The 57,671-nt window shown below is 40.0% G+C and carries 45 protein-coding genes, 4 tRNA genes and 2 pseudogenes (2 of these 51 cut by a window edge); 13 read left to right on the top strand and 38 right to left on the bottom strand.

Features of this window, described 5'->3' with window-relative positions:
* The 9 genes from dnaX to seqA all read right to left on the bottom strand — a co-directional run.
* Positions 1-274, bottom strand: the 5' end (the start) of a protein-coding gene (gene dnaX, locus DPV97_RS03060) for a DNA polymerase III subunit gamma/tau (RefSeq protein ID WP_070713683.1). It extends 1,874 nt beyond the left edge of the window; 274 of the gene's 2,148 nt are visible here — the first part of the coding sequence; its start codon is at positions 272-274; its stop codon lies off the left edge, out of view.
* A gap of 16 nt (positions 275-290) precedes the next feature.
* Positions 291-833, bottom strand: a complete 543-nt coding sequence (gene apt, locus DPV97_RS03055) for an adenine phosphoribosyltransferase (protein ID WP_005698770.1) — start codon at positions 831-833, stop codon at positions 291-293.
* A gap of 113 nt (positions 834-946) precedes the next feature.
* Entirely contained in the window at positions 947-1,906 is a 960-nt protein-coding gene (lpxM, locus tag DPV97_RS03050) for a lauroyl-Kdo(2)-lipid IV(A) myristoyltransferase (protein WP_070713681.1), read from the bottom strand.
* 9 nt (positions 1,907-1,915) lie between these two features.
* Positions 1,916-2,683: a TSUP family transporter gene (locus DPV97_RS03045; RefSeq protein WP_070713679.1), complete on the bottom strand. Its 768-nt coding sequence runs from the start codon at positions 2,681-2,683 to the stop codon at positions 1,916-1,918.
* Between the two features lie 10 nt (positions 2,684-2,693).
* A complete protein-coding gene (gene mepA, locus DPV97_RS03040; RefSeq protein ID WP_070713676.1) occupies positions 2,694-3,566 on the bottom strand; it encodes a penicillin-insensitive murein endopeptidase in 873 nt (290 codons plus the stop codon).
* Positions 3,567-3,629: 63 nt separating this feature from the next.
* Positions 3,630-4,703, bottom strand: coding sequence for a chorismate synthase (gene aroC / locus DPV97_RS03035; RefSeq protein ID WP_070713672.1), 1,074 nt, complete (start codon positions 4,701-4,703; stop codon positions 3,630-3,632).
* A gap of 15 nt (positions 4,704-4,718) precedes the next feature.
* Complete coding sequence (gene mscK, locus DPV97_RS03030) at positions 4,719-8,063, bottom strand: mechanosensitive channel MscK (RefSeq protein ID WP_070713670.1); 3,345 nt, start codon at positions 8,061-8,063, stop codon at positions 4,719-4,721.
* Between the two features lie 16 nt (positions 8,064-8,079).
* On the bottom strand, positions 8,080-9,429 hold the full coding sequence (menE, locus tag DPV97_RS03025) for an o-succinylbenzoate--CoA ligase (RefSeq protein WP_070713668.1): 1,350 nt from the start codon (positions 9,427-9,429) through the stop codon (positions 8,080-8,082).
* 4 nt (positions 9,430-9,433) lie between these two features.
* Positions 9,434-10,075, bottom strand: a complete 642-nt coding sequence (seqA, locus tag DPV97_RS03020; protein WP_070713666.1) for a replication initiation negative regulator SeqA — start codon at positions 10,073-10,075, stop codon at positions 9,434-9,436.
* Positions 10,076-10,145: 70 nt separating this feature from the next.
* On the opposite strand from seqA, the gene DPV97_RS03015 reads away from it, so the two are divergent.
* From DPV97_RS03015 to fur, 3 genes are all read left to right on the top strand, one after another.
* A complete protein-coding gene (locus DPV97_RS03015; protein WP_070713663.1) occupies positions 10,146-10,931 on the top strand; it encodes an alpha/beta fold hydrolase in 786 nt (261 codons plus the stop codon).
* Positions 10,932-11,055: 124 nt separating this feature from the next.
* Positions 11,056-11,580, top strand: a complete 525-nt coding sequence (gene fldA / locus DPV97_RS03010) for a flavodoxin FldA (RefSeq protein ID WP_070713661.1) — start codon at positions 11,056-11,058, stop codon at positions 11,578-11,580.
* Between the two features lie 33 nt (positions 11,581-11,613).
* Positions 11,614-12,048: a ferric iron uptake transcriptional regulator gene (gene fur / locus DPV97_RS03005; RefSeq protein ID WP_049366031.1), complete on the top strand. Its 435-nt coding sequence runs from the start codon at positions 11,614-11,616 to the stop codon at positions 12,046-12,048.
* Between the two features lie 92 nt (positions 12,049-12,140).
* On the opposite strand, the gene cysI is transcribed toward fur, so the two are convergent.
* From cysI to DPV97_RS02970, 7 genes are all read right to left on the bottom strand, one after another.
* Complete coding sequence (cysI, locus tag DPV97_RS03000; RefSeq protein ID WP_070713658.1) at positions 12,141-13,907, bottom strand: assimilatory sulfite reductase (NADPH) hemoprotein subunit; 1,767 nt, start codon at positions 13,905-13,907, stop codon at positions 12,141-12,143.
* Positions 13,908-13,924: 17 nt separating this feature from the next.
* Positions 13,925-15,718, bottom strand: coding sequence for an assimilatory sulfite reductase (NADPH) flavoprotein subunit (locus DPV97_RS02995; protein WP_070713656.1), 1,794 nt, complete (start codon positions 15,716-15,718; stop codon positions 13,925-13,927).
* A gap of 57 nt (positions 15,719-15,775) precedes the next feature.
* On the bottom strand, positions 15,776-17,059 hold the full coding sequence (cysN, locus tag DPV97_RS02990; RefSeq protein ID WP_111382867.1) for a sulfate adenylyltransferase subunit CysN: 1,284 nt from the start codon (positions 17,057-17,059) through the stop codon (positions 15,776-15,778).
* Positions 17,060-17,286: 227 nt separating this feature from the next.
* The gene (cysD, locus tag DPV97_RS02985) at positions 17,287-18,210 is read right to left on the bottom strand and encodes a sulfate adenylyltransferase subunit CysD (RefSeq protein WP_070713649.1); all 924 of its coding nucleotides are present in this window, start codon (positions 18,208-18,210) and stop codon (positions 17,287-17,289) included.
* A 20-nt stretch (positions 18,211-18,230) separates the two neighbouring features.
* A complete protein-coding gene (locus DPV97_RS02980; protein WP_070713646.1) occupies positions 18,231-18,965 on the bottom strand; it encodes a phosphoadenylyl-sulfate reductase in 735 nt (244 codons plus the stop codon).
* A 10-nt stretch (positions 18,966-18,975) separates the two neighbouring features.
* A complete protein-coding gene (cysG, locus tag DPV97_RS02975) occupies positions 18,976-20,406 on the bottom strand; it encodes a siroheme synthase CysG (protein WP_070713643.1) in 1,431 nt (476 codons plus the stop codon).
* An 11-nt stretch (positions 20,407-20,417) separates the two neighbouring features.
* Positions 20,418-21,425 carry a sulfate ABC transporter substrate-binding protein gene (locus tag DPV97_RS02970; RefSeq protein ID WP_070713640.1) on the bottom strand — a complete coding sequence of 336 codons (1,008 nt, stop codon included), beginning with the start codon at positions 21,423-21,425 and terminating at the stop codon, positions 20,418-20,420.
* A gap of 257 nt (positions 21,426-21,682) precedes the next feature.
* On the opposite strand from DPV97_RS02970, the gene cysT reads away from it, so the two are divergent.
* From cysT to DPV97_RS02950, 4 genes are all read left to right on the top strand, one after another.
* On the top strand, positions 21,683-22,504 hold the full coding sequence (gene cysT, locus DPV97_RS02965) for a sulfate ABC transporter permease subunit CysT (protein ID WP_070713636.1): 822 nt from the start codon (positions 21,683-21,685) through the stop codon (positions 22,502-22,504).
* Between the two features lie 9 nt (positions 22,505-22,513).
* Positions 22,514-23,329, top strand: coding sequence for a sulfate ABC transporter permease subunit CysW (cysW, locus tag DPV97_RS02960; protein WP_049381616.1), 816 nt, complete (start codon positions 22,514-22,516; stop codon positions 23,327-23,329).
* A gap of 17 nt (positions 23,330-23,346) precedes the next feature.
* Entirely contained in the window at positions 23,347-24,423 is a 1,077-nt protein-coding gene (locus DPV97_RS02955; protein ID WP_049381615.1) for a sulfate/molybdate ABC transporter ATP-binding protein, read from the top strand.
* A 252-nt stretch (positions 24,424-24,675) separates the two neighbouring features.
* Positions 24,676-29,829 (top strand): ESPR-type extended signal peptide-containing protein, encoded by a 5,154-nt coding sequence (locus DPV97_RS02950; RefSeq protein ID WP_111382865.1) that lies wholly within the window; start codon positions 24,676-24,678, stop codon positions 29,827-29,829.
* A gap of 132 nt (positions 29,830-29,961) precedes the next feature.
* Here the strand turns inward: DPV97_RS02950 and DPV97_RS02945 are convergent.
* Positions 29,962-30,578, bottom strand: a pseudogene (locus DPV97_RS02945) (adenylosuccinate synthetase); the annotation flags it as partial.
* Here DPV97_RS02945 and DPV97_RS02940 point away from each other — a divergent pair.
* Positions 30,571-30,855: pseudogene (locus DPV97_RS02940) on the top strand (IS3 family transposase); the annotation flags it as partial. The pseudogenes DPV97_RS02945 and DPV97_RS02940 sit on opposite strands and share 8 nt — an antisense overlap.
* Before the next feature lie 62 nt (positions 30,856-30,917).
* Here the strand turns inward: DPV97_RS02940 and argG are convergent.
* The 3 genes from argG to DPV97_RS02925 all read right to left on the bottom strand — a co-directional run bounded on the left by argG (position 30,918) and on the right by DPV97_RS02925 (position 34,067).
* Complete coding sequence (argG, locus tag DPV97_RS02935; protein WP_070713632.1) at positions 30,918-32,252, bottom strand: argininosuccinate synthase; 1,335 nt, start codon at positions 32,250-32,252, stop codon at positions 30,918-30,920.
* A gap of 51 nt (positions 32,253-32,303) precedes the next feature.
* Positions 32,304-33,134, bottom strand: a complete 831-nt coding sequence (locus DPV97_RS02930) for an SDR family oxidoreductase (protein WP_049364314.1) — start codon at positions 33,132-33,134, stop codon at positions 32,304-32,306.
* 72 nt (positions 33,135-33,206) lie between these two features.
* On the bottom strand, positions 33,207-34,067 hold the full coding sequence (locus DPV97_RS02925) for a phosphoribosylaminoimidazolesuccinocarboxamide synthase (RefSeq protein ID WP_049364315.1): 861 nt from the start codon (positions 34,065-34,067) through the stop codon (positions 33,207-33,209).
* Positions 34,068-34,289: 222 nt separating this feature from the next.
* Between DPV97_RS02925 and prfC the strand changes: the two genes are divergently transcribed.
* A complete protein-coding gene (gene prfC, locus DPV97_RS02920) occupies positions 34,290-35,873 on the top strand; it encodes a peptide chain release factor 3 (protein WP_070713630.1) in 1,584 nt (527 codons plus the stop codon).
* A gap of 137 nt (positions 35,874-36,010) precedes the next feature.
* On the opposite strand, the gene DPV97_RS02915 is transcribed toward prfC, so the two are convergent.
* The 7 genes from DPV97_RS02915 to gloB all read right to left on the bottom strand — a co-directional run bounded on the left by DPV97_RS02915 (position 36,011) and on the right by gloB (position 39,411).
* A tRNA-Gln gene (locus DPV97_RS02915) sits at positions 36,011-36,085 on the bottom strand.
* A 47-nt stretch (positions 36,086-36,132) separates the two neighbouring features.
* A tRNA-Gln gene (locus DPV97_RS02910) sits at positions 36,133-36,207 on the bottom strand.
* A 27-nt stretch (positions 36,208-36,234) separates the two neighbouring features.
* Positions 36,235-36,319, bottom strand: a tRNA-Leu gene (locus DPV97_RS02905).
* Positions 36,320-36,324: 5 nt separating this feature from the next.
* Positions 36,325-36,401, bottom strand: a tRNA-Met gene (locus DPV97_RS02900).
* Between the two features lie 123 nt (positions 36,402-36,524).
* Positions 36,525-37,268 (bottom strand): phosphodiester glycosidase family protein, encoded by a 744-nt coding sequence (locus tag DPV97_RS02895; RefSeq protein ID WP_070713627.1) that lies wholly within the window; start codon positions 37,266-37,268, stop codon positions 36,525-36,527.
* Positions 37,252-38,574 (bottom strand): glutamyl-tRNA reductase, encoded by a 1,323-nt coding sequence (gene hemA / locus DPV97_RS02890; protein ID WP_070713624.1) that lies wholly within the window; start codon positions 38,572-38,574, stop codon positions 37,252-37,254. The genes DPV97_RS02895 and hemA overlap by 17 nt, the downstream gene beginning before the upstream one ends.
* 135 nt (positions 38,575-38,709) lie before the next feature.
* The gene (gene gloB, locus DPV97_RS02885) at positions 38,710-39,411 is read right to left on the bottom strand and encodes a hydroxyacylglutathione hydrolase (protein WP_070713621.1); all 702 of its coding nucleotides are present in this window, start codon (positions 39,409-39,411) and stop codon (positions 38,710-38,712) included.
* 28 nt (positions 39,412-39,439) lie between these two features.
* Between gloB and DPV97_RS02880 the strand changes: the two genes are divergently transcribed.
* A complete protein-coding gene (locus DPV97_RS02880; RefSeq protein WP_083313292.1) occupies positions 39,440-40,138 on the top strand; it encodes a class I SAM-dependent methyltransferase in 699 nt (232 codons plus the stop codon).
* Here DPV97_RS02880 and DPV97_RS02875 read toward each other — a convergent pair whose 3' ends face one another.
* Positions 40,139-40,477, bottom strand: a complete 339-nt coding sequence (locus tag DPV97_RS02875) for a YegP family protein (RefSeq protein WP_111382864.1) — start codon at positions 40,475-40,477, stop codon at positions 40,139-40,141.
* A 179-nt stretch (positions 40,478-40,656) separates the two neighbouring features.
* Between DPV97_RS02875 and ycaO the strand changes: the two genes are divergently transcribed.
* Both ycaO and gyrA read left to right on the top strand, forming a co-directional pair.
* Positions 40,657-42,420 (top strand): 30S ribosomal protein S12 methylthiotransferase accessory factor YcaO, encoded by a 1,764-nt coding sequence (ycaO, locus tag DPV97_RS02870; RefSeq protein WP_070713614.1) that lies wholly within the window; start codon positions 40,657-40,659, stop codon positions 42,418-42,420.
* A gap of 153 nt (positions 42,421-42,573) precedes the next feature.
* Positions 42,574-45,219, top strand: a complete 2,646-nt coding sequence (gyrA, locus tag DPV97_RS02865) for a DNA topoisomerase (ATP-hydrolyzing) subunit A (protein ID WP_070713611.1) — start codon at positions 42,574-42,576, stop codon at positions 45,217-45,219.
* 98 nt (positions 45,220-45,317) lie between these two features.
* Here gyrA and DPV97_RS02860 read toward each other — a convergent pair whose 3' ends face one another.
* From DPV97_RS02860 to sstT, 6 genes are read right to left on the bottom strand one after another with little or no spacing between them, the layout of a single operon-like run.
* Positions 45,318-45,875 (bottom strand): TorD/DmsD family molecular chaperone, encoded by a 558-nt coding sequence (locus DPV97_RS02860; protein ID WP_070713609.1) that lies wholly within the window; start codon positions 45,873-45,875, stop codon positions 45,318-45,320.
* Between the two features lie 23 nt (positions 45,876-45,898).
* Positions 45,899-46,504 carry an NAD(P)H-dependent oxidoreductase gene (locus tag DPV97_RS02855; RefSeq protein ID WP_070713605.1) on the bottom strand — a complete coding sequence of 202 codons (606 nt, stop codon included), beginning with the start codon at positions 46,502-46,504 and terminating at the stop codon, positions 45,899-45,901.
* The gene (locus DPV97_RS02850) at positions 46,501-46,956 is read right to left on the bottom strand and encodes an NfeD family protein (RefSeq protein WP_070713603.1); all 456 of its coding nucleotides are present in this window, start codon (positions 46,954-46,956) and stop codon (positions 46,501-46,503) included. The genes DPV97_RS02855 and DPV97_RS02850 overlap by 4 nt, the downstream gene beginning before the upstream one ends.
* Before the next feature lie 52 nt (positions 46,957-47,008).
* Positions 47,009-47,923 (bottom strand): SPFH domain-containing protein, encoded by a 915-nt coding sequence (locus tag DPV97_RS02845; protein WP_049364327.1) that lies wholly within the window; start codon positions 47,921-47,923, stop codon positions 47,009-47,011.
* Between the two features lie 45 nt (positions 47,924-47,968).
* Positions 47,969-49,417, bottom strand: coding sequence for a molybdate ABC transporter ATP-binding protein ModF (modF, locus tag DPV97_RS02840; RefSeq protein ID WP_070713601.1), 1,449 nt, complete (start codon positions 49,415-49,417; stop codon positions 47,969-47,971).
* A 58-nt stretch (positions 49,418-49,475) separates the two neighbouring features.
* Positions 49,476-50,717, bottom strand: coding sequence for a serine/threonine transporter SstT (gene sstT, locus DPV97_RS02835; RefSeq protein WP_070713599.1), 1,242 nt, complete (start codon positions 50,715-50,717; stop codon positions 49,476-49,478).
* A 273-nt stretch (positions 50,718-50,990) separates the two neighbouring features.
* Between sstT and DPV97_RS02830 the strand changes: the two genes are divergently transcribed.
* On the top strand, positions 50,991-51,440 hold the full coding sequence (locus DPV97_RS02830; protein ID WP_083313286.1) for a LexA family protein: 450 nt from the start codon (positions 50,991-50,993) through the stop codon (positions 51,438-51,440).
* Between the two features lie 78 nt (positions 51,441-51,518).
* On the opposite strand, the gene DPV97_RS02825 is transcribed toward DPV97_RS02830, so the two are convergent.
* The 4 genes from DPV97_RS02825 to aceE all read right to left on the bottom strand — a co-directional run.
* Positions 51,519-52,070 carry an NlpC/P60 family protein gene (locus DPV97_RS02825; RefSeq protein ID WP_049364330.1) on the bottom strand — a complete coding sequence of 184 codons (552 nt, stop codon included), beginning with the start codon at positions 52,068-52,070 and terminating at the stop codon, positions 51,519-51,521.
* Positions 52,071-52,231: 161 nt separating this feature from the next.
* Entirely contained in the window at positions 52,232-53,656 is a 1,425-nt protein-coding gene (gene lpdA / locus DPV97_RS02820) for a dihydrolipoyl dehydrogenase (RefSeq protein WP_005698251.1), read from the bottom strand.
* Between the two features lie 91 nt (positions 53,657-53,747).
* On the bottom strand, positions 53,748-55,640 hold the full coding sequence (gene aceF / locus DPV97_RS02815; RefSeq protein WP_070713598.1) for a pyruvate dehydrogenase complex dihydrolipoyllysine-residue acetyltransferase: 1,893 nt from the start codon (positions 55,638-55,640) through the stop codon (positions 53,748-53,750).
* A gap of 89 nt (positions 55,641-55,729) precedes the next feature.
* Positions 55,730-57,671: the 3' portion of a pyruvate dehydrogenase (acetyl-transferring), homodimeric type gene (gene aceE, locus DPV97_RS02810; protein WP_070713593.1), read on the bottom strand. The gene runs 725 nt beyond the window's last position; the window shows 1,942 of its 2,667 coding nt (coding positions 726-2,667); its start codon lies beyond the right edge, outside the window; it ends in the stop codon at positions 55,730-55,732.

Genomic DNA, 57,671 nt, shown 5'->3' with positions numbered 1-57,671 from the left:
CAATTAAATCGATAAAGTTGCCCGCTTCGATCGCTTTGCAGTTTTCACATTCACCGCAAGGATCGGCTGTAATACCATTTACGCAGTTCAAGCCTTTCGCAAATAAACGAGCAATGGAGGTTTTACCTACGCCACGAGTACCGGAAAATAAATAAGCATGATGTAAACGGTTTTCTTTTAAACCGTTTTCTAAAGCAGTGAGCACATGGCTTTGCCCCACTACTTCAGAAAAGTTTTTTGGTCGCCATTTTCTGGCTAAAACTTGGTAGCTCATCGCATCTCTTTAAAAATTAATGGCCTTCAAAATTCACTAAAGTGTAGCAATCAATGCCTAAATCACGTAAGCGTTTTTCGCCCCCTAATTCTGGCAAATTAATCACAAAGGCAGCATGCTTCACTTCACCGCCTAAACGTTGAACTAATTTCACGGTGGCTTCAACTGTACCACCTGTCGCTAACAAGTCATCAATGATTAACACATTATCGCCTTGTGAAATGGCATCCGTGTGCAATTCAAGGGTGTCTTGACCGTATTCTAATTGATAAGACTGTGCAATCACTTCACGCGGTAATTTGCCTGGCTTACGAACGGGGATAAATGGCAAGCCTAATGCTAATGCAACTGGCGCACCAAAAATAAATCCACGAGACTCGGTACCAATCACTTTTGTGAGACCTTGATCTTTATACTTTTCAACGATCAAATCGATTGTGGCTTTGAAAGCTGCGGGCACTTCAAGCAAGCTCGTGATATCACGGAAAATGATGCCTTCTTTTGGATGATTTGGGATAGATTTGATAGAAGATTTGATTAATTCAAGTTGTTTGTTCATAAATAATTGCTCAAAAAAGAGTAAGAAAAAATCCTGTTTTTAGGCTCGCATTCTAGCATATAAAAATGCAAAAGTGCGGTGAATTTTGACCGCACTTTTGTAAATAAAATGAATTAATCTGGGTAAATATCTTCCCCGTCTTTTCGAGTACGAAGAAGCTGTAAAATCCAGACATATTGTTCGGGTGTTGGTGTAACGAAATATTCAATTTCCTCGTTCATCGCACGGGCTGATTGCTCAGGCTCGTCGCTTAATTGCATCGGTGGGCGAATTTCCATTTCATACTTGCCATTCTTAGCGTTATAACGTGGGAACATCGGAATAACCACTGCTTTCGCTAATTTCGCCATTTTGTTTAACCCAGGAAGTGTGGCTTTATAAGTGGCAAAGAAATCCACAAAGACACTTTGCTCGGCTCCAAAATCTTCATCAGGAAGATAATACCCCATTTGGCCTTGTTTGATGTGTGCTAAAAATGGCTTAATCCCATTTTGGCGAGCATGCATTTTCCCGCCAAAACGCTGACGCGCTAAAGTCCATAACCAATCCACCAACGGATTTCGGTGCGGGTTATACATTGACGTCATCGGCATGCCATGTGTATGTAAAATAATGCCAGATGCATCAATCGCCCAACCATGCGGCACCATCAAAATGATGTTATGCCCTTCGGCTTTCGCTTGCTTGATATGCTCAAGACCAATGAATTCGCTACGTTTTTGTAAATGTTTTTTTGAACGAATAGCAATTTCACCGATACCGAGCATTACTTGTGCAACCGTCACAAACATGTCTTCAATTACTTTGTTACGTTGCTCATCCGTCCAATCAGGGAAACAGAGTTTCAAATTAATCTCGGCTCGAGTACGTGGTTTACCAATTTTTTTCATCAGCGCACGAGCCAGTTTCTCGGCCATTTTATCGCGTAAACGAAATGGTACAAAAGCGAGTAACAAAAGCACAAAAATACCAAGCCAAATGCCCCAATTTTTAGGATGCAAATATGACCATGAAAAATGTGGTTCATAACCTGTTCGCGCTGTAATACGTAATTTTTTCTGAGACTCTGTCATAATCAACCGTTAAAAATGAAACCAACCTTGATCATACGCCATTTTTATCGTCATGATAAATGACATAATCACCACCATCGGTCTGATCAGTTGTTTGCCTTTTGCCATCACCATTTGGGCACCTAAATTTGCACCTATCAGACTTCCTGCCATCATCACTAAACCGACAGTCCAAATGACATGACCACCAATAAAGAAGAAAATTAATGAAGCAAAATTTGAGGTTAAATTCATCACTTTCGCATGGGCAGTCGCTTTGGTGAGATTAAATCCAAGTAACGTCACACAGGCAAGGTTCATTAAGGAACCTGTTCCCGGCCCGAAAAAGCCATCATAAAAACCCAGTAATGATCCAAAACATAACGCAAAAACGGCGTAAGAAATACGTTGTTTACGATCACTTTCGCCCAATTTAGGCGTAAATAAAAAGTATAAGCCAATGGCTAAAATGAGAAATGGAAGCCCTTTTTTAATTAATGACGCATCTAAACTTTGAATAAGCAAGGTACCAATCACCGAGCCGATAAAAATCACCAGTAAGATGAAAGAAAACTCCGATAAATTGAGCGCTCTTTTACGCAAAAAGTAAATACTTGCCGACAACGCACCGCCGAATGCTTGTAATTTATTGGTGCCTAATGCCATCGCAGGCGGCATACCTGTCATTAATAAGGCTGGGATTGTAATTAAGCCTCCACCACCCGCTATCGCATCAATAAATGCAGCAATAAAGGCAGCAGCAAAAAGCATGGCTAATATATCAATCCCCAACTCCATTGTTTAACTCCTACTCTAACCATTCGCTACTATTTGGCGAACTCAACACCTGTTGGCATAAAAACGGCTCTGGAGGTGTCACTTTTGGTTTAGAAGAGCCTGAACCTGGTTTTGCAGGTTCAAACCAAGAATAAAGTTCATCGCCACAACCATCGCCTGCTGGTACCGGCGCTTGATCTTCACAATAAGCGGCATCTTTCGGACAAGCAATGCGCACGTGGAAATGTGAATCATGACCAAACCACGGACGAATTTTATGTAACCAAGCACGATCATCACCCGCAATTTGACAAAGTTTTAATTTAATCGCTGGGTTTACAAAAATACGGGTCACTTTGGGATCTTGCGCGGCCAGTTTGATTAACGTTGCATGATTGCTATTCCACACATTTTCATCAACTCGTTGTGCTTGGCGATTCACCACAAGCAAGCCTTTTCCGTCAGAATTTAACGCTTCGCTGTCTGTCATGGTCCCCATACGCAACCAAATATCCGCGTCCAATCCCATTTGATGGCTTGCATGCCCCGTTAAAAAGCGACCACCACCTGGCATAGCAATATCCCCAACTAACATCGTTGGTAATCCTGCTGACTTCGCTTTTTGTCCAAGACGCTGTAAATAGGCAATCATATCTGGATGACCATAATAGCGGTTTTTATTCATACGAATGACTTGATAGCCCTCCCCTTTATAAGGCAATGGCTCTGCCCCGATAATACAACCATTCGAATAGCTGCCGATTGGATTTGCTTTACCATCTGTTGCAGGAATTGGACGCTTAATTCGTTGCCAGTCTTGTGGTGAGGCTGTTGTTTGTAACGAGAAAAAAACACTCCCTAAAACAACCGCACTTGAAAGTAATTTTGCTAAAGATCTACTCATAAAATTTCCTAAAACGAATCTTCTTATCTTTAATGAAAGAAAAATAAGCTTAATTTAAAAGAGTTATTTGCATTGCGCTTTAAAACGTAATAAATGATCGAGTAACACAATTGCGACCATGGCTTCTGCAATAGGGACTGCACGGATTCCTACACAAGGATCATGACGGCCTTTTGTCACCACTTCGACAGGATCGCCCTCTAAATTAATAGAACGCCCTGGAATGGTAATACTAGATGTTGGTTTTAGAGCAATCGTTGCAATAATTGGCTGACCTGAGCTAATACCCCCTAAAATACCGCCAGCATGGTTGCTTTCAAAACCATTTGGAGTCATTTCATCACGATGTTCACTTCCACGCTGTTCAACCACCGCAAAACCATCGCCAATTTCTACACCTTTAACGGCATTAATCCCCATTAACGCATGGGCTAAATCAGCATCAAGTCGATCAAAAACAGGCTCTCCTAAACCAACAGGAACATTCTCTGCAATCACGGTTAGTTTGGCACCAATCGAATCGCCTTCTTTTTTCAATTCACGGATTAATTCATCAAATTTTTCGACCGCACTTTCATCTGGACAGAAAAATGGATTGCTATTCACTTTATCCCAATCAATTTTATCGATAGTCTGTGGTGCAATCTTCACTTCGCCAATTTGACTCAAAAAGCCACGTACTTCAATGCCAAACTGTTCACGTAAATATTTCTTCGCAATCGCTCCCGCAGCAACACGCATAGCGGTTTCACGTGCAGAAGATCGTCCACCTCCGCGATAATCACGAATACCGTATTTTTGTTGATAGGTAAAATCCGCATGCCCTGGACGAAAACGATCTTTAATATCACCATAATCTTGTGAACGTTGATCACCATTTTTAATGATCATTCCAATACTGGTACCGGTTGTTTTACCTTCAAACACCCCAGATAAAATCTGTACTTCATCGTCTTCACGACGTGGTGTGGTGTAACGCGATGTACCTGGTTTACGACGATCTAAATCAAGTTGAATATCCGCTTCCGATAATTCAAGATTCGGCGGTACGCCATCTACAATACAGCCTAATGCAATACCATGTGACTCCCCAAAGGTCGTCACACGAAAAAGTTGTCCGATAGTATTCCCTGCCATATTCTCTCTCTTTAATTAATGATTTTGGGCTAATTTTGCCACATCAATAAATGGAATTTCTTCGCCGGTATCTTTATTCTTAATAAAAATATCTAATTGATTGAATGCAATATCAATATTATTTTCTGCAAATAACTCATTCACGCGGCGATTGAGTGCATCAAGCGTATCATTTCGCTCAGACACTTGCCCAACATAAACACGTAGTTCGTGATCTAACGTGCTTGCACCAAAGGTTAAAAATAGCGCTCTTGGTTCTGGCTCTTTTAAGATGTTTGGTTGCTCATTTGCAGCTTGCAATAATAAACGTTTCACCAGCTCTAAATCTGATCCATAAGCCACTCCAACAGACACGACTAAACGAGTAACGGTATTAGATAATGCCCAGTTAGTCACTTGTCCGGTTACAAAAGATTTATTTGGCACAATTACTTCTTTTCGATCAGGATCAATCATGGTAATCGCACGAATACGGATTTTTGCCACCGTACCTGTTACATCGTTGATGGTCACGGTATCGCCCACACGAATTGGACGTTCAAATAATAAAATGATACCGGAAACAAAGTTCGCAAAAATTTCCTGCATACCAAAACCGAGACCAACGGAAAGGGCGGCAAATAACCATTGTAATTTAGACCATGACATCCCAAGCGTCGAAAATGCCCATGCGCCACCCACTGCAACCAAGATATAGGTTAATAATGTTGTAATGGTATAAGGCGTACCTTGTGAAAGTTTCACTCGGGAGAAGAGCAATATTTCTAAAATACCTTGAATGTTACGCACTAAAATATAGGTAATCACAACAATGATTAAAGCAACAATCAAGTTAAAGAGTGAAATCGTTTCGGTCACCACGCCCGCTTCAGTCGTTGAAGTTTGTTGCCACAAGGTAATATCACGCAAATAACTTACAACCGTAACTAAATCTGACCATACATAATAGAAGATGGCAAAGAGTGCGGTCCAAATAAAGAGATCGGCAAAGCGTAGTAACTGGCTACGTACTTCATTTAAGGCTAATCCCTCTTCTTGTTCGGTAATCACTACCACATCATCAGAGGCTGAAGCATCACTTGAATCTTGTTGTTTTTGCTGACGTTTTTCTTGTAAACGACGATAAGCTAAACGTCTTGATGCAACAGTCACACCGCGATAAATCGTATGACGCACCAACGACCACACAACCCATGCAATATAGGTATTAATAATATGTGTAATCAAATTTAAGGCAGTGTAGTAATACCCTAAAGCAATTAACGCAATTAAAACAACAGGTACCAATTGCAATAAGATTCGTACAATTTTGAAAATGGTTCTATCACGCTTATCTGTTGTCGTTGAACTCAATGATTTTTCAGTACGAATAAAACGTGGCGCAATAATCACAATACAGAAAAGCAAGGCAACAATCGTATTAATTTCGCCGAGGACGTCATTAGCTAAGCCTGTATCTATAACATTACTGAAAATCGACGTATTCAGTAATAACACAACGGAAACAATGATACGTTTTGTGACGTCTTGTAAGTTAGTTGCACTCTCTTTAGCAAAACCAAAATGGCGCACTAAAATGCCATTCGGACGAAGAATAGCTAAGACAAAGCTAAAGAACCACCAATAGCCTGCCATGCGAAGTGACCATTCCCAAAAGTCTTGTGGGTTTTTCACCAAGAAAAAGCCCAACAATTGACAAGCGGATAAAAACCAAAGGGTACCTGATAAAGAGAAAAGTGCGGTATAAAATAACGCAAGAGGCGTATGCCATTGGCTATCCGAACGAAGCGTATTAATTTCGCCATTAATCACGCTCAAACGTTGTTTAATCGATTCTTTAAATTTGAAAATCAACCCACCAATCACAAACAAAATAAAGACATAAGTGAATAAATACGGCAAATTATCAAAATTTGTCGGGAAGCCAATTTTCTTTCCAATGCCATCAAATTGTGCCTTGAGTGACATTGGCAGTTTTTTGATCCAATCTAAATTAATTGGATTGTTACTTTTTACCCAGAAACTTTGTTGATCGAGTTTAGACTGAATTTGATCACTGATTTGAGTAATCTGTTGTTGAGTCAGCTCTAAGGAAATCGCCAAATTCAATTGGTTATTCAACGATTTAATTAAATCAGAACCCACTTTACGACGTTCAGTGAGCAAATTGGTTAATTGTGTTTTTTCTGCTGGCGTAAAGGATTTGTTTTCATCCAGCTCTATTTTACTGATGTAAGCATCAATATCATAAAGCTCATTACGTTTTTGTGTAATATCGAAGATCTGTACACGTAAATCCGCAATTTGTTTCGAAAGACCTTGAATATTTAAATTAGTCGGTAATTTTTGTTTTTGTTGCTGAATAATGCGTGAAAGCACCAATGTACCTTGTAATGCGCTGATTTGCTCATCAATGGTACGTTGTGTCTGCGTTAAGTTATCCAACACATTTCGCATGCGTAGTTCATCTTGCGTTAATGTATTGGTTTTCTCTGTTTGCTCAAGTAAATATTGGCTAAGCTGCGAATTTAAATCCAACTCTTTCTGAATCAATGGATTTTGCTCAACACTTTGGCTTTGTTGTTGTACTTGCTCAACTTGGTTTTGTGTTTTAGCCAAATTCTTTTGATTAATCACGTCTTGAATAGCCGCAATTTGTTGCTGCAATGCTTGAACACGCGTATTCAATAGTTCATATCGGCTTTGATAAAGCACCGTCAACTGATCACTATTTTTTAATAGCACTTGATTATAGATATTTTTTAGCTCGATCAGTTGCAATTCCAGCTGGATTTGCTGTTTTAATAATGAACTCGTTGTTGGATCAGCCAATTTCTGATTCAATTCTTGCGTACGTTTAACATTATCTGTCAAGGCTGTTTGAGCACGTTCAGACACTGAACTCTGTCCTGCAAGTTGTGTATTCACCGCACTTAATGCAGATTGGGCATCTTGTTGTTGATTGGTTAGTTTTTCAACCTGAGTCTGCAAATTCGCTAAACTTTGCGAAGCATAATCGGTGTTATTTGTCGTGCTTAGCTGTTTTTTAAGATTTTGAAGATCGGCATTATTCTTCTGAATTTCAGAATCTGCATCAATAAGCGTATCTTGCAAATCGTTATTATTTTTTTGCTGGGTTTGAATTTGTTGCAAGAAATCAAGCGAAGCCTGGATTGTCGCGACATTATTTGTTTTTTCATCACCATCCGGTAATTTTTGTGCATCAGCTAATTCACTTTTTAGTGTTTTTTCCGTCGGTAAATCCGCATTATTATTCTCTGCCCAAACAGGATGAGAAAGCGCCAGCGTAAAAACAAATGAAAGACCAAGTACGGTCAAAACACGAGAGATATTTTTCATTAAACTAACTTTCCTATTATTGCGACAGCCAATCGGCGAGCGCTTTACGAGAAATCTTTATTGCCCCTTGGATTAAATCCTGTGGGAGTTCATAGTAGGCAACGGGTTGCTTAAATCGTTCCAATCGCCCTTGTAAAAAAACGTTGAGAGATTCGACCGCACTTTCATTAAATAAGGTATGAAATTCAACAATCGCGACAGGGCGGTGGCCAAATTCCTCATCACGTTTAGGTAAAACAAAGACTTGTTTCACCAAATCTGACTGTGCAATCACTTTTTCAATTTCTTCTGGTTGAATATTTTCACCACCGGAAATAAACATATTATCCAATCGGCCTTGAATGACTAATTCGTCATCAAGCCATTGACCTTTATCTTTGGTTTGGAACCAACCTTCAGCATTAGTAAGCGGATCAACACACCCATTGCGCCAATATCCCATGGCAAGTCCGGCACCTTTTAGCCAAACTTCTTCATTCACTAACTTGAACGCTCGGCCAAGCAAAGGTTGACCTACACCAATTTTTCCATCCGATTGCTTAGCGAATACGGTAGAAGCCATTTCTGTCATACCATAGCCTGAATAGCTTCGAATACCTAATTCATTTAACGCCAGGGTTAATTTTACGGGGATTTGTGTCCCGCCTAATAATACCGCTTGTGTTTGAATAGGTTGAGGATGCTCCGTCAAATAATCAAACCAACGTTGTAATTGCGTTGGCACAAGAGAAACATGAGAAACCTCACCAATAGATTGATAAAAATCCTCTTTCGGTAAAACTAAGGTGGCCCCTGCATAAAGCCAGCGCCACACAATACCTTGTCCGGAGACATGATAAAGCGGTAAAGAAAGTAGCCATGATTGATCTTTGCCAAAATTCATTAAGGCACAAACGCCTTCCGCATTTGACAAATGAGCAGAAACATTATGCACCACAGCTTTAGGTAAACCAGTCGAACCTGATGTGAGCGTCATCGTTGCCGCTTTTGTAAAATCCACTTTATGTTCGGGTAATGGTTCAGCAGCTAAATAATGAATATCTTCGGTTTGATAACAAAAATCCACACCATACACTTGGCATAACTCTTCTCTTTTTTCTTGAGGAAATGCAGGATTGATACCTAAAATTTTTGCGCCTAGCTGAATAACAGCTAAATAAAGAAATAAGATCTGTTCTGAATTTTTCCCACAAAAAGCAACCGCACTTTGCGCTGTCACACCTTGTTGTAAAAGGAAGGCTTCTACCTGATTAATTTTTTCAGCAAGTTCTGCCCAAGTAAAAGGATCGCCCTGCGAATTTCGCAACGCGACCTGATTTGCATACGCTGAATTTTGGGCAAATACTTGCCAAGGGAATTTTTGCATTGACTTAGTTGCTAACGAAATAAGGGCGAACTTCGTCGATTAAATATTCTGGCAAATGCATAGACTGCATCGCCCCTTCTAACATCAACATTTTACGGCCACTATTGGTATTAGTAATCACCCAATATGGTGTATCTGGAATTTGTTTTGGTTTCGTGTGATTACCCGCCACAAGCAACGTCCCTTCATCACGAGCAAAATAAACACGAGTACGACCTTGTAGGCTTTCGGTTGCCTGTGCGAAACTTTCTGGATTGGTGCGATAAAGCGTACGCAATATACTTAAAAAACGCACGACTGCTTTTGGCTCTTCTTTGAACTCAGCAGAATTCAATAATGCACGAACTTTATCAACAATATGATTGATTGCTTCGTCCGATTGTTTTTTCACTACTTTTGGCGGTTCAATAGATTCAACTTTTGGTTGAGATACTTCGGTTGTTTTTTCAGCTAAAACAGGCTCAGAATGCACCGCACTTTTTGGCGTTTCAGCTGATGTGACTGATTCAAAGAAATCAACCGAGCTTGTTGCGTGAGTGGGTAAATTCAACAAACGGCGAAGAATATCAGACGCACTTTCTCCAATAGATTGAGTTTGTGCTGCAATGTATTGATATAACTCTTCATCGACTTCAATTATCTTCATTTTTTTCTCTCCGTTTGCTAAAATTTTCGTCCATTATAACGATTTCTAACCAAATTCTCACGCAAAATATATGTCATCTTCCCAATTATTAAACCATCAATTTCACCAAGCAAAACAATCAATTAATTCACCAACCTTAGTTTTCATTCATGGCTTATTTGGGGATATGAATAATCTTGGTGTAATCGCCCGTGCATTTAGCGATAACTATAATATTTTACGCGTAGATTTACGCAATCATGGACATAGTTTTCATTCAGAAACAATGAATTACGATGTCATGGCTGATGATGTATGGCAACTTATCGATCACCTTCAATTAGATAAAGTGATCTTAATTGGTCATTCAATGGGCGGAAAAACAGCAATGAAAATGACCGCACTTCAACCGCAGCGTGTGAAAAAATTGATTGTCATTGATATTGCTCCAGTGGCTAATAGCAGTGCAGGACACGATGATGTATTCCGTGGTTTATTTGCCGTGAAAAAAGCGCAGCCACAAACTCGTCAACAAGCTAAGCCTATTTTAGAAAGTGAAATTGCCGATCCTAGCGTGGTGCAGTTTATGTTGAAATCTTTTGAGCCGACTTCAAGCGAATATTTTCGTTTCAATTTGACCGCACTTTTCGAGCATTATGCGGAACTGATGGATTGGCAGGAAGTTTACGCTAATACGCCTACTCTCTTTATTAAAGGTGGGCTTTCATCTTATATTAAACCTGAATATACAGAAACCATTCTGAAACAATTCCCGAATGCGAGCTCATTCACTATCAATGGTTGTGGGCACTGGGTTCATGCGGAAAAACCAGATTTTGTTATACGTGCAATTGATAGGTTTCTAAATAAGAATTAATCGTTTTAAATGAGAATTATTCTATTCAAATGAGAATTCATTTGTGGTATAGTTCGTACAAATTGTAGGGTTTTAGTCTCTCATCTTTATTTATTAACTAATTATATTTCAAAAGGAAAGAACGATGGCAGTTGTCGGTTTATTTTATGGTAGTGACACGGGTAATACAGAAAACATTGCAAAAATGATTCAAAAACAATTAGGCAATGAATTAGTTGATATTCGTGACATAGCAAAAAGCACGAAAGAAGATATCGAAGGTTATGATTTTTTACTTTTCGGTATTCCGACTTGGTACTACGGTGAAGCACAAGCAGATTGGGATGATTTCTTCCCAACCCTAGAAGAAATTGATTTTACTGACAAATTAGTGGGTATTTTTGGCTGTGGTGATCAGGAAGACTACGCTGATTATTTCTGCGATGCGATCGGTACGGTTCGTGATATCGTTGAACCACACGGTGCAATTATTGTAGGAAACTGGCCAACAGATGGTTACACCTTTGAAGCATCAAAAGCATTATTAGACGACGGAAACTTTATCGGTTTGTGTATCGATGAAGATCGTCAACCCGAACTCACAGCAGAACGCGTAGAGAAATGGACAAAACAAATCTATGATGAAATGTGTTTAGCAGAATTAGCTTAACTATCTCTAATTTAGCAAATTTAAGGGAACATTATGTCTGAAGAAAACATCAAATTACTCAAAAAGGCAGGATTAAAAATTACTGAACCTCGGCTCACTATCCTTGCATTAATGCAAGAGCATAAACATGAGCATTTCTCAGCTGAAGAAGTATATAAAATCTTGTTAGAGCAAGGCAGTGATATTGGCCTTGCAACCGTATATCGTGTGCTTAACCAATTTGATGAAGCGCATATCTTAATTCGTCATAATTTTGAAGGTAACAAGTCTGTTTTTGAACTTGCTCCAACAGAACACCACGATCACATTATCTGTGAAGATTGCGGTAAAGTATTTGAGTTTACTGATAATATTATCGAACAACGTCAAAAAGAAATCAGTGAACAACATGGCATCAAATTAAAAGCACACAGTTTATATCTCTACGGCAAATGTAGCGATATCAACAAATGTGAAGAGAAAAAATAATTCTTGCTAAAGACAAAAACCTTAGGCTAAAACCTAAGGTTTTTTATTCTCTCAGCTAAAAGCACGGTCAAAATTAACCGCACTTTTGCGCATTAAGCCGCTGATTTAATAATCATTTTTGAGTCATCCCAGAAATCAACCGGTGCATTTACTACTGGTTTGATAATGCCCGCACGAATGGTAAAATCACCAAATCCTTCGTTTTCGTGACGCTCACTTGCCCAGCGGCCAATCAGAGTATCAAGTTCACGGATAATTTCGGGAATCGTGATATTTTCTTTGTAAAGACGTGGAATACGCACACCTTCACGATCCCCACCGATATGCAAATTGTAACGACCAATTGCTTTACCCACTAAACCAATTTCCGCTAACATCGCGCGGCCACAACCATTTGGGCAACCGGTAATACGTGTAACGATATAATCATCAGCTACGTAATGTTTCGCCATCACTTTATCCAGTTCATCAATAAAGCTTGGAAGAATTCGCTCTGATTCTGCCATCGCCAATGGACAAGTTGGGAAAGAAACGCAGGACATAGCGTTTTCACGTAATTTACTCACATCATCACGAATCAAACCGTAATCACGCGCAATTTGCTCAATTTGTGCTTTATCCTCTTCCGCTACATTTGCCACGATCAGATTTTGGTTGGCGGTAATACGAAAATCGCCCTTATGAATTTTGGCAATTTCCAACACGCCACTCAGTAATTTTTTCTCATCGTTATCCACCAAACGGCCACTTTCGATAAACAGGGTCAAATGCCAGTTGTTATCGATGCCTTTTACCCAACCAATACGATCGCCGCGTTCAGTAAATTTAAACGGACGAATCGGTTCAAATGGAATCCCCATACGACGTTCGACTTCGGCGCGGAAATTATCTAACCCCATGTTTTGAATGGTATAACGACTACGTGCATTTTTACGATCACTACGGTTACCAAAATCTCGTTGGGTCGTCACCACGGCTTCCGCTGCTTTTAAAGTGTATTCCAACGGTACATAACCTAATTCAAGGGAAATATACGGATAGGTTTTGGTGTTGCCATGTTCAAGGGATAAACCACCGCCTGCCAAGACATTAAAGCCAACCAAATTGCCGTTCTCGTCTGCAATGGCGACAAAATCTAAGTCATTCCCGTAACAATCCACGTCATTGAGTGGTGGAATCACCACGGCTGTTTTAAATTTACGTGGCAAATAAGTTTTACCGAGAATCGGTTCTTCCTGGAAAAAATCATCACTACTTTGGACTTTCTTACCATCAATCCATACATCTAAATAACCTCGTGTACGTGGTAACAGATGTTCTGAAATTTTCTTCGCATATTCATATGCCTGCTGATGTAATTTTGATTCAATTGGATTAGAAGTACATAACACGTTACGGTTCATATCAGAAGCCGTAGCAATCGAGTCTAATCCCAGACTATGCAATAAACGATGCATGGTTTGTAATTGGCTTTTCGGCACACCATGATATTGGAAAGTTTGACGATTGGTCAAACGAATCGAACGATAATAACTATGTTCACGGGCAAATTTATCCAATTCAATCCATTGAAATGGTTTGATGATTCCACCCGGTAAACGGCAACGTAACAACATAAATTTTAACGGTTCGAGTTTTTCCTCTGCACGTTCGGCGCGAATATCACGATCGTCTTGTTCATACATACCGTGGAAACGGATTAATTGAAAGTTATCCCCACGGAAACCACCGGTTAAGGAATCCTCTAAATCATCTAAAATGGTACCGCGTAAAAAGTTACTGTCGGTTTTTAAGCGTTCATTGTCAGAAAGCGGTTTTTCTTGCCATTCTAAGCCTCTTTGTTTGTTTTGCTCTGTCATTTTTTCACCCCACAAATCTAGTACACATCACGTTGATAACGTTTTTCTTCACGTAGTTCATTTAAATAATCTTCTGCTTCATCCGGACTTAAATTGCCTTCTTTAGCAATGACTTCGAGTAATGCTTGTTCCACATCTTTTGCCATTTTTGATGCATCACCACAGACATAAAAATAAGCCCCTTCTTGTAACCATTGCCAAAGTGCGGTCGAATTTTCACGAATTTTATCTTGCACATAGATCTTCTTCTCTTGATCGCGTGACCAAGCAAAATCATATTTATGTAAGAACCCCTCTTTGGCAAATTGTTGCCATTCGGTTTGATACAGGAAATCGCTAGTAAAATGTGGATTACCAAAAATTAGCCAGTTTTTACCACTTGCCTCATCAGCTACGCGTTGCTGCATAAAGGCACGGAATGGTGCCACGCCGGTACCGGAGCCCACCATAATAATTGGCTTAGCCGTGTCATTTGGCAGGCGGAAATTATCGTTATGTTCTACAAATACACGCACAGCACCATCTTCTTCTACGCGATCCGCTAAAAAGCTTGAAGCTGCGCCACTGCGTGCTCGACCTTCATGTTCAAAACGTACCACGACAACAGTTAGATGCACTTCTTCCCCAACCTCTACAGGAGAAGATGAAATGGAATACAAACGAGGCGTTAAAGGACGCAATAATGAAACCAATTGTTCTGCGGTTAATTTTGCAGGAAATTTATGTAATACATCCACAATCGGTGTACGTTGAACCAATTTTTGCAATGCTTGATTATCTGCAACCAAATCATTTAACTGTTCGTTATTCGCCAAAGCTGCATAGCCTTTCACAAAAGCCGGTGTGTTTTGAGTAAGCTCTAAATGCGATAAAAGTGCGGTCGAAATAGTTTGCGTTTTTCCCTCAATTGTCACTTCTGTAGTAGGATCAATCTGCGCGAGCGATAAAATTTCATCCACTAACTTAGGATCATTGTCAAACCATACACCGAGTGCATCCCCCGCTTGGTAATGAAGATCTGAGCCAGCTAAATCAAACTCTAAATGACGAACATCTTTATCAGACTGACGACCGGTAATTTTCTGGTTAGTGATTAAGGTTGCAGGAAATGGATTCGCTTTATTGTATTGACTTTCCTTGGCTACTAGTGCAGTTGTATCTGTACCAATACTTTGTACAACCGGTGAAGCCTGCGCTGCCTTTTCTTTTACGATAGCCACAATATCTCGGATCCATTGTTCCGCGGTTGCAATGTAATCTAAATCGGCATCTACTCGCTCGAATAAACGCGTCGCGCCTAATTCGGCAAAACGCTGATCAAAATCCTTGCCTGCTTGGCAGAAATTTGGATAAGAACTATCCCCTAATCCTAACACTGCAAATTGCAGGTCGGTGAGTTTTGGTGCTTTTTTACCGTTTAATAACTTATGCAATACCACACCTTCTTCTGGTGGCTCGCCTTCACCTTGCGTAGATGTCACTAAAAGCAAGTATTTTTCATCAGGAATGGTTTTCGCTTTGTAATCTTTTAAAACGACACGTTTCACAGCAATACCGGCTTCAGTAAGCTCTGCGGCAACTTTATCCGCCACCGATTTAGCATTGCCGGTTTGTGAACCTGAAAGCACCGTAATTGAAAAAGGTTCTGCCGAAAGTGCGGTCAAATTTGCTGTCAAATGTTGCCCTGTGGCCTGTTGTTCTACACAGGAAGCTTGCGACCATGCATAACCGGAAAGCCATGCCAATTGAAGAGGTGTTAGCGTTGGTAAGAGATTCAGTATTTCTGTTGGTAATGGATTGTTGTGTTGCATAAGTTTCCCCACAAGAAAATGAGTAATATCAGTAAATTCACATTAAGAAAGCGCGAGTTAGAGAATCATACCAGCTGCTACGGTGTTATAAGTTGCTTCATCAACTAAAATAAAGGCACCACCAGCAATATTTTCTTCGTAAGTTGTGGCAACAATCGGTTTCTGTAAACTTAAACGCACTCTAGCAATATCATTCATCTTTAAGGCTGTAGCACCACTTTCTTGTTCGAGTGTATGAACGTTTAACACACTTTCAATTTCACTGATTTTGGCAAATACGGTTTGCGTACCATGTTTAAGTAAATATTTACGGGCGGTATTTAATGGGCGTTCATCAAACCAACAAATTGTGGCTTCAAGTTGTTTTTTTGGTGTAAGTGGTGAACTTTCATCCACAAATAAATCACCACGGGAAATATCAATATCGCGATCTAAACGTAAGGTAATCACTTCCCCGGCCACCGCCTGTGTCACTTCACCTTTTGGCGTAATAATCTCGGTCACCTTAGCGATTAATCCATTCGGTTCAATTCGAATAGTCTGTCCCAGTTGCACGGAACCGCGCTCAATTCGCCCTTGATAACCGCGGAAATCATCGGCTTTATCTGCATCCTGACGCACCACTAATTGCACCGGGAAATAGAAATCAGCATTGGAATGACTCACCTCATCCACACTTGGTAAATTTTCTAAAATGGTGAGTAAAGGTTCGCCTTGATACCAAGGGGTACTTTCACTTACATATACCAGGTTATCGCCAAGCAATGCAGATACCGGCACAAAATGTACATCTTTTAAACCAAGTTGTGCCGCCAATTGACGATACGCCTCCACAATGGCATTGAATTTTCCTTCGCTGTAATCCAATAAATCCATTTTGTTCACCGCCACTAAAATGTGCGGGCAATTTAATTGACGTAAAATCGCTGAATGACGTTTAGTTTGTGGTAAAAGCTGTAACGGTTTCTCATCAAAATTTAGTTGAGAGGCATCAATTAAGACGATTGCTGCTGATGCCGTACTTGCCCCTGTCACCATGTTACGTGTGTATTGTTCATGTCCTGGCGTGTCAGCAATGATGAATTTACGTTTTGCCGTAGAGAAATAGCGATACGCCACATCAATGGTAATGCCCTGTTCACGTTCTGCTTCCAAACCATCTGTCAAAATAGAAAAATCAATGGCTTCTTTATTGCCTTTCTCTTTTCCTGCATTAAGGGTTTTAATTTGGTCGGTTAATAACGCTTTGCTATCGTAAAGTAAGCGGCCGATTAAGGTGCTTTTCCCGTCATCTACACTGCCGGCAGTAATAAAACGAAGTGGAGTTGAATGTTGTGTCATATTTCTTCCTTATATTCTGTTAATTATTCTTTTGTATTTCGTCATCTTCGAATAATGGCCCCATATAAATCGCCTGAGCGACTTTCAATTTTTAGAAAAATTTGTACTGTTCGAGCGTAGCGAGTTTACAAATTTTTCGTTAAGAAAATTGAAACAAAGTGAAGAGGAGCGATTTAATTGGGGTGTGTTCTTTGCTACTTTCTTGCACAAGCAAGAAAGTAGAAATACTAGAAATACCCCTCTTTTTTCCGTTTCTCCATGGCGGCTTCACTGGCTTGGTCGTCTAGACGAGTAGCACTGCGTTCGGAAATGTCGGCAATAGCGGTTTCTTCAATAATTTCTAATGGTGTTGATGCAGTGCTCGCTACCGGACAGGTACAGCTAATATCACCCACAGTACGGAAACGAACATCTAATACTTCGCTGACTTCATTCGGCAATTTAGGTGTTAATGGCGTCACTGGCACTAACAAACCTTTACGACGTACAACTTCTCGTTTATGGCTGTAATAGATCGGAGGTAATTCCAAATTCTCACGAGCGATATATTGCCAAATGTCTAATTCTGTCCAGTTAGAAATTGGAAACACCCGCATATTTTCGCCTTTATGCAATTTAGCATTGTACAAAGACCATAATTCCGGACGTTGTGCCTTAGGATCCCATTGGCCAAACTCATCACGAAACGAGAAAATTCGTTCTTTTGCACGGGCTTTTTCCTCATCACGGCGTGCACCGCCCATCAAGGCATCAAATCCATTATCTGCAATGGTTTCTAATAAAGTAACCGCCTGTGCCGCATTACGCGAATCGGTTTCTTTGCGCAATACTACCGTACCTTTGGCAATAGAATCTTCCACATGTCCAACGACTAAGCGCGCATTAAGTTTTGCCACTTGCTCATCTCGAAATTGGATCACTTCCGGATAATTATGACCGGTATCAATATGCACCAATGGAAACGGTAAATGTACCGGACGATCGCCTAACTGAAATGCTTTACGGGCTAATGCCAGCAATACCACAGAATCCTTCCCTCCGGAAAAGAGCAACGCCGGGTTCTCACATTCTGCGACGACTTCACGGATAATATGAATCGACTCTGCTTCGAGCCAGTCTAGATGTTGGTTGTTGAGTTCAGTTTTTGTCATGTTTTGCTTCCTATATTTTTCTACTTATGTAATCCACATTCCTTACTATCTCTACTCTCCCACCACCAGCGGCCGGCGCGAATATCTTCGCCCTGTTTAACTTGGCGGGTACAAGGATCGCAGCCAATGCTTGGAAACCCTTGATGATAAAGAGCATTATAAGGCACATTGTTCGCTAAGATATAAGCCCACACATCTGTTTCAGACCAATCAAAAATAGGGTTGTATTTATCAATACCACGTGCCTTATCCGGCTCGGCAAACGGCAGCTCAGTACGAGTGGACGATTGTTCACGACGTTGCCCGGTCAGCCATGCATCAGCCCCTTGCAATGCGCGGTTTAAAGGTTCGATTTTACGGATATGGCAACATTCTCGGCGCAATTCGATGCTTTCATAAAAAGCAAACTTGCCATTTTCTGCCACATAGCGAGCTGCATCAGGGGCAATTGGATGAAAACGTGCAATATGCAAATGTGGATAGGTTTTCGCTAAGTTATCCAATAAATCCAAAGTTTCTTGATGCAGAAGGCCTGTATCTAAGGTAAATACTCCTATATTCAACTGCTCACGGGCAATCACATCAGTAATAACCATATCTTCCACAGCTAAACTGCTAGCAAAGCGCGCATCCTTATGGCTATCAGCAATTTGATGTAAACGTTGCTGCAATGTGACTGTTTTTTCTGCCAAGCGATCTTTAACATCAAGGCTAACAAGTGGAATTTGCCAAAAAGTCGGTTTAAATAAACTCATCATCCACTCCTTACGCCACTTGACCGATAGTTAAACTTTCTAGGGTAAAGTGCGGTTGTTTTTGACGTTGTTTTTCTTCGCCAAACCACGCTAATTGTTCGTGTAATTTCACCACTTCACCCACTACAATTAAGGCTGGCGTCTCTGCTTTTTCTGCTAATTCAGCTAAATTTTCGAGTGTACCAATCGCTGTTTTTTGAGTAAGTTGAGTGCCTTGGCTGATAATCGCAACAGGCGTATTCGCAGCTCGACCATACTGTTGTAAACGTTCGGCAATGACTTGCGCTTTTAACGTACCCATATAAATAACTAAGGTTTGATGACTTCTTGCTAAGGTTTGCCATTCAATATCAGAGGCATCAGCCTTACGATGGCCGGTCACAAAAATTGCACTTTGTGCATAATCTCGGTGGGTTAATGGAATGCCTGCATAGGCTGTTGCGCCAATGCCCGCGGTGATACCTGGTACAACAGAAAATGGAATTTGATGTTGAGCTAACACTTCTAACTCTTCGCCACCGCGTCCAAAAACGAAAGGATCACCACCTTTTAAACGAACTACTCGCTTGCCTTGTTGAGCTAGGGTTAATAACAATTGGTTGGTTTCTTCTTGTGCGACAGAACGACCATTGGCACGTTTTCCCACAAAAATACGTTCTGCATCACGACGAATCAAAGAAAGAATCTCATCTGAAACCAAAGCATCGTAAAGCACCACGTCAGCTTGTTGAATTTCTTGTAAACCGTTAAGAGTTAGTAACCCAGCATCGCCAGGACCGGCACCAACTAAAGAGACAAAGCCTCCTTGATAGTTACTTTCTAGCTGTTCAGCTAATTCTTGTTCAGCTTGCACTTCCTGTTGATTTTTTACGAGATTGGCAAAACGTCCACTAAACATTTTTTCCCAAAAACGGCGTCGTTCAGTAACCGATGTCAATTTTGCTTTCACTTGATCCCGCCACTTACCAGAAATCTCAGCGATTTTGCCTAAATGTTGTGGCAATAATGCTTCCAGTTTCTCACGTAATAAACGGGCTAATACCGGCGCCTTTCCACCACTAGAAATCGCGATTTGGATCGGATTACGATCAATAATAGAAGGGAAGATAAAGCTACAATGAGGTTGATCATCCACCACATTAACTAATTTATGTTGACTTTCGGCTAAATAGAAAATACGGTGATTTAATATCTCATCATTTGTTGCTGCGATCACCAACATCACCGTTCTCATTTGTTCGGCATTAAATTCTTTCGCAATCCATAGTACTTTATTTTGACGTTCAAGCTCGCTTAATTCCTCATTTAATTGGCGAGCAACAATACGGACCTGAGCATTCGCTTTGAGCAACAACCCAATTTTACGAGCAGCCACTGAACCACCGCCGACAACAAGTACCGGACGACCGGTTAAATCGGCAAACAGAGGAAGATAATTCATGGGTATCACTCCTATTTATTTACTTTATCAGCACGTTGTGCACTGATATATAGACGATCAAATAAGCCGTTATCGACAAAATGTTTAGTATTAATCGCCTCCCACGAACCAAAACGTTGGTTTACATCAAATTGATTCACTTCGGGAAAAAGTGCGGTCGTTTTAGCAATAATTTTTTTATCTGTCGGACGGAAATAATTTTGGGCAGCCAGTTCCTGTGCTTGAGGTGACCATAAATAGCTCAAATAATCATGGGAAAGTTGATGCAAACCATCTGTTTGCGTATTTTTATTCACTTCCGCCACATAAATTGGGGTATAGGCCGTTATACTTGGGTACACCACTTCAAATCTGTTCTCGCCCAGTGTTTTAGCCGCTAGCGCCGCTTCATTTTCCGGGGCAATTAAAACATCACCGATATTACGCTGAGTAAAAGAAATACTGGCACTGCGCGCCCCCGCCTCTAAAACCGGCACATTTCTTAGCAGGCGTAACATAAAATCTTGTGGTTTATCACTATGCTGTTCGGCATAAGCTAAAGCCGATAAATAAGCAAAGCGCCCATTTGCTGACATTTTGGGATTAGCAAACACCACTTTGACATCATCCCGAATCAAATCCGACCAGTCTTGAATGTGTTTTGGATTTCCTTTTTTCACCAAAAGCACCATCACCGAACCAAAAGGAACGGCACTATTCGGTAATACTTGCTGCCAATCTGCATCCACTAAGCCTTTTTTAACTAAAGCGTCGATATCATTGCTTTGTGTCAACGTCACCACATCTGCAGGCAAACCATTTAACACACCTAGCACCTGTTTACTGGCACCACCATGCGATTGCGAAATCATCACATCTGAGGGAAATTCACGTTGAAATGCTATGTTGTATTCCTTATAGAAATCACGAATCACGTCATAGGACACATTCAGTAGCACCGTTTTTTGTTCCGTGCTGGTATGCCATAAACAAGCAGCCAAGCCGAAAGAAAGCAATGAAAATAAAGCTATTTTTTTCATTTTTACTCTCCTCCGTTATTACCCTCAATTTCGTGTGGCTAAATTTATATCGCAAAATATTAAGTACAAAAAATAACGAAAAAGCATTTTATAGAACAAAATGAAATATAAAACACAGAACCAAACGTTCCTTTATTTCACTTTGGAATATTAAATAAATTTCCGTTCTTTGCCATTATGGAAAAGAGCGGTTATTTTTTTGAACATTTCAAAACGCTTACAAAGCTTAGGTATTTATCTGTTGTGAAGGTGGGATAATGAAAACCGTATTACCAGGATTTAAACGAAGTATATTGATTACATTAGCCTGGCTCGGCTCAATGGTATTATTGCCATTAACATTACTTGTGCTCACTGCCTGGCAGTTAAAATGGGCTGATATCGTTCAAATCATCACGAGTGAACGAGTGATCTCATCCTTAACGCTATCCTTTGAAATGGCGGCAATCGCGACGTTAATTAATATCGTCTTTGGCTTTTTATTGGCATGGGTTTTAGTGCGTTATGACTTTCCAGGTAAGAATCTCATCAATGCGTTAGTGGATTTACCTTTTGCTTTACCCACTGCCGTTGCTGGTATCGCACTTGCCTCGCTTTATGCTCCGACTGGACTGATTGGGCAATGGTTAAGCCATTTAGGGATTCAACTCGCTTATACTCCAAGTGGTATTGCGATTGCTTTGATTTTTGTCAGCTTGCCTTTTACCGTTAGGGCGATTCAACCCGTATTAGCAAATCTTGATCCTAGCCATGAAGAAGCGGCTCAAATTTTAGGTGCATCTAGACTAACAACGCTGCGAAAAGTCATCATCCCTGCGGTATTACCTGCATTAACAGGTGGCGCAGGTATGGGATTTGCGCGTTCACTTGGTGAATACGGCTCAGTCATTTTTATTGCAGGTAATGTGCCACTCGTATCCGAAATTGCACCATTGATTATTATGTCAAAACTTGATTTGTATGACGTGCAAGGTGCATCTGTGGTTGCATTATTAATGCTTGCCATTTCATTTCTATTGATTTTATTTATTAACTTAGCGCAGTGGTCTGTTGCCAAACGCATTAGTCCAATTCGATAAGAGGTATTTATGAAAACCCAATCATGGCAAAAATGGATCTTAATTCTGACCGCACTCAGTTTTTTTACGATCATATTATTGCTCCCATTATTTACCGTATTCTATTCAGCCCTTGAACAAGGGATTGGGCTATTTTTTGCTGCATTAATAGAACCGGAAGCCTTAGCGGCTATTTGGCTTACGATTAAAGTCTCTTTAATTGTATTACCTATTAACATTTTTATCGGTGTGGTTATGGCTTGGGCTATTGCTTATTTTGACTTTAAGGGGAAAAGCTTATTAACCGCACTACTCGACCTCCCCTTTTCCATTTCACCAGTGGTTGTAGGATTAATGTTCTTACTGTTGTTTGGGTTAGATGGACTTTGGGGCGCATGGCTTGTTGAACACCATATTCGTTTTATGTTTGCAACACCAAGCATTGTTATCGTGACCTTATTCGTCACCTTTCCACTTATTGCTAAATCATTAATTCCAACCATGTCAGCCCAAGGCACAAGTGAGGAACAAGCTGCGTTAATCTTAGGTGCATCCTCTTGGCAACTTTTCTGGCACGTAACGCTACCAAAAATAAAATGGGCATTAATTTATGGTGTGATTTTAAGTAACGCTCGTGCAATGGGTGAATTCGGTGCCGTGAGTGTTGTATCTGGGCATATTCGCGGTTTGACTAATACAATTCCGCTTTATGTAGAAATTAGTTACAACGAATATCAATTTGTTGCCGCATTTGCTTGCGCCAGTTTATTGGCATTAATCGCAGTAGGTACACTGGGATTACAAAACATAGTGAGATATGTGGAAAAGAAAAAAATCCAAGAATAACAACAGGAACACAAAACATGACAATCAAAATCCAGCGACTAAACAAACACTTTGAACAGTTTCATGCGTTGAAAGATATCAATCTCAGCTTTCCGGAAAATCAGCTAACCGCCTTGCTTGGACCAAGTGGTTGTGGAAAAACAACGCTATTACGGATCATTGCTGGATTAGAATTTGCTGATAATGGACACATTTGGTTTGGTGAAAAAGAGGTGACTCAACTTTCAGCTGCTGAACGAGGTGTTGGCTTTGTGTTTCAGCATTATGCACTATTTCAAAATATGACCGTCTTTGACAATGTCGCTTTTGGCTTAACGGTGAAACCTCGTAGAGAACGTCCCTCTGCAGAAGAAATTCGCGAAAAAGTCACCGCACTTTTAAAGCTAGTAAAACTTGAATGGCTAGCCGATCGCTACCCTAATCAACTTTCTGGTGGACAAAAACAACGTATAGCCTTAGCTCGCTCCCTTGCTGTTCAACCAAAAGTCTTACTACTTGATGAACCCTTTGGTGCATTGGATGCTCAAGTTCGTAAAGAATTACGTCGTTGGCTGCGAGAATTGCAACATGAACTCAATGTGACCAGCATTTTCGTTACCCATGATCAAGATGAAGCATTAGATATGTCTGATCGCATTGTGGTGATGAATAAAGGTCAAGTGGAGCAAATTGATGAGCCTAGCCAAATCTATCATGCACCACAAACCCCTTTCGTCACGCAATTTGTAGGGGATGTTAATGTGTTCCACGGACACATTGATCAAGGCAATTTAGTCATTGGTGAATTTGCTCATAATTTACAAACACATAGCAATGCGACTCATGCAATTAATAACCAATCTGCAACGGCTTATATTCGCCCTTACGAACTGACGCTTTCACGCGAATCTCATAATGCCTTAGCGAGTGGTACGATTCGTCATATTAATGCTATTGGTTTTATCGTGAGGATTGAAGTGGAAAGTTCGCAAACAGAACAACCGATTGAGGTGATTCTTACCAAAGAAAACTATCTCAATGCGCAGTATAAAATAGGTGATCACGTTTATCTCGTGCCGGATAAATTAAATCTATTTCAAGAAATGAATATCTAGAAAAGTAAAAGAACGGTCGAAATTGATCTGCACCCCAAAAGTTGGACTTAACAACCAACAATTGAGATGCAGATTTTTTATGGGTATAGCATGCAAACGTTTACATATGTAAATATATGTAAATTGGGGGGGGATTGCTTGACTTATATTTTTTCGCTGTTACTATGAACGCGTATTTTTCATGTGTAGAGCGGTTTATGAATAATAAGTCGCTCTATTTTTTACAACATTTTTAATCAAAGGAAATATTTTATGAACAAAATTTTCCGTGTGATCTGGAATCACGCAACGCAATCTTGGGTAGCGGTTTCTGAACTGGCTTCAGCAAAAGGCAAAACTAAATCGAAAACAATGTCAAAATTAGCCGCACTTTCTTTAGTTGCAGGGACTGCGCTTTCAATGGATGCTATGGCTGCATCTTCAACTATTACCGCAGTAAGCAAAACAGATGGTAATCTTGCAATTTTAACGAATAATCAAAATAGTTTTACTGCTCAATCTACCGACCCAACTACACCTAAAAACGTTATTTATATTGGTAATGGCCGTGTTCCGTCAGCAATTGGTGATGAGTTTGTCGCTATTGGTAATGATATGACCGGTAATTCAGGTGGTCGTGCTGGTGATACGTTAATCGGAAACCGAGTTAGAAGTGGTGGCGGAGGCCAAGATTCTTTTGCTACTGCTGTTGGTTATGGTGCACAAGTTTCTGGTCCTTCAGTGTCTATTGGTGTAGGTACGAGTTCTGATATTGGGGATGCAACTGGTTGGAAGGCTGTTAAAAATAGCGGTATTTCAATCGGTGCATTTTCACGAGTGAGTGGTACTGCAGATGGTGGGGTTGCTATGGGGGCAATTTCTTTTGCCGATCAAACTGGTTCTGTAGCAATTGGTCAATTATCTGGAGCTGCATCATTATTATATGATCGAGAGGTTGCTGGTAATGGCGGTGGCGGTAAAACGTATCAAACAGCAGAAGCAACTGGTGGAAATTTAGTTTCTATTGGTGCTGAGGCTGGCGCACGTTCAAGAAGTAGTGTCGCGATTGGTACACAATCAACAACCTCAAAAGGTAACGATTCTATTGCAATGGGTACCAATTCTGCAGCGATTAAAGATAACAGTATTGCAATTGGTCATGCTGCTATTGCAGGTGGTCATACTCAAGCGGACATAAATGCTTTAAAAGCGAAGAAAACGTCAATTGAGGCACATAAAGTGAATGCTGACCAACGCTTACTGGATAAAACAGCTGCAGCAGAGGCTAATCCTACCGCGGAAAATAAATTTCAATTATCTGCTGCAAAAGCAGCTGTAGAACGTTTGGATTTAGCGATTAGACGTATCGATGCTGATCTTCAGCGTTTATCTTCTGTTACTACACGTGATGCAACAAATGCTATAGCTATTGGTAACCAATCACAAGCAACAGACGAAAGTGCCCTTGCTTTTGGTAATACAGCACGTGCAAAAGGTGTTGCATCTATTGCACAAGGTAAAAACACACAAGCAACGGCTGAAAACGCCATCGCAGTGGGTACTAGCTCAAATGTAAGCGGTGCGAATTCCGTAGCATTAGGTGCGAATATTACTAAATTAACAACAGAAAATTCAGTTGTATTGGGCGCGAACTCAACAGAAGTTGTTGGAACAACGGGTGCATCTCATGCAGTTCAAACTGTAAATGATGCAACAGTTCGTACTATTGCTGGTCCTAACTTTACTTATTCTGGTTTTGTTGGGAAACCTGCTGATGCTGGTCACTATGTAAGTATTGGTCAGGCTGGTAAAGAGCGCCAAATTAAAAACTTAGCCGCAGGTGCTGTTACCCCAACTTCTACAGATGCAATCAATGGTTCTCAGTTATATGCATTGATGGATCGTGTTGAAAATAAACAAGAGCCTGTAGTGTATACCAATAAAGCTGGTGACAAGTTGGTTAAAGTTGGCGATAACTTCTATAAAACAACTGACTTAGATGATAAAGGTCAACCAAAAACAGGAGTTCAACCTGTAGCAGCCGGTGATGTAATTGCCTCAATGAATAATGCTGGTAATAACACTACAACACCTATGGCATTGGCTAATATCGCAGGTAACTTACCTGGTGCAAAAAATGGCTCTACAGCCCCTACAACTTCAGGTACATTACCAGAGGGAGCTGATGCACCTAATACCTCAAATGCGGCAACTGTAGGCGATGTATTGAATGCTGGTTGGAACTTAACAGAAAAAGGTGAAGCACGTGATTTTGTTAAACCTTATGACACTGTTGATTTTATTGATGGTAAAGGCACTAGCGTTAATGTCACTACAGATACTGGTAATAAAGTAAGTCATATTAAATATGATGTTAAAGCAGCAGATAATAGTATTACTGTTGGTGACGATGGCATTAAAGTAAATACTGGTGGTATAACACCTGTAACCCAAGATGAGGGTGATAAAAAATCTGGTCAGGTAGCCCCTAATAAAGGCGATGAAAATAAAGTTGCAAGTGTAGGCGATGTAGCTAATGCAATTAATAATGCTTTCTGGAAAGCAACAGGTGCTATTGATGGCGGTGAGTTTGCTGACGGCAATACAACAACAGAAGAACAAGTAAAAGCTGGTGATAAAGTCACATTTAAAGCTGGTAAAAACATCAAGTTAAAACAAGATGGTAAAAACTTTACTTATTCTTTAAACCCTGAGCTAACCGATATTACAAGTATTGGTGGAAAGGGAACCACTATGACTTTTAATCCTAATGGTGTGGATTTAGGTGATAAGAACATTACTGGAGTGAAGTCTGCATTAAATACTACGCCAGTAACAACAACTCCTGATGGTTCTCCAACAGCAGATGCTGATAAGCCAAACTTAGTTGATTTAGTTGGTACTAAGGATGCTCCTGTAAATAAAAATGCAGCGGCGACAGTTGGTGATTTACAAAACATGGGATGGGTTGTATCTTCGGATAAAACAACTGATGCTTTAGATAAAGCATACAAAGATACAGTAAAAAATGCGAACGAGGTGAAATTCATTGGCACTGGCGCAGCAACGGTATCTGGTAAAACTGATGAAAATGGTATTCGCACTATTACAGTCGATGTAAAACAACCAAAACCAGAAACTGAAACTTTAACATCGACAGGAGGCAAAGTTGACGCTCCTACAAGTGGTGATAAATTAGTAACTGCAGGTAATGTTGCTAATATGATTAACAATTCAGGCTTTACATTAAAAGCAGATGAAACTGATGGTAAAAATGAAACCACCGATGCAACTCTGAAGACAGATGGTGAGTTAATCAAACCAGGTTCAACAGTAACGATGAAAGCGGGTAAAAACATGACCGTTAAGCATGAAGCAAACGGTAATATTACCTATGCAACAAAAGACGATGTTGAATTTAATACAGTAAAAGTTGGTAACAAAGAAGACGGTAAATCACCAGTTGAGTTTAAAACCGAAGCGGCTAAGCCGGCTACTAACAATGTTGATGGAAAACAACCAACAACTGCGTTAAATGTAACCTCTACTGATGGTAAACCTACTCAAATTACAGGTGTAGCTTCATCATTAAATAAAGCGCCAGTAACAACTGCACCAAATGTTAATTTAGTTGACTTAAATTCTCCGAATGTGAATTCAAATGCTGCTGCGACAGTGGGTGATTTACAAAATATGGGCTGGGTTGTTTCAACTAAAGATGGCAATGGGTATATTGCTGATGTGAAGAATGCAAATCATGTTGATTTTAAAGCCGGTCCAGGTATTTCTGTAACAGGTAAAACAACTGACGATGGTATTCGCGAAATTACTATTGGTGTTAAAGATGGTGAAGTAGTTAAACCAAATGAATTTACTGCTAAAGTCAATGGAAAAGATACTCCAGTAACCAAAGTAGGAGACCAATATTACAATACAGCAGATATTGATCCGAAAACTGGCAAGCCAAACGCCAAGGCAAATCCAGTAACTCCTGACGTGGGTACAACCCCAACTAATGCGGGTGATGGTTATGTAACAGGTAATAAAGTTGCAACTGCGATTCAAAAATCTGGTTTTGTTGTAGGTAAGCAAAAAGAAACATTATCTGCTGCAGACTTCAAAGATGAAGATGAAAAAGTGAATCCTGATGATGAACTTCGTTTTGCAGACGGCAACAACACGAAAGTGAAGTTAGCAACGAAAGAATCTGTTGATAAAGATGGCAATAAAGTAACTACCACGACAGTAAAAGTGGATGTGACAGGCTTACCAGTACAATATACTGATAAGAATGGTACACCAGTGACTAAAGTGGGTGATAAATACTTTACTGTTGATGATAAAGGTAATCCAACTACAACAGAAGTTGCACCTGCGGACTTAACTACTAATATGGTTAATCCTGCTGCTGCACCTAATGAAATTGGTGCACCAACGACATTAGGTAATGTGAAATCTAACTTGCCTGAAACTAAGAATGGTAATAACCCTACATTGAATCAGGCTGCACCAACAGATGAAGACGCTGATAAAGTTAAAAACAATGCAGCGACCGTATCTGATGTGTTGAATGCAGGTTGGAATTTACAAAACAATGGTGAAGCGAAGGATTTTGTAAAACCTTATGACACTGTAAACTTTGTAGATGGCAAAGGTACCAAAGCTGTGGTAAAAACCACGCCAAACGGCACAACAAGTAACGTGAAGTTTGACATTGATACTGGTAAGATTACCAATAACGATGATGGTAGCGTTCAAGGCCCAGTTGCAGATGCTGAAAATAAAGTGGCGACTGCACAAGATGTAGCAAATGCAATTAACAAGTCAGGCTTTACATTAACTACTTCAGCAAATGGCGGTAAGAAAATTTCAGGTAAACCAGAAATGATCAATCCAGGTAAAAAAGTTGAAATGGTTGCAGGTAAAAATATGACCGTGAAACAAGAGTCTAACGGTAAAGTGACTTACGCAACTGCTTCTAATGTAACCTTTGATAGCGTTCAGTTTGGTAATAACGGTCCTAAGATTACTAACAATGGTGGAAATATCCATGTTGGTACAGCGACAGGCGCACCAACTAAGATTACAGGCGTAGCACCAGGTGAAATTTCAGCAACTTCAAAAGATGCGGTAAATGGTAGCCAGTTACATGCGATGGGCAATAAATTACAGGGCCAAATTAATAAATTAGGCAACCGTATGAATGCGGGCATGGCGACTTCTGCAGCGATGGCAAACTTGTTACAGCCGCATAAACCGGGTCAATCTGTGGCAACTGCAGGTGTTGGTCAACATAAAAACCAATCTGCCGTAGCAGTAGGTTACTCTCGTATTTCTGATAACGGTAAATACGGTATTCGTTTCTCAATGGGTGCTAACACTCAAGGTGAAGTGACCAGTGGTGCAGCAGTAGGATACTTCTGGTAATCTAACTGCACTTTATAGTGAATAAATTAAAGGGCTAAGTTCTGTAAATAGGACTTAGCCCTTTTAGTTTGATATAAAAATAAGATAAAAAAAGCCCGCACTTTTTAAGTGCGGTCGAAAACTGAGAAGAAATTAAGCTGCGAAAGGATAACGTAAAATCATGGTTTCTACACGATCAGGGCCTGTTGAAAGAATATCAATTGGTACCCTAGTTACTTCTTCAATACGTTTAATATAGTTAATGCAGTTTTGTGGTAATTTATTTACATCTGTAATACGGAAGGTATTTTCTTTCCAACTCGATAATGTTTCATAAATTGGTTCTACCCCTTCCCAATCTTTCGCTGATAATGGTGTATATTCAACGATTTCACCATTTGGCATTTTGTATGCAACACAGATTTTACTTCATCAAAACCATCAATACGTCTAGTTTAGTCATACAAAAACCAGAAATAGAGTTAAGTTGGATTGCACGACGAATAGCTACGGCATAGAACCAACCACAACGACGTAGATGGGCCTGTTACCGCACAAAATTCGTTACCTTTACGCGCAATTTCAGCCCCCACATCATCAAATAATTCTGTTGTGAATAGGCCACCACCTACACGAGTACAGTAAGCTTTGATGATACCAAGTACATAATCAAGATTACGCGGGCCAAAACCAGAACCTGTTGCAACACCACCAGCCGTTGTGTTTGAGCTGGTTACATACGGATAAGTACCCTGGTCGATATCCAACATAGGCTGGCAATATCAAATGCTAGCTTATCGTCGAATCTTGGCTGAACATGGCATCATTCAAAGTATGTCGAGAAAAGGGAATTGCTTAAATAACGCCGCAATGGAAAGTTTCTTTGGACGATTAAAAACAGAATGTTTTTATGGTCGGGAATTTAAAACAAAAGAAGAGATAGTTGATGCCGCCAGGGATTATTGGGATTACTATAATCACCGACAGATTCAACTAAAATTAAAAGGACTGAGTCCGATACAATACCGAAAACAATCCTTTAAATGACAGTCTAACTTTTTGGGGTGCAGATCAAAATCAACCGCACTTTTTATATTTAAAGGAGAAAATTATTTTTTACCTAATTGCGGTAACACTGAATCTTTACCCGCAGTTAATAAACCAACTTGAGAGTAGATACTTAATTTGCCGCGTGTATCCGCTACGTCTAAGTTACGCATGGTTAATTGGCCAATACGATCGATTGGATCAAATGGCGCATTTTCCACTTTTTCCATACTTAAACGTTCAGCCGCATAAGTTAAGTTTGGTGATTCAGTATTTAAGATTGAGTAGTCATTACCACGACGAAGTTCTAATGTCACTTCACCAGTCACCGCACGAGCGACCCAACGTTGTGCGGTTTCACGTAACATTAACGCTTGTGGATCAAACCAACGACCTTGGTATAACAAACGACCTAAACGTAAACCGTTGATACGATATTGTTCTATAGTATCTTCATTATGAATACCAGTTACTAAACGTTCATAAGCGATATGGAATAATGCCATTCCCGGTGCTTCATAAATACCACGTGATTTAGCTTCGATAATACGGTTTTCAATTTGGTCTGACATGCCTAAACCATGACGACCACCAATGCGATTTGCTTCTAAGAAAAGATCCACCACGTTATCAAATGTTTTGCCGTTTAATGCAACCGGCACACCTTCTTCAAAGCGAACGGTCACCAGTTCTGGTTTCACTTGAACATTTTCATCCCAAAATGCCACGCCCATAATTGGTTTCACAATTTTAATGCCAGTGCTTAATTCTTCTAAGTCTTTCGCTTCGTGTGTCGCACCTAACATATTAGAATCAGTTGAATACGCTTTTTCTACCGACATTTTGTAGTCAAAGCCATTTGCGATTAAGAATTGTGACATTTCAAAGCGACCGCCCAACTCATCGATGAATTGTTGATCTAGCCATGGTTTGTAAATTTTTAAATTTGGGTTGGTTAATAAACCATAACGATAAAAACGCTCAATATCGTTACCTTTGAAAGTTGAACCATCACCCCAGATATTCACATCATCTTCTTTCATTGCTGCAACAAGCATCGTACCTGTTACCGCGCGACCTAGTGGTGTGGTATTGAAATAGGTTGCTCCACCAGTCGAAATATGGAATGCACCACATTGAATAGCCGCAATCCCTTCATGGGCTAACTGCGCACGACAATCCACTAAACGCGCATTTTCCGCACCATATTCCATCGCTTTTTTTGGAATTGCATTGTAATCATCTTCATCGGGTTGACCTAAGTTTGCTGTATAAGCATAAGGTACTGCACCTTTTTGACGCATCCAAAGCAATGCAGCACTGGTATCTAGCCCGCCTGAAAAAGCGATACCAACTTTTTGACCTTTAGGTAAATGTTGCAGAATCGTATTTGACATATTTTATTTCCTTCATTGTGGTTATGGTGAGTGAGTCTTTAAAAAGTGCGGTCAAAAATCACTGCGCTTTTCTAACATATCATCGGGATTTGGATAACGATAAGCGAAGCCTAAATCTCGACAAATTTTATCTGCCATAATGATTCGTTTCTGATCCGAATCACTACATTCAAATTGTGGTATGGATAAATCATAAAATACCGCTGCTTTTGTGTAATATTCTGCTCGCGTAGGATGAATTGGCGCGCAAAGATGGTAAGTTCGCAATCCATTTGGATTCATGAGTAAAGCAGTAATAGCTTGAATGCAATCCTCAAGATGCACCAAATTAACAGGTGAATTGCCCTGTTTTAAATTGCGTTTTCCTGCTAAGAATTTAACCGGATGGCGTTGTTTACCAATTAATCCTGCAAGTCGAAGAATATCGCAATGCGATATTCCTGATTGGAACAAGCACTGCTCTGCTTGTATCAGTGTTTTACCCATTTCTGTTTCAGCTGAAAGTTGAGAACCTTCATCAAATTGCCCCGAAATATCAGGAAAAACAGAAGTTGAACTGGTAAAAAGTACATGTTGTACACCTTGTTTCTTTGCTTGATTGGCTAAAAAAGCAAGATATTCACAATACTGTTGAGAAGAAAAACGGCTAGGTGGTAAGGTGATAATAAGAGCATCTACATTAAAAAGAGGGCAAATATTGTCTGATAAACTCGTCATTTCGTCAGAAAGCGAAAAAGGATAAGTTTCAATGCCTAGCTGATGCAATTTTTGAGCATCCTCAGGGGATTGTTTGGATCCTTTTACATACCAACCAAGCTCTTTTAAGTGCAGCGCCAATGGTAAGCCTAACCAACCTAAACCTACTATCGCAACAGATTTCATACTCTTTTATTCACAACATTTTATCCATAAAAATCCCTGCTATTCTAAAACATAGCAGGGAGTTTGTTAATGTTATTTTGTTAATAAATCCAACGCCTCTTGATATTTAGCCACTGTTTTTTCAATCACTTCTTTTGGTACTTTCGGTGCTGGTGGTTGTTTATTCCAACCACTTTGTTCTAACCAATCTCGTACAAATTGCTTATCAAATGATGGCGGATTTGTGCCTTCTTTATAAGTATCAACTGACCAAAAACGGCTAGAATCCGGTGTCAATACCTCATCCATTAAAGTGAGTGTGCCATTTTCATCTAAACCAAATTCAAATTTAGTATCACAAATAATAATACCTTTAGTCAGCGCATATTTGGCAGCCTCAGTATAAAGTGCAATGGCTTTTTCTCTGACTTGAGCCGCTAATTCTGAACCAATAGCTTTTTCACATTCCTCATAGCTAATATTAATATCGTGATTACCCACTTCTTCTTTACTTGATGGCGTAAAAATTGGTTCAGGTAATTTGCTTGCTTCGACTAATCCTTCCGGTAATTTCAAACCACAAATGGTGCCCGTTTGCTTATAATCTTTTAGCCCGCTACCTGTTAAATAACCACGTACGATAGATTCAATTTTTATTGGTTTCAAACGTTTACAAACCACTGCGCGATCTTTTACTAAATCAGCTTCTTCTTTTGGTAACACATCATAAAGTGAATCACCAGTAAAATGATTCGGCATAATATGAGCTAGCTTATTGAACCAGAAATTGGAAATTTGAGTAAGAATTTCACCTTTGCCTGGGATAGGATCATCTAAAATCACATCAAATGCAGACAAACGGTCACTGGCTACCATTAACATCCGTTTATCATCGATCTCATAAAGATCACGCACTTTTCCCGAATAGATTTTTTTTAGACTAAGTTGTGTCATTGCTTGCACCTTTAATTATAAGAATAAAAAATCGGCACATATTATACCCCATTTCTTGCGCAAACGTTTGCTTTTTTTTGTCAAAAAATTTTTAAAGAAAAGAAATTACAGAGTCATACACCTAAATAAGCTATAGATAACAAAAGAAAAACAATTTAATTTGAGCTCAATCTGAAAATCAGCGACAATACAGCATTATTTAAAACAGAAGAAACAAGACAAATGAGTTATCCATTAGAAGAAGTGAATAAACGTCGCACGTTTGCGATTATTTCCCACCCTGACGCGGGTAAAACCACCATCACCGAAAAAGTATTGTTATACGGCAATGCCATTCAAAAAGCGGGCTCTGTTAAAGGTAAAGGCTCTACACAACATGCAAAATCTGACTGGATGGAAATCGAAAAACAACGTGGTATTTCCATTACGACTTCCGTGATGCAATTCCCTTACAATGAGTGCTTAGTAAATTTATTAGATACGCCGGGGCATGAGGATTTCTCCGAAGATACCTACCGCACTTTGACAGCTGTGGATAGTTGCTTAATGGTTATCGATTCTGCAAAAGGGGTTGAGGAACGTACCATTAAACTAATGGAAGTGACCCGTTTGCGCGATACACCAATTATCACATTCATGAATAAACTTGACCGTGATATTCGTGATCCAATGGAATTATTAGATGAAGTGGAAAACGTATTAAAAATCCATTGTGCGCCGATCACTTGGCCAATTGGTTGCGGTAAGTTGTTTAAAGGGGTTTATCATTTATATAAAGATGAAACCTATCTTTACCAAAGCGGCCAAGGCTCAACTATTCAAGAAGTGCGTATAGTGAAAGGCTTAAATAGTCCAGAATTAGACGCTGCAGTAGGTGATGACTTAGCCCAACAACTGCGTGATGAATTAGAGCTTGTAAAAGGTGCAAGTAATGAATTTGACCTCGATTTATTCCTAGCTGGTGAATTAACACCTGTCTTTTTCGGTACAGCATTAGGTAACTTCGGTGTCGATCATTTCTTAGATGGTTTAACTGAATGGGCGCCGGCCCCACAAGCTCGTCAAGCTGATACTCGTAAGGTTTCAGCAGAAGAAGAAAAATTCACTGGTTTTGTGTTTAAAATCCAAGCCAATATGGATCCCAAACACCGCGACCGCGTGGCTTTTCTCCGCGTAGTTTCGGGTAAATACGAAAAAGGGATGAAACTTAAACACGTGCGTATTGGTAAGGATGTGGTTATTTCCGATGCGCTCACCTTTATGGCGGGGGATCGTACCCATGCTGATGAGGCCTATGCTGGCGATATTATCGGTCTTCATAATCACGGTACGATTCAAATTGGCGATACCTTTACACAAGGCGAAGAGCTTAAATTTACTGGTATTCCAAACTTTGCCCCTGAATTATTCCGTCGCATTCGTTTAAAAGATCCTCTTAAACAAAAACAATTGTTAAAAGGCTTAGTACAACTTTCTGAAGAAGGTGCTGTGCAAGTATTCCGTCCATTAAGCAATAATGATTTGATTGTTGGCGCAGTCGGTGTGTTACAGTTTGATGTGGTCGTTTCTCGTTTGAAATCAGAATATAACGTAGAAGCTATTTACGAAACGGTCAACGTTGCAACAGCTCGTTGGGTGGAATGTGCAGATAACAAAAAATTTGAAGAGTTCAAACGCAAAAATGAGCAAAATCTGGCATTAGATGGTGGGGATAATCTTGCTTACATTGCACCAACTATGGTAAACCTAAACCTTTCACAAGAACGTTATCCTGATGTAACCTTCTTTAAAACAAGGGAACATTAATTATGATACGAAGTGCAGTCAAAATTTATAGTGAATTTGGTACCGCACTTTTTTCGTGATAAATAAAAAATGAAATAACTAAAGTGCGGTTAAATTTAATCGCATTTTTTTATACAAAAGAAATAGAGAAAATAAGATGGCTGGGGTACTAGGATTCGAACCTAGGGATGCCGAGATCAAAACCCGGTGCCTTACCGCTTGGCGATACCCCAACTGAAATGCTTTGATTGGAAATAAAGAAGATTTTATTTAGATAGTATGGCTGGGGTACTAGGATTCGAACCTAGGGATGCCGAGATCAAAACCCGGTGCCTTACCGCTTGGCGATACCCCAACTACTATTTGACTGCAAGCTGATAAATGGTGCGGGACGAGGGACTTGAACCCACACACCTCTCGGCGCCAGAACCTAAATCTGGTGCGTCTACCAATTTCGCCAGTCCCGCAAACTTGGTGGCTACAGCGAGATTCGAACTTGCGACCCCAACATTATGAGTGTTGTGCTCTAACCAACTGAGCTATGTAGCCATCATTTGCTTTACCTTATCGGCTTTGCGGGGCGTATTATCCTGATTTGACCTATTCTCGTCAATCATTTTTTTGCAAAAAACGGATTTTTTGATTTAGTTGATTATAAATAAAACGCTTTTGCTATTTTTTGTTCACATCAAGAACGGAGATCATTCCAACAAAACGCTTCCAATGCAAGGTATTAAATTGCCCCGGAATGTACCAATTAGAAATGGTTCCATCAAGATATAAGGCATCATGACAACCTATTTTCAGCAAACCTTGGCTCAATGTATAAAGGTTAGGCTCGCCTTTTATCGTCATCAAGAAAAGTAATTCATTTTGCTTCGTCAAACACACTGCATTACGCTTATGATAGCTTTCTAGGCTTGCTCGAAATTGCGGATTCATTTTTCCATGAATAATTAACATCGGGCCTGATTGCAACGCAAAGTCTGGCTTGAGTTTGCTTTTCTGATACGCAGCGGTTGTTAAAATGTAGGGTTTATTTCCAGCAATAGCGAATACCCCATTAGGCTGCACATGGAAATTACCTTTGCCTGCTTTTGTATTTAACGCATTGAGCTCTTTTCCTTGCTCAATCCATAACCCTGCAGGCACATTATTCATGCTATAAATGCCCGCATTCATGACCATTTTCACATTATAGCTATCTTCTAAGGCATTTTTGAGGCGCGTTAAACTTTGATAATCGTTACCTTCAGCATCTTTCCAATGTAGCTGCACTTCTTCAGGTTTAGCTTGGAAAATCCCGTAAGTAATATTGCCATCATTAAAGGTTTGATATTCAGCTAAGGCTGATACACTCATCAGTAGCGATAAGCCACCTAAAAGTGCGGTCAAAAATCTAATCGTTTTTTTCATTTAAAGGATGGGTTAAATGCAAAGCATTGGAAAAGGCGTGCAAGCCTTCCGCATTACCGGACTTCATCATGGCTTGCATGGTTTGGGTTGGCGCATGAATGAGTTTATTCGTTAATTTATAACTCAATTCTTGCAGAATTTTTTCAGCATTCTCACCTTGTTGAATTTGGTGTAAGGCTTTTTCGAGTAGTTCTTGGCGAGTATTCTCCGCTTCATCACGATAATGACGAATCAAATTGGAGAATTGATGAACCTTCAACCACTCAAAGAAATCCGTGCATTCTTGTGTAATGATGTCTTGCGCTTGCTCTGATGCTTGCTCACGTTGAAAAAGATTGCGTTGAATAATATCTTGCAAATCATCTACGGTGTAATGATACACACTTTCTAATTCCGAGACGTTTTCATCAATATCGCGCGGCACCGCAATATCCACCATCAAAGTCGGTTTAAATTGGCGTGCTTTTTCCGCAATTTCAGCCATTGCTTTGGTGATTAAAACATTCGGACTGCCTGTTGAGCTGATGACAATATCCGCTTGATTTAACGGTGTTTGCAACTCATCGAGAGAATACACTTCAATCGGCGTATTAGAGGCTAAAGTCTCTACCAACTGTTCAGCGCGAGATAAAGTGCGGTTAGCAATCATCAATTTTTTTACACCGTGGCGTAATAAATGACGGCTCACCAATTCAATAGTTTCCCCTGCCCCAACAAGCAAAATTTGTAATTCACGTAAAGATTCAAAAATCTGGCGCGCCAAGCTACAAGCTGCATAAGCCACCGATACAGCGCTTTCACCAATATTAGTTTCAGTGCGTACACGTTTTGCTGTAGCAAAGGTTTTTTGGAACAAACGAGAAAGCGTGCTTGAAAGTGGAATATTCGCCGCTTGATAATAATCTTCACTGATTTGGAACGCTTGTTTCACCTGTCCTAAAATTTGCGGCTCACCCAAAATTAATGAATCCAAACCACAGGCCACGCGCATTAAATGATTTGCAGCTTGTTGATTTTGATGTGTGTAAATACTTTTATTTAATTCATCTACAGAAAGCTGATGAATATTAGCAAACCAATTTATACAGTTCGTTTGCCATTGCTTACACTCTTGGGGCGAAATTTGACGATGATGAAGATAAATCTCGGTACGGTTACAGGTAGAAAGAATAACTGCACTTTCTGCCAAATCTTGTTGGTGAATTTGTTGTAAGGCAAGCTGCCGCTTTTCTTCAGAAAAAGCGACTTTCTCACGAACAGCAACAGAAGCTGTTTTATGATTAATGCCAAGAACAAGAAGGGTCATAAAAACCTAATAAAAACAACCGCACTTTTATGAATATGCAGCTTAAGTAGAAAGTAAAATTTTCGCTATTTTAATGAATTGTTGAGAATTGAGCAAATTTCAAGAGAAAAAACTCAAGCAAATAACTAAAACGAGTTAAAACTTATCTTTAGCTAAACGCCATTGTGTAAATTCGTCTAAATTTTTTGCTTGTAAAAACGGGTTAATTTGTTTCTCTAATCCAATTGTTGTTGGCAAACTCGGTTTACCCTCTGTTCGATAACGCTCCACTAAAACACGTTGATTTTCAACCACACTTTTATCCGCCAATATGGTTTCCGCAAAAGCTAAATTACCCAGCGTATATTCATGAGCCGGGCAAACCACGGTTTCATCTGGTAATTGGTTAAAACGTTGCATAGTTTCAAACATTTGAGCAAAATTTCCTGTAAATACGCGACCACAGCCTGCAGAAAATAGTGCATCGCCGCAAAATAGATGCCCATCCACCAAATAGCTGACATGCCCTGTCGTATGACCACCGCTTGGCAAAACTTCAATATGATAATGTGCCGTATTAATCACACCACTATCCACGATATTGGTTGCCCCTTTATTTGCACATTCTGTTGGACCGAAAACAGGCACATTAGGATAATACTGCTTAAACTCCGCGACACCTTGCACATGATCATCGTGATTATGGGTTAATAACACGGCTTCTACGTCTAACTTATGGGACTCTAAATACTGAACTAAAGGCTTTATTTCTGGGATATCGATCACAATTACGGGGAAATTTTCTCGTCTATAAAGCCAAATATAGTTATCATTGAGTGCAGGAATAGGAACTAGCATAAATTACCTGATGAAAATAGGATTAACATTGAATTGGAAAGCCAAATGGTACAAACCACTTCGTTCACCTGAAAGTTGGCAAGCGTTACCACAAGGTGAAACCTATTGTAACGTATTAACACATTATTTTACCCAATGGACACCAAAAATTTTAGGCTATCAAATTCTGAAAGTCGGTGCCTTAAGTGGCGAAATTGCCTTTAACTTGCCTTTACGTCATCAAATTGTGTTAGCTGAAAAAACAGCGCATTTTCCTACCGCACTTTTAAATGAAAGTGATAGCTTGCTCCAAGCATCGCCATTAACCTTGCCTTTTATTGAAAAAGAAATCGATGCCTGCTTATTGGCAAACACCTTAAATTTTTCGCAAGATCCTCATCAAATATTACGTGAGGCACATCGCGTTTTAAAAGATGACGGCTGGATGTTCATCACGTTATTTAATCCGATGAGTCCATTACTTTTCAAATCTAAATTAGGTGAGTTTAAATTCCGACAATATGCCACTTGGCGAGTCATTGACTGGCTATCGTTATTAAATTTTGATGTGATTGCTGAAGAAAGACTATCCATAAAACAAGAAAAGAACACGCTCTGCTCTCCGCTCACTGTGATCATTGCCCAAAAACGAACCTATCCCTTAACACTGAATCCGGAGAAAGCGCGATCAAAAATGCCGGCGTTTTTAGAGCCGGCAAGTGCATTTAAAGAAATCAGAACAGAATAATTATTCTGTCACTTCTTTGATTACTGCAGAAGATGCATTATTCATTACAGACTCAATGCCTTTTTCTGCTGCAGCTTGAGAAGAATAATATTGGCTACGGCCAATTTCTTGATGGTTAGCCGCTTTTAAAATGAAGTAAGGTTTGTCATTTTTCGCTACGCGATATTCAAAGTTTTTCGCATCCACACCATTTTTTTGCACTGATGCAATGCCGTTTTCAGCTGATGCTTTTGTTTTATAAAGTTCGCTAGTTAAAATAACTTGTCCGTTTGCTGCTTTTAAGTTGAACATAAATTGTCCGTCTTTAGCCACTTTTAATTCATAAAATCCTTGAGCCATGATGTCTCCCAATTAATAGATTTGTTTATAATTTTACCTACACAGAAAATGCCTTTCTGCGCCAAACTAATTTACCCTTAAAAATCAAGGAAAACAAGAGCTAAAGCGTATAAATTTTATGCTTGATTAGCCCACTAAACTCCCCTATGATGCAGGAACTTTTTAGAACAGGAACAATTATGAACGGACAAACATTTATTCCCGGCAAAGATGCCGCACTTGAAGACAGTATTTCAAAATTTCAACAAAAATTGACCGCACTTGGTTTCAATATCGAAGAAGCCTCTTGGCTTAATCCTGTGCCAAATGTATGGTCTGTACATATTCGTGATAAAGATTGCCCACAATGTTTCTCTAACGGTAAAGGCGCGAGCAAAAAAGCTGCATTAGCGTCTGCATTAGGTGAATATTTCGAACGTCTTTCCACCAACTATTTCTTTGCCGATTTCTATTTAGGGCAAGAAATTGCCAATAGCGATTTCGTCCATTATCCCACTGAAAAATGGTTTCCTATTGAAGATGAAGCCCTTTTACCACTAGGGATTTTAGATGATTACTTATGGGATTATTTCGATCCAAATCAAGAACTAACCCCAGAATTGCTTGTGGATCTGCAATCTGGTAATTACGATCGCGGTATTGTCGCGATGCCTTATGTGCGTCAATCCGATCAAGAAATCGTCTATATTCCACAAAGTATCATTGCGAATTTGTATGTCTCTAATGGGATGTCCGCTGGTAACACAAAAAATGAAGCTCGAGTGCAAGGGCTTTCAGAAGTTTTTGAACGTTACGTAAAAAATCGCATTATTGCAGAAGCAATCAGTCTTCCTGAAATTCCAAAACCCGTCATGGATCGCTATCCATCGATTCAAGCCTCTATTGAAAAATTAGAGGAAGAAGGCTTCCCTATTTATGCCTTTGATGCATCACTTGGTGGCAAATATCCTGTCATTTGTGTTGTGTTGCTTAACCCCAACAACGGCACGTGCTTTGCCTCTTTTGGTGCACATCCAAACTTCCAAGTGGCATTAGAGCGTACCGTAACGGAGCTTTTACAAGGTCGCAGCTTAAAAGATCTCGATGTATTCTCGCCTCCATCATTCAATAATGATGATGTAGCTGAACACGCCAACCTTGAAACACACTTTATTGATTCTAGCGGTTTAATTTCTTGGGATTTATTCAAAAATACGCCAGATTATGAGTTTGTAGATTGGGATTTCTCAGGTTCAACGCAAGAAGAATATGAAAACTTGATGGCAATCTTTAATGCAGATGAAAAAGAAGTCTATATCATGGATTACAACCATTTAGACGTTTACGCTTGCCGTATTATTGTTCCAGGCATGTCTGATATCTATCCTGCTGATGACCTCATTTATGCCAATAATAATATGGGTATGGACTGGCGTGAGATCTTATTGGATCTACCACACCATCATCATGATGCTGAAACTTATGAAGAATTATTAGCAGAATTAGATGAGCAAGATATTGACGATGCTACACGCGTTCGCGAATTTATCGGTATCGTGGCACCAAAAGCAAGCGGTTGGACTACATTACGTGTTGGCGAGCTTAAATCCATGCTTTACTTAGCATTAGGTGAATTAGAATTAGCCTTAGATTGGGCAAACTGGACGATGAATATGAATAGCTCTGTGTTTACGCCTGAGCGTGCAAATTACTATCGTGCCTTAATCAGTATTATTGAATTGCATTTAGACAATACTCGCGATCCACAACAATATCGCACTGTATTTGAAAGAATGTATGGTAAAGAAGCCGTTCAACAAGCTTGGGCTTCGGTGGCAGAAAAAGGTAACCCGTTCTATAACTTACCAGCCAGCGATGAAACGCTTGAAAACTTCAAAGAACACCAAGCTTTACTTGGTGCCTATGCTAAACTACAAAAAGCCAAACGAGAAAATTGGAAATAGACGATTTACTCTCAATCATAAGGCGGACTTAATGTCTGCCTTATTTATTTCCGCATTAAAAAACTGCTTTAAAATCAACCGCACTTTTCACACAAAAACGCTTAAATTTATGCTATAATCCGTCGCAATTTTTTGATCAAAAAAGGAATAAAAATGACGGATTCAATCCATTCCTCTATTACCCCAGTCAATATTGAAGAAGAACTCAAATCTTCTTACCTTGACTACGCCATGTCGGTGATTGTTGGGCGTGCTTTGCCCGACGTACGTGACGGCTTAAAACCGGTGCATCGACGTGTGCTTTTCTCTATGGATCAATCTGGCATCACTGCCGGCAAAAAATACGTAAAATCTGCCCGTGTGGTAGGTGATGTAATCGGTAAATATCACCCGCACGGTGATTCTGCGGTATATGACACCATTGTGCGTATGGCACAGCCGTTCTCATTGCGCTACATGTTGGTAGATGGGCAAGGTAACTTCGGTTCAATCGACGGTGACGCACCAGCGGCAATGCGTTATACCGAAGTCCGTATGCAAAAAATCACCCAAGCATTATTAACTGACTTGGATAAAGAAACCGTGAATTTCTCGCCAAACTATGATGGCGAATTAATGATTCCGGATGTATTACCAACCCGTATTCCTGCACTTTTAGCGAATGGTTCTTCCGGTATCGCGGTAGGGATGGCAACCAACATTCCACCACACAACTTAAATGAAGTTTTAGATGGCTGCTTGGCTTATATTGATAACGAAAACATCACCATTGATGAATTAATGCAATATATCCCAGGCCCAGACTTCCCAACAGCGGCATTAATTAATGGCCGTAAAGGGATTGAAGAAGCTTATCGCACTGGTCGCGGCAAAGTGTATGTTCGCGCTCGTGCTAGCGTAGAAACCACAGATAAAGGCAAAGAGCAAATTATTGTGACCGAATTGCCTTATCAGGTGAACAAAGCCAAATTAGTGGAAAAAATTGCGGAGCTTATCAAAGATAAAAAAATCGAAGGCATCAGCAATATTATCGACCTTTCGAACAAAGAAGGGATCCGCATTGAAATCGACATCAAACGTGATGCCATAGGCGAAGTGGTATTAAATCACCTTTATGCTCTTACCCAAATGCAGGTGACCTTCGGGATCAACATGGTGGCCTTGGATCACGGTCAACCACGTTTATTCAACTTAAAACAAATCATTGAAGCCTTTGTGATGCACCGTCGCGAAGTGGTGATTCGCCGTTCTTTATTTGAATTGCGCAAAGCCCGTGAACGTACCCATATTTTAGAAGGTTTAGCGGTTGCGACATCAAATATCGATGAAATCATCGACATCATCCGTCAATCGAAAGAGCGTAAAGAAGCGGCAGAAAAATTAATCTCTCGCCCTTGGAAACTGAATAACGAAATTTTAGGCTTGCTTGATGCGGCGGCACGTCCGGCTGAATTAGCGGCTGAATTTGGTATTCAAGGTTCTGATTACTACCTTTCTCCAGAACAAGTTGATGCAATCTTAGAACTTCGCTTGCACCGTTTAACCGGTCTTGCTACCGAAGAAGTAATCAATGAATACAAAGAGTTATTGGTTAAAATTGCAGAACTTCTTCACATCATCAACAGCCCTGAGCGCTTGATGGAAGTGATTCGTGAAGAGCTTGAACAAGTACGTGCACAATTCGCCGATGAACGTCGTACTGAAATTACTGCAGCTTCCGGTGATATTGATTTAGAAGATTTAATCGCTCAAGAAGATGTGGTAGTAACCCTTTCTCACGAAGGTTATGTGAAATATCAACCGCTTACCGACTACGAAGCACAACGTCGTGGTGGTAAAGGTAAATCTGCAACGAAGATGAAAGATGAAGACTTCATTGAAAAACTCTTAGTGGCGAATACTCACGATACGATTCTCTGCTTTTCGAGCCGTGGCCGCTTATATTGGTTGAAAGTCTATCAATTACCACAAGCGAGTCGTGGTGCGCGTGGTCGTCCAATTGTCAATATTCTACCGTTACAAGAAAACGAGCGTATCACCGCAATCTTACCAATCTCTGCTTATGAAGAAGATAAATTCGTTATCATGGCAACGGCTGGCGGTATTGTGAAGAAAATTGCGCTAACAGAATTCAGCCGTCCACGTTCAAGCGGTATCATCGCCTTGAACTTACGTGATGAAGATGAATTAATCGGTGTGGATATCACCGACGGTTCTAACGAAATCATGTTGTTCTCTTCTCAAGGCCGCGTAGTGCGTTTCGCTGAAAGTGCAGTACGTGCAATGGGTCGTTTAGCAACAGGTGTACGCGGTATTAAACTTGCCCTCACTAATGATATCGCTGACGATGAAAGTGCGGTCGAAATTGAAGAGGTTTCGGACGATAATGCAGAAGAAACTCTCGATCTCAACATCGATAAAGTTGTATCCTTAGTTGTACCGAAAAATGATGGTGCAATTCTTACCGCGACGCAAAACGGTTATGGTAAACGCACGCAATTAAGCGAGTACCCAACTAAATCTCGTAACACCAAAGGGGTGATTTCGATTAAAGTGAGCGAACGTAACGGTAAAGTCGTTGCCGCGACACAAGTAGAAGAAACCGACCAAATTATGCTTATTACCGATGCAGGTACCTTAGTGCGTACTCGTGTAAGTGAAGTAAGTATCGTTGGCCGTAACACCCAAGGGGTTCGTTTAATTCGCACCGCAGAAGATGAACACGTAGTCAGTCTTGAACGTGTTTGTGATGTGGATGATGAAGACGAAGGCACTGAAGATGTAACTTCTGAAGAATAATTGATCTTCCATTAAATAAAAGCCCCTGCGTTTTGATTCGCGGGGCTTTTTATTGTTATCTAAAAATCTCTTTTAGAGATCTATTCTATTGATGAAAACTACTCGCCTTCTTCTAATTCATCAGCCATTGCCGCTAGAATTTCACGGGTTAAATATGCCAATGAGCGATAGAAAGGGAGCGTTGCATAAGTTTCCACTTGGGTTAAGAATTTCGCTGCGCAAGGTAATAAGAAATCACCGAATAAATCTTGTTGAGCAGATAGCGATTCCGTGTTGTCTTCTAACCAAGAAGCCGTCAATAATAACAAGGCAAAATGATCTACATTCTCGGCTTCCGGCACATTACGGGCATAACGAAAATCCACAAAACGTTGCACATCCATATCGTAGCTTGAAATGGCTGTAGGTACGTTACCGTTTGGACCAAACAATTTTTGATATTCTTGATCAAGCAACGTTAAATCAATTTTCATTTGTAAATTATCCATGGCTGCTTCGCTTTCTTTATCCGTAGAAAGTGCCCACACTTGACTTAAACCTTGTTGCTGCAGCCAATCAAATACCCCACTCAAAATTGGATCCGTAGGGCTGCGATAAAATAAATTGCCAAATAGACGGCTTATTAAAGAAAAATTATTCACTTGAGTTTCTGACATCTGTTGCTTTCCTATGATTGTGCTCACGATTGAGCTAAGAGTGCGGTCAATTTTGCTGTTGTTTTTTCGGCGGCTTCGTCAAGCATCGCTTGGCGAGCAGCATCATCGATAATATGAATATCCCCAAACAGGGTGTAATCCACATTCTCGATACCGCAATAATTAAATAAACCATTGATCAAACAATGATTAAGAGATTTATCCACGCCGTATTCTTGATATTTTGCTACGCTACTCCCTATAGTGATAAATTGTTGCATCACTTTATCTTGAAGCAGACCTTTGGATTCACTATTTTCTGTTTTATAAGCAAAACCATGGCTTAATACACGATCTAAATAGCCTTTCAACATTGCAGGAAAGCCCATCCACCATAAAGGATAAACCATCGTAATCAAATCTGCTTGGCGAATAAACTCATGCTCTTGCTGAATTTCTGCCGGAATAATCCCTTTATTGGCCGATTGTAATTCTTCAAAGGAAATAATCGGATTAAATTCCATTGTGTAAAGATCGCGCAAATGGGTTTCAACACCAAGCTGTTGGCTTGCTTTTACAATGCGATCCACGATGGCACGACCAAAACTTTTTTGACTATTGGGATGCGCAAAAATAATTAAATGATTCATTCTGTTACCTTTTTCACTAACAGTGTGATGCCATCAACGCGTTCTACCACCACAAGATCATTCACTGTTAAATGCTCGCCTTGGATACGCCATGTTGTATCGCCAAAGGCACCACGACCAATCCCGTTAGAACCGATTTCTAATACCGTCCCTTTTTTACCTAACAGAGTATGCTCCCTTTGATTTAAGGTTGTACGTGATTGATCCTGATTATCTTTGCTATGTTGGTATTTCCACCAAAGCAGCGAGAGAATAATCGCTAAAATCGCATAAAAAACGGCTAAAGCGGTTAAGGACCAACTTGGCATTAACGCCATTACGCCTGCCGTTACAATCGCGGCCAAGCCCCACCACAATAAAAACACGCCGGGTACGAGGGTTTCAGCGATTAATAATACAAAACCTAATACTAACCAATGCCATACCGACCAAGTTGTCAACCAATCTGCCATATCAACTCCTTGAGAGAAAAAGTGCGGTCATTTTTAACCGCACTTTAGGAAATTACGCTTTTTTGTCACCTTTTAACAGTTCGGCAATACCCGCTACCGAGCCGATTAGATTGCCTGCTTCAAGCGGTATCATGACCACTTTGCTATTCGGTGAACCACCGATTTGTTTTAAGGCTTCTGTATATTTTTGTGCGATGAAGTAATTGATCGCTTTGGTATCACCGCTAGCAATCGCTTCTGACACCATTTGAGTTGCTTTCGCTTCCGCTTCTGCCGCACGCTCACGAGCTTCTGCTTGTAAGAAGGCTTCTTGACGCTCCCCCTCCGCTTTCAGAATTCGAGCTTGTTTTTCCCCTTCGGCACGTAAAATTTCCGCCTGACGAATACCTTCCGCTTCCAATACTTCCGCACGTTTATTACGTTCAGCTTTCATTTGCGCATTCATAGAATCAATCAATTCACGTGGTGGACGCACATCACGAATTTCAATACGGGTGACTTTAATCCCCCAAGGATTAGTCGCTTCATCCACAATCGCCAACAAACGACCATTAATGGAATCACGCTGGGAAAGCATTTCATCCAATTCCATCGAACCTAATACGGTACGAATATTGGTCATGGTTAAATTGATAATTGCTTGTTCCAAATGATTTACTTCATAAGCTGCACTGCGAGCATCAATCACCTGTACGAAACACACCGCATCAATGGATACGTTCGCGTTATCCTTAGAAATAACTTCTTGTGAGGGAATATCTAATACCTGTTCCATCATATTGATCTTACGACCAACACGATCCACAAACGGCACCACAAAGTTCAAACCCGGCATTAAGGTGTGGGTATAACGTCCAAAACGCTCAATCGTCCAGTTATAGCCTTGAGGTACGGTTTTGAGTGCTGAAAATAGTACGACAACAGCTAATACAATAAAAACGACTGCAGCAATAGATAAGCCTTCCATAGATTACTCCTTAATGATGAGGAAATATAAGAAAAGTCTATCAAATTAGACCGCACTTTGTATATAAATATATTTATCGTTTTCTCTTATAAATTCAAAAAGATGCGTAATGCAATTCAGGGCATCTAAATCCTGATGAGAGACAAATAAAAGTTGGGTTTTACTATTATTGACCAGTTGCTCAATAAAATATTTTACGAGCTTGCGATTTAATCCATCAAGCCCTTGAAAAGGTTCATCTAAAATCAAAATAGGTGGATATTTCACCATCGCACGAGTAATGAGCAATAAACGTTGCTGTCCCCAAGAAAGTGAACGAAATGGCTTTTTGGCTAAATGAGTCAGATTTAAACGAGCTAACCACTGCATGGCTTTTAAACGAATTGCCTCTGGCACTTGTTGATAAATCCCTATACTGTCAAAAAAGCCTGAAATAATGACATCTAGCACGGAACAATTCACACGATAATCTAAATGCAGTTGGCTGCTTACGTAGCCAATTGTTTGTTTAATATCCCAAATGGTTTCGCCTGATCCACGTTGTTTACCAAAGATCACTACATGATTCACAAATGCTTGAGGATGATCACCTGTAATTAACGAAAGTAACGTAGACTTTCCTGCGCCATTAGGTCCTTTAATCCACCAATTTTGATTTGGCTGAACAACCCAGTTTAAATGATCCAAAATGACTTTATCGCCATACTGGACCGTGACATTTTTAAGCTCAAAGTGCGGTTGGTTTTCAGGCAATTTTAGTAATGGTGAGGCTGGCTCAGGCAAAGCTACATAAACAGACTGCTCCGCATAAACTAATTGTTGATAAATACTTTGTTGCTCAATGAATTGGCGTTCACCTTCTAATACTAACTCTAAATTGTCCAACATGGCTAAATGAGTCGCTTCAGCAGGAATATCGGCCAAACGATTAACAATTAGAACAATTGCACATTCTTTTTTCAGTTCGTTTAACATCGTCATCCAATCTTGCACAGATTTTTGATCTAGCCCTTCAAAAGGCTCATCTAAAATCAACAAATCAGGCTTTTGTAATAACGCTTGTGCCAATAACACTTTACGCGTTTCCCCAGTAGAAAGTTTGATAAAGAAACGCTCTAAGAGATAAGTAATCCCTAATTTCTCTGCAATTTGTTCACAAAAAGTAAGCGCCGTACTACCATTTAAAATGGTTTCTCTTGCTGTTTGACCAAAAAAATCGGGATCTGTATCATCATTGTTTAAATTCTTTAATGTCGCTTCAAGAATTTCTCGCTGTTTTTCAAAAGAGAAAGATTGAACACATTTGAAAGTATTACGATACTCCCCTTCCTGTAAAGACAATTCATTTTGCAAAGCTAAAGCAAACGCTGATTTTCCACTGCCATTACTGCCTACCAAAACCCAATATTGCTGTGGCTCAATCGCAAAGTGCGGTAAGTTTAAGGTTTGTTTTTGATGAAGCTTAAATTTTGCTTGCTGAATTAAAAGTGTCATTCTCTTTCCCTTAAAAACAAAAGGCGAGCAATTTGCCCGCCTTGTAAGATGAATTGAATTAACCGTTTTTACGCTCTTCTTCCATACATACTGCCGCAGTAAATAATACGTCAGTTGAAGAGTTTAATGCAGTTTCTGTTGAGTCTTGTAAGATACCAATCACAAAACCTACACCTATCATTTGTGCCGCGATGTCATCATTAATACCGAATAAGCTACAAGCTAATGGGATTAACAATAATGAACCACCTGCCACACCAGACGCTCCACACGCACAAAGCGCAGCAACAATACTTAATAACACCGCACTAATGAAAGAGACTTCGATACCTAATGTATGAACAGCTGCTAACGTTAATACAGTAATGGTAATCGCTGCACCCGCCATATTGATATTCGCACCTAATGGAATTGCCACAGAATAGGTTTCTTCATCAAGATTTAAGCGTTTTGCTAATTCAATGTTTACCGGGATGTTTGCCGCAGAACTACGCGTAAAGAATGCAGTTACACCACTTTCACGTACACAAGTCCACACTAATGGATATGGGTTACGACGGATTTTCCAATAAACAAGGATTGGGTTAAGTACAAATGCAGTAAATAACATTGTGCCGATTAACACAAATAATAATTGAACATATCCACCTAACGCCGCTAATCCTCTATCAGATAAAGTTTCAGCCACTAAACCAAATACACCAAACGGTGCAAAAGAAATAATGACATGAACAATTTTAGAAATGCCCTCAGCAAAATCAGCTACAACTTGTTTAGTTGAATCTGAAGCATAACGAAGCGCTAAACCTAAACCGATAGACCATGCTAATACACCGATAAAGTTTGCTTTGAAAATTGCATTTAATGGGTTATCTACCACATTCAATACTAAAGTAAGCATTACTTGGCCAACAGATTGAGGTGCTGAACTCGCATCCTCTTTTACTGCAAGAGCCACATCTGATGGGAATGCCATACTTGCAATCACTGCAGCCACAGCGGCCAAGAAAGTACCCAAAAGATAAAGCACGACAATTTCTTTCATGTTGCTTTTAGAACCGACTTTCTTATTAGCCAGTGCTGCCATAACAAGGAAGAAAATCAAAATTGGTGCAACTGCACGCAATGCTTTAACAAAAATTTGACCCAGCACACCAAAGCTAGATGCAAGATCAATGCCTGATGAATTTTTTACACTCTCATTCACCAATGCAACAAGGATCCCGAGTACCAAACCAATAGCAATTCGTTTTACCAAATTACCTTGGAACAAAAAATGAAATAAACGTGATGTATTCATAATAGTTTTAAATGAAGATTAAGTTGAACTTCAGATCGTTACGATCCACCGAAACACGATAAAGATAGCTCAAATTTTATTTAAAAGAAAATTTTTTCTTTATTATTTTGCTAAAAAATTGAACTTTTTAAGATAGGAATGAATTTTTTCTAAAATTTTCGCCTATAAAAAAATTTTTTCTATGTCCTATTGACATACTGTATCTAATACCAGTATATTATACCTGTATAAACAACCAATGATTAAAAACACATTAACTAAAAGGAACACAAGATGATGAACTACGCAAATACAGTTGCACAAAATGATATGACGTTTTCTTATCATCCTATGCCATTTTTCAATGATGTTGAAAGTAAATCGACATTTAATAAAAAATTAGATCTCAACCTTTATTGCATCAAACGTCCACAACAAACTTGCTTCATTCGTGTTACCAATCCGAATATGCTTGCTTGGGGAATTGAAATGGGCGATATGTTAGTGGTTGAAAAAAATGACACCCTTTTCATCGGTGATCTTGTGGTATTAGAAAAACAAGATGAATTCCATATTTATGAATTTGCTGGTGTAAGCGGTAATGAATTTGTATTCATGGCATTAGATTCCAAAGTGGAGAATATTAAAACAACACAATGGACAAGCCTACCATTGGTTGGAACAGTAACAAATACCATCCACCAAATGAAACCAAGAAGAGATTTAATGAAATTTGCGGCTTAAGCCAATCATCAAATAATCTAAATAAAGAAAAAGTGCGGTTAAAATTAACCGCACTTTTTTGTTGAAACAAAATTGTCATTACATCACACGACGAGATTGTGTATAAGTTCTTGACCAGTAATCTTCATCCAATGAACTAATTGTTACGCCTTGGCTTGTACTTGCATGCATAAATTGATTATTTCCGATATAAACACCTACGTGATTATTTCCGCGGAAAAACACTAAATCACCTTTACGCAATTCATGCTTTTGGATTTGACGACCTAAATAACGCTGTTCTGAAGTTGAACGTGGCAGTTCCATACCGTAAGCATCAAGGAAAGCTGTTTGCATAAATGCAGAGCAATCAATACCACGTTTTGTAGTTCCTCCCATTCTATAACGTGTTCCTACCCATTCGTTATAAACTTGAGAAAGTGCTTTATCACCAATTAAACCGGATTTAGGACGGTTTGTTCTTAATTTAGAATGAATTTCACTTTTCTTTCCATCTAAACCAGCAATCAACCCTGCTAACTCGGCATCATCACTTTCAGCAATAACACCGTTTTGAGCCTGCCTAGGGCTATTAGAGCAGGCCGTTGTCAACACGGCCAAACCTACAATAATCAAAATCTTCTTTAACATAGCCTTTAAATAATAAAATAATATAAAACAAAATTGGTCGAATTCTATCAGAAAGCTATTATCTGCGCCACTTCTTATTGAATTTTTATGCAATTTTGTGAGCAAGATCTCAAAAAAATAAGGGCTACTAAATAAGCAACCCTTAAAAAGATTAAAATTGATTATTTTTTCTTCGCTTTTGCATTTGGAAGATCGGTAATTGAACCTTCAAATACTTCAGCCGCAAGACCAACAGATTCATGAAGTGTTGGGTGAGCATGGATAGTCAATGCAATATCTTCCGCATCACAACCCATTTCAATGGCCAGACCAATTTCACCTAATAATTCACCACCGTTAGCGCCTACGATAGCACCACCAAGTATACGGTGAGTATCTTTATCGAAGATCAATTTAGTCATACCTTCAGCACATTCTGAAGCAATCGCACGACCTGAAGCAGCCCATGGGAATTTAGCGACTTCGTAGTTTAAACCTTCTTGTTTACATTCTTTCTCAGTTTTACCTACCCAAGCTACCTCTGGTTCAGTGTACGCAATAGAAGGAATGACTTTTGGATCGAAGTAATGTTTTTGTCCTGCAATCACTTCTGCCGCAACGTGACCTTCGTGAACACCTTTGTGAGCTAACATTGGTTGACCAACGATATCACCGATTGCGAAGATATGAGGCACATTGGTACGCATTTGTTTATCAACATGAATGAAACCACGCTCATCCACTTCAACACCTGCTTTACCTGCATCAATCAATTTACCGTTTGGTGTACGACCGATTGCAACTAATACTGCATCATAACGTTTAGTGTCGTTGCATGCCTTACCTTCCATTGAAACATAGATACCATCATCTTTTGCTTCAACTGCAGTCACTTTAGTTTCAAGCATTAACTTGAATTTTTTCTCAACTTGTTTGGTATAAATACCCACCACATCTTTATCTGCCGCTGGAATTACTTGGTCAAACATTTCAACCACTTCAACTTCAGAACCTAATGCATCATATACGGTACCCATCTCTAAACCGATGATACCACCGCCCATGATTAAAAGTTTTTTCGGTACTTCTTTTAATTTAAGTGCATCCGTTGAATCCCAAACGCGTGGATCTTCATGTGGAATGAATGGTAATTGAATTGGGCGAGAACCTGCTGCGATAATTGCATTATCAAATTTAATAGTGGTTGGTTTACCATCACGATCACGTGCTACTAATGTATGTGGATCGGTAAACGCCGCTAAACCTTCAACAACGGTGACTTTACGTTGTTTAGCCATGCCTGCAAGGCCGCCTGTTAATTTAGCCACAACCGCTTCTTTACCTGCGCGCACTTCATCTAAATCAATGCGAGGCTCAGCGAAATACACACCATTTTTGCTTGCGTGTTTTGCTTCTTCAATTACTTTAGCAACGTGAAGTAATGCTTTAGAAGGGATACAACCTACGTTTAAACATACCCCACCTAATGTTGAATAACGTTCAACAAGTACTGTTTCTAAACCTAAGTCCGCACAACGGAATGCCGCTGAATAACCTGCAGGACCAGCACCAAGTACCACAACTTGGGTTTTAATTTCTTTACTCATTTTTACCTCGTAAAAACGTTCAAATTTTTGACCGCACTTGCGGTCCTTTCTGTAAGATGTGAGCCTAATCACTCACATCTTACCATGTTAATTACATCACTAAGCGACGTAAGTCAGCTAATACGCCATTGATATAGCTTAAGAAACGAGCACCATCAGCACCATCGATCACACGGTGGTCGAAAGATAATGATAATGGAAGCATTAAGCGTGGCTCAAATTCTTTACCATTCCAAACCGGTTGCATTTCTGATTTAGACACACCTAAGATTGCCACTTCAGGTGCATTTACGATTGGCGTAAAGTGAGTGGTACCAATACCACCTAAACTTGAAATGGTGAAACAACCACCTTGCATATCTGAACCTGAAAGTTTACCGTCACGTGCTTTTTTGGAGACTTCCATTAATTCACGAGAGAGTTCGATAATACCTTTTTTGTTCACATTTTTAAATACAGGTACAACAAGACCGTTTGGTGTATCTACCGCTACGCCAATGTTGATGTATTTTTTAAGTGTTAACTTTTGACCGTCTTCAGAAATAGAGCTATTGAAACGTGGGAACGCTTCTAATGCTTTCGCTACTGCTTTCATAATGAACACAACTGGTGTAATTTTCACATCCAATTTTTGTTTTTCAACAATCTTGTTCTGTTCTTTACGGAATGCTTCTAAATCAGTGATATCTGTGCGATCGAAGTGAGTAACATGTGGAATCATTACCCAGTTACGATGTAAGTTTGCACCAGAGATTTTGTTGATACGGCTTAATTCAACTTCTTCCACTTCACCAAATTTGCTGAAGTCAACTTTCGGCCATGGTAATAAACCTAAGCCCGCACCGTTTGCCACAGCATTACCCGCTGCTGCAGAAGATACAGTGCCTGTTTCAAACGCTTTAACAGCGGTTTTCACGTAAGCTTGGATATCTTCTTTTACTACGCGACCTTTACGACCCGTACCTTTTACGCGATCAAGGTTAATACCGTATTCACGCGCTAAACGACGAATCACTGGAGTTGCATGTGCATAGCCTGCGCTTGCGACAACTTGTTCTTGGCTTAAGCCAGATACATTACCTGATTGTGCTACTGGCGCTGCTGCAGGTGCTGCTTGAGGAGCAGGAGCTGCTGCCGCTGGAGCCGCTGCTGGAGCAGGTGCTGCACCCGCCACTTCAAATTTCATAATTAATGAACCAGTTGAAACTTTATCACCTGATTTCACTAAAATTTCTTTTACCACACCCGCAAACGGAGCTGGCACTTCCATTGAGGCTTTATCGCCTTCAACGGTGATTAAAGATTGCTCTTCAGAAACGCTGTCGCCAACTGCAACCATGATTTCAGTTACGTTAACTTCATCACCACCAATATCAGGTACGTTCACTTCTTTAATGGCTGAAGCTGTTGGTGCAGGTGCTGCAGCCTGTTGAACTGGCGCTGCGGCTGGTGCGGCACCTGCCACTTCAAATTTCATGATTAATTTGCCTGTAACAACTTTATCGCCCACGTTGATTAAAATTTCTTTAACTACGCCAGCAACTGGAGCAGGCACTTCCATTGACGCTTTATCACCTTCAACATTGATGATTGATTGGTCAACTTCAACGCTATCGCCTACTTTCACCATAATATCAGTCACGTTTACTTCGTCTGAACCGATATCTGGCACATTGACTTCAACTACACTTGCAGCTGCTGGTGCGGCTGCCGGTGCAGGTGCTGCTGCGGCTGGAGCAGGCGCTGCCGCATCCGCTGACTCTAATACAAGCATTGGTGTGCCAGTTGTGACTTTATCACCCACTTTTACTAATACTTCTTTTACCACACCGGCTTCTGGTGCAGGGACTTCCATTGAAGCTTTATCACCTTCAACATTGATAATACTTTGATCAGCGGTAATGGTATCACCTACTTTCACCATCACTTCTGTTACGGTAACTTCATCACTACCGATATCAGGAATTTGAATTTGTTTTGACATGTTATCTTACCTTTAAAAAACGCAGTTAAAATCAACCGCACTTTATTTGTAGATGCTTCTGTGCGTTTTAGCGCACAGGATATTGTTTATTAAGCGTAAAGCGGATTTAAAATTTCAGTTTTTAAACCAAATTTCGCGATTGCATCAGCTACCACTTTCGCATCAAATTTGCCTTGTTTAGCAAGCTCATGTAATGCTGCAACCACAACATAACGCGCATCCACTTCAAAGTGTTCACGTAAGTTTTCACGGCTGTCTGAACGACCAAAACCATCAGTACCTAATACGTGATAGCTTTGTGCAGGAATGAATGCACGAACTTGTTCTGCGAACAATTTCATATAGTCAGTAGCTGCAACAGCTGGCGCATCGTTCATTACTTGTGCAATGTAAGGTACGCGTGGTGTCTCAGTTGGATGTAACATATTCCAACGTACAGCATCCGCACCTTCACGAGCCACTTCAGTGAATGAAGGCACACTATATACATCTGAGCTTACGCCATATTCATTTGCAAGGATTTGTGCCGCTTCACGAACGTGACGGAAGATCGCACCAGAACCTAATAATTGAACATGGCCTTTGTTGCCTTTCGCTTCAACGGTTTCAAATTTATAAAGACCTTTACGAATACCTTCTTCTGCGCCTTTTGGCATTGCTGGTTGTTCGTAAGTTTCGTTTAATGTTGTGATGTAGTAGAACACATCTTCTTGTTTTTCACCGTACATACGGTTGATACCGTCTTGTAGGATAACTGCCACTTCATAAACGTAAGCTGGGTCATAAGACACACAGTTAGGAATAACAAGAGATTGAATATGGCTGTGACCATCTTCGTGTTGTAAACCTTCACCATTTAATGTTGTACGGCCAGAAGTACCACCGATCATGAAACCACGTGCTAATTGGTCACCCGCTGCCCACATTAAGTCACCCACACGTTGGAAACCAAACATTGAGTAGTAGATGAAGAATGGAATCATCGGAAGATTATTTACAGAGTATGAGTTCGCTGCCGCTAACCAAGATGATGCTGCACCTAATTCATTGATACCTTCTTGTAATACTTGACCATCTTTTGCTTCACGGTAGTAAGCCACTAAATCACGGTCAGAAGGCACATAGTTTTGGCCATGTGGGTTGTAAATACCGATTTGACGGAATAAACCTTCCATACCGAAAGTACGCGCTTCGTCAGCGATAATTGGTACAATTTGTTTACCAATATTTTTATCTTTCAATAATGTATTTAAGAAACGCACAAATGCCATTGTAGTTGAAATTGGACGCGCTTGTTCTTCCAATAATGGTGCAAATTCTTCCAATGATGGCACTTTAAATTCAGTGGTGAATTTCGGTAAACGTTTTGGTAAGTAACCGTTTAACGCTTTACGTCTGCCGTGAAGATAATTGTACTCTTCCGAACCTTCAGGGAAGGTGATGTATGGATAGTTAGGAATATCTTCATCTTTAATATCTAATTGGAAATGATCGCGGAAAGATTTTAAGCTTTCGAGAGACATTTTTTTCGATTGATGCGCAGTGTTTTTACTTTCTGCTTCAGGAATTTTATAACCTTTAACCATGTGCGCTAAGATCACAACAGGTTTACCTGCAGTTTGCGCTTTATGGAATGCAGCATAAAGTTTTTCTGAATCGTGACCACCGCGTCTTAATGCCCAGATTTCATCATCTGTCATATCAGCGACTAAAGCCGCAGTTTCTGGATAACGGCCGAAGAAGTGCTCGCGAACATAAGCGCCATCTTTAGACTTAAAGGTTAAATAATCACCATCAAGCACTTCCATCATCAATTGAGTCAATTTACCTGAGGTATCCTTGGCGAATAATTTATCCCAGTTAGAACCCCACATGACTTTGATCACTTCCCAACCCGCACCAGCAAATAAACCTTCTAATTCTTGAACAATTTTACCATTACCCGTTACTGGACCATCTAAACGTTGCAAGTTACAGCTTACTACGAAGATTAAGTTATCTAAGCCTTCACGTGCTGCGAATGTTAAATCA

It is taken from the genome of Haemophilus parainfluenzae (assembly GCF_003253005.1).
Lineage (GTDB): Bacteria > Pseudomonadota > Gammaproteobacteria > Enterobacterales > Pasteurellaceae > Haemophilus_D > Haemophilus_D parainfluenzae_M.
The sequence above is the reverse complement of the archived record's forward strand: the minus strand, read 5'-3'. Positions and strand labels throughout refer to the sequence as shown.

Excerpts from the sequence above, each read along its gene's own strand:
- apt (WP_005698770.1), bottom strand. The coding sequence starts at position 833 with ATGAACAAACAACTTGAATTAATCAAATCTTCTATCAAATCTATCCCA.
- lpxM (WP_070713681.1), bottom strand. The coding sequence starts at position 1,906 with ATGACAGAGTCTCAGAAAAAATTACGTATTACAGCGCGAACAGGTTAT.
- DPV97_RS03045 (WP_070713679.1), bottom strand. The coding sequence starts at position 2,683 with ATGGAGTTGGGGATTGATATATTAGCCATGCTTTTTGCTGCTGCCTTT.
- mepA (WP_070713676.1), bottom strand. The coding sequence starts at position 3,566 with ATGAGTAGATCTTTAGCAAAATTACTTTCAAGTGCGGTTGTTTTAGGG.
- aroC (WP_070713672.1), bottom strand. The coding sequence starts at position 4,703 with ATGGCAGGGAATACTATCGGACAACTTTTTCGTGTGACGACCTTTGGG.
- mscK (WP_070713670.1), bottom strand. The coding sequence starts at position 8,063 with ATGAAAAATATCTCTCGTGTTTTGACCGTACTTGGTCTTTCATTTGTT.
- menE (WP_070713668.1), bottom strand. The coding sequence starts at position 9,429 with ATGCAAAAATTCCCTTGGCAAGTATTTGCCCAAAATTCAGCGTATGCA.
- seqA (WP_070713666.1), bottom strand. The coding sequence starts at position 10,075 with ATGAAGATAATTGAAGTCGATGAAGAGTTATATCAATACATTGCAGCA.
- DPV97_RS03015 (WP_070713663.1), top strand. The coding sequence starts at position 10,146 with ATGTCATCTTCCCAATTATTAAACCATCAATTTCACCAAGCAAAACAA.
- fldA (WP_070713661.1), top strand. The coding sequence starts at position 11,056 with ATGGCAGTTGTCGGTTTATTTTATGGTAGTGACACGGGTAATACAGAA.
- fur (WP_049366031.1), top strand. The coding sequence starts at position 11,614 with ATGTCTGAAGAAAACATCAAATTACTCAAAAAGGCAGGATTAAAAATT.
- cysI (WP_070713658.1), bottom strand. The coding sequence starts at position 13,907 with ATGACAGAGCAAAACAAACAAAGAGGCTTAGAATGGCAAGAAAAACCG.
- DPV97_RS02995 (WP_070713656.1), bottom strand. The coding sequence starts at position 15,718 with ATGCAACACAACAATCCATTACCAACAGAAATACTGAATCTCTTACCA.
- cysN (WP_111382867.1), bottom strand. The coding sequence starts at position 17,059 with ATGACACAACATTCAACTCCACTTCGTTTTATTACTGCCGGCAGTGTA.
- cysD (WP_070713649.1), bottom strand. The coding sequence starts at position 18,210 with ATGACAAAAACTGAACTCAACAACCAACATCTAGACTGGCTCGAAGCA.
- DPV97_RS02980 (WP_070713646.1), bottom strand. The coding sequence starts at position 18,965 with ATGAGTTTATTTAAACCGACTTTTTGGCAAATTCCACTTGTTAGCCTT.
- cysG (WP_070713643.1), bottom strand. The coding sequence starts at position 20,406 with ATGAATTATCTTCCTCTGTTTGCCGATTTAACCGGTCGTCCGGTACTT.
- DPV97_RS02970 (WP_070713640.1), bottom strand. The coding sequence starts at position 21,425 with ATGAAAAAAATAGCTTTATTTTCATTGCTTTCTTTCGGCTTGGCTGCT.
- cysT (WP_070713636.1), top strand. The coding sequence starts at position 21,683 with ATGAAAACCGTATTACCAGGATTTAAACGAAGTATATTGATTACATTA.
- cysW (WP_049381616.1), top strand. The coding sequence starts at position 22,514 with ATGAAAACCCAATCATGGCAAAAATGGATCTTAATTCTGACCGCACTC.
- DPV97_RS02955 (WP_049381615.1), top strand. The coding sequence starts at position 23,347 with ATGACAATCAAAATCCAGCGACTAAACAAACACTTTGAACAGTTTCAT.
- DPV97_RS02950 (WP_111382865.1), top strand. The coding sequence starts at position 24,676 with ATGAACAAAATTTTCCGTGTGATCTGGAATCACGCAACGCAATCTTGG.
- argG (WP_070713632.1), bottom strand. The coding sequence starts at position 32,252 with ATGTCAAATACGATTCTGCAACATTTACCTAAAGGTCAAAAAGTTGGT.
- DPV97_RS02930 (WP_049364314.1), bottom strand. The coding sequence starts at position 33,134 with ATGAAATCTGTTGCGATAGTAGGTTTAGGTTGGTTAGGCTTACCATTG.
- DPV97_RS02925 (WP_049364315.1), bottom strand. The coding sequence starts at position 34,067 with ATGACACAACTTAGTCTAAAAAAAATCTATTCGGGAAAAGTGCGTGAT.
- prfC (WP_070713630.1), top strand. The coding sequence starts at position 34,290 with ATGAGTTATCCATTAGAAGAAGTGAATAAACGTCGCACGTTTGCGATT.
- DPV97_RS02895 (WP_070713627.1), bottom strand. The coding sequence starts at position 37,268 with ATGAAAAAAACGATTAGATTTTTGACCGCACTTTTAGGTGGCTTATCG.
- hemA (WP_070713624.1), bottom strand. The coding sequence starts at position 38,574 with ATGACCCTTCTTGTTCTTGGCATTAATCATAAAACAGCTTCTGTTGCT.
- gloB (WP_070713621.1), bottom strand. The coding sequence starts at position 39,411 with ATGCTAGTTCCTATTCCTGCACTCAATGATAACTATATTTGGCTTTAT.
- DPV97_RS02875 (WP_111382864.1), bottom strand. The coding sequence starts at position 40,477 with ATGGCTCAAGGATTTTATGAATTAAAAGTGGCTAAAGACGGACAATTT.
- ycaO (WP_070713614.1), top strand. The coding sequence starts at position 40,657 with ATGAACGGACAAACATTTATTCCCGGCAAAGATGCCGCACTTGAAGAC.
- gyrA (WP_070713611.1), top strand. The coding sequence starts at position 42,574 with ATGACGGATTCAATCCATTCCTCTATTACCCCAGTCAATATTGAAGAA.
- DPV97_RS02860 (WP_070713609.1), bottom strand. The coding sequence starts at position 45,875 with ATGTCAGAAACTCAAGTGAATAATTTTTCTTTAATAAGCCGTCTATTT.
- DPV97_RS02855 (WP_070713605.1), bottom strand. The coding sequence starts at position 46,504 with ATGAATCATTTAATTATTTTTGCGCATCCCAATAGTCAAAAAAGTTTT.
- DPV97_RS02850 (WP_070713603.1), bottom strand. The coding sequence starts at position 46,956 with ATGGCAGATTGGTTGACAACTTGGTCGGTATGGCATTGGTTAGTATTA.
- DPV97_RS02845 (WP_049364327.1), bottom strand. The coding sequence starts at position 47,923 with ATGGAAGGCTTATCTATTGCTGCAGTCGTTTTTATTGTATTAGCTGTT.
- modF (WP_070713601.1), bottom strand. The coding sequence starts at position 49,417 with ATGACACTTTTAATTCAGCAAGCAAAATTTAAGCTTCATCAAAAACAA.
- sstT (WP_070713599.1), bottom strand. The coding sequence starts at position 50,717 with ATGAATACATCACGTTTATTTCATTTTTTGTTCCAAGGTAATTTGGTA.
- DPV97_RS02830 (WP_083313286.1), top strand. The coding sequence starts at position 50,991 with ATGATGAACTACGCAAATACAGTTGCACAAAATGATATGACGTTTTCT.
- DPV97_RS02825 (WP_049364330.1), bottom strand. The coding sequence starts at position 52,070 with ATGTTAAAGAAGATTTTGATTATTGTAGGTTTGGCCGTGTTGACAACG.
- lpdA (WP_005698251.1), bottom strand. The coding sequence starts at position 53,656 with ATGAGTAAAGAAATTAAAACCCAAGTTGTGGTACTTGGTGCTGGTCCT.
- aceF (WP_070713598.1), bottom strand. The coding sequence starts at position 55,640 with ATGTCAAAACAAATTCAAATTCCTGATATCGGTAGTGATGAAGTTACC.